The sequence below is a fragment of the Pseudomonas bharatica CSV86 genome, from assembly GCF_000319305.2.
Taxonomy (GTDB): domain Bacteria; phylum Pseudomonadota; class Gammaproteobacteria; order Pseudomonadales; family Pseudomonadaceae; genus Aquipseudomonas; species Aquipseudomonas bharatica.
Genome location: NZ_AMWJ02000001.1, coordinates 2,958,445 through 3,015,455, shown reverse-complemented (window position 1 = coordinate 3,015,455; position 57,011 = coordinate 2,958,445). Strand labels below are relative to the sequence as shown.

The following is a 57,011-nucleotide window of genomic DNA, read 5'->3' as shown; positions in this document are numbered from 1 at the left end:
GACAAGCAAGGGCCGCATTCTTCGGAACACGCCAGCGGCAGCGATGAGCTTGGCTTCGATCCGGATTCGCCGGACCTCGATGATCCACAGGTGGATCCGACCGGCCCGGCCAAGGCGCCCAAGGGCGGGCCGGGGAAAAGCGGCGGGGACCACGACTGATCCGCCGCCCGTTCCTTATATACGGAACTGCTTCACCAGGGCCCGCAGATGCCCTTCCAGCGCCGACAGGCTTTGCGCCGTCTGCGCGCCCTGGCGGGTCTGCTCGGCGACACTGTCCACGGCCTGGGCGATCTGGTGCACGCTGCGGTTGATTTCCTCGGCCACGGCGGTCTGTTCCTCGGCGGCGCTGGCGATCTGCGCGTTCATCGAACTGATGGTGCCGATCAGCCCGGCCATGGCATCCAGCGACACGCCGGCCTCGCTGGCCTGGTCGCGGGTGCTGTCGCCGGTCTCGCAGGAGTGGCGCATCGACTCCACCGCCGAATGAGTGCCGGCGGTGAGGCGGTCGATCATCACCTGGATTTCCTGGGTGCTCTGCTGGGTTCGGCTGGCCAGGCCGCGCACCTCGTCGGCGACCACGGCGAAGCCACGCCCGGCCTCACCGGCGCGCGCCGCTTCGATGGCGGCGTTGAGGGCGAGCAGGTTGGTCTGCTCGGCGATCGAGCGGATCACCCCGAGCACGCCGACGATGGACTGTACGTCCTGCTGCAGGCTGTCCAGTGACGTGCCGCTGCCACGAATGTTCTCCACCAGGGCGTGAATGCGCTTGATACTGCCGTCCACGACCTGCCGGGCCTGCTGACCCTGGCTGTCGGTTTCCTGGGCGGCCTGGGCGGCGTTCTGCGCGCTGTGGGCGACTTCCTGGGCGGCGGCGGACATCTGGTTGATCGCCGTGGCCACCTGGGTGGTTTCGTGGCGTTGCGCTTCCATGGCCTGCTCCGAGCGCCGGCTCTGGCTTTCCACGGCCTCGACCAGGCTCGACAGTTCGCCGCTGACGTCCACTACCTGGCGCACCAGCCCCTGGATCTTCTCGACGAAACGGTTGAACGAGCCGGCAAGCTGGCCCAGCTCGTCATTGCCGGCGCGCAGGCGGTGGGTCAGGTCGCCGTCGCCGGCGGCGATATCGTCGAGGTTGTCCTTCATCGCCTTGAGCGGCTTGAGCAGGGTGTTGCTGAGCATCAGCCCGGCAATGCCGAGGATCACCAGCAGCACCGCAGCGATGGCGAGGATGCTGGTGAGGATCGAGTCGATGCGGCGGTCGATCTCGGTGCGCAGTTCGGCAATGCGCAGTTCGATGTTGTCCAGGTTCACCGCCGTGCCCAGGGCCATGTCCCATTTCGGCAAGTAGAAGCTGTAGGCCAGCTTGGGTACCTGCACGCTTTCGTTGCCGGGCAGCGGTGAGCTGTAGCTGACGTAGTGGCTGCCGTCCTTGGCCACGCGCACCAGCTCGCGGTTGATGAACACGCCGTTGACGTCCTTGCGCTCGCTGAGGTTCTTGCCCACGTCAACCGGGCTGTCGCCGCGGAACAGGCGGACCACGGCGGAATCATGGGCGAAGAAATAGCCGTCCTTGCCGTACTTGATCTTCGACAGCAGGGCGATGGCCTGTGCGCGGCTGGCCTGGTCGCCGTTGGGGGCAGCGTCGTACAGGGCTTGCACGGAGCCGACGGCGATCTGCATGTAGTGTTCCAGGCTCTGCCGGCTTTCGTTCAACAGGCGTTCGCGGGTCTGGCTGATTTCGCTTTCGGCAAGGTTGCGCAGGATCCGGTCGGCGGCGCCGCTGATGACCAGGGCGAATACCAGGACGGGGAGCACGGCGAGCAACAGCAGTTTTGTTTTTAGAGTGAGCTGCATCTTCGGGTCCTCAGTGACGACACAAGGCGAGGGGAGGTAAAGCATTCATCGGCCCGGCCCGGAAAACCTGAAGCGCAATCATCCGCCACGCAGGCGATGCAGTGCTTAATTGCGGGTTAATCACGCCTTCGCACAATGCCCGGGCAACGGTTTTCCATTACCCAGGCAAAGGTTCCATTCCATGTCGATGTTCAAAGCAGCAACCCTTTCCATCCTTTTCCTCCTGCCGGGCCTGGTTCACGCCGAAGGCGGCAGCGACCGGGTCGCCGAATGGCATGCGCAGTTCCAGCAGTCGCGCCAGGAGGCGCCGCAGCAGGCGGTAGCCGACAAGAAAGCCGAGCGGTCGGCTACCGACAAGCGTGATTCCTGACTACAGGTCGTAACGCACGCTCAAGGTGATGGTCCGCGGATCGTTCACCGCGTAATACGCCGTGCTGCTCGCCGCCGAATAGGCAATGCTCTGCGGATAGGCGCGATTGAGCAGGTTCTTCACCGCCAGGGTGGTGGTCCAATGACCATCACCACTGCCATAGCTGGTGGTAGCGTTCCAGAAGCTCTGCTGCGGCACTTCGTAGATATCGCCATTCACCGCATTGGCGTACGACTTGCTCTGGAACTGCCAGTCGGTGCCGGCCACCAACGCTCCCGGCAGGTCCACCGGTACCGTCCAGTTCAGCCCCAGCGCCAGGTTCCAGCGTGGCGCGAAGACCATCCTGTTGCCATCGGCATCCACGCCGGGCCCCGCCGCGTTCTTGAAGTCGTCGTACTGCGCCTCGAGGTAGCCGAGGTTGGCCTTGAGGGTCAGGTCGCGGCTGAGCAGGGCGGTGTTTTCCAGTTCCACCCCGTAGCTGTGGGCACTGCCGACGTTGGTGCGCAGGTTGGCGCTGATCGCCGGGTCCCAGGCGTTGGTCTGCAGGTCCTTGTAGTCGTTGTAGAACACCGCGACGTTGCTGCGCAGGCGGCCACCCAGGTAATCGCCCTTGAGCCCGGTTTCATAGGTGATCACATTCTCCGGATCGAAGCCCTGCAACGCCGCCAGGCGGGTCGGGGCGCGGTTGTCGAAGCCGCCGGCCTTGAAGCCCTTGGCGACGTAGCCGTACTGGGTCAGTGCGTCGCTCCAGGCATATTCCAGGCCCAGCTTGGGGCTGAAGGACGCCCAGCTTTCGCTGGTTTCGGCGCTGAAGTTGAGGCCTGTGATCTGGCGCTGCCTGGTTATCGCGTAGTTCTGGTAATCGAAGTTCTTGTGCTCGGCGGTGTAGCGCAGGCCGGCGGTCAGGGACAGGCGGTCGGTGAGCTTGTAGGTGCCCTGGCCATAGAGGGCGTAGCTTTCGGTATCGGTGGTGCTGTACTGGCCGCTGGCGTTGACCCGGTCGGCGGCCACCGAGTAGGTCAGGCTGTCGCGTTCGGCGCGGAAACGCTCCTTGTACAGGTAGGCGCCCAGGGTGAAGTTGAAGCGCTCGTACTCGCCGTTGAGCTGGAATTCCTGGGTGGCATAGCGCTGCTTGTAGTGGATCAGGTTGTTCTGCGTCGGCGAGGCGTTGCCGACGTTGGCCTCGCCGGAGTTGTCGTAGTCCACCGGCTGGTCGAAGGCCGACCAGGCGGTGACCGACTTGAAGCTCAACTGATCGTCGAACCGGTAGATCGAACGCAGTACGGCGCTGCCCTGGTCGAGGCGGTTCTTCGGGTCGAGGCTGCTGTAGGTCTTGAACTTGTCGAAGTGGCCGTTGCTCGGGTCGAAGGGCGTGTAGCTGGTGGTGTCGCCGCGGTCGAAGGTGCCGGCCAGGGTCAGTTGGGTATCCCAGGCCGAGTCCACCGGGGCCAGGCGCAGCTTGCCGCGGTAGGACTGGATATCGACGTTGTTCACGTCCTTGTGCCGGGTACGGTTGTACACCGTACCGTCACGGCTCAGGCGCAGGGCCGAGAAGCTGGCGAACAGGGTGTCGTCGACCAGCGGGCCGCTGACCAGCAGGCGGCCGTTGCGCGCCTCGTAGTTGCCGGCGCCGAGTTCGACGAAGGCGCGGGTCTTCTGGTCCGGATCGCGGGTGATCACGCGGATCGCCCCGGCGGCGCTGTTGCGTCCGTACAGGGTGCCCTGCGGCCCGCGCAGGACCTCGACGCGCTCGACATCGTTGAAGTCGAGCATCGAGGAAATCGCCCTGGGGATGTACAGGTCGTCGGCGTAGACGGCCACGGCGGCTTCCTGGATCGGGTCGGTCTCGCCGATGCCGCGGATACCGTAGGTCTGGGCGCTGTAGGAGATCGACTGGCGGGTCAGGGTCAGGTTGGGCACCCGGCCGGACAGGTCGCGGATGTTGTTGATCTGCTGGTCGCGCAGGGTGGTTTCATCGAAGGCGCTGATGGCCAGCGGGGTTTTCTGCAGGTTTTCCTGGCGGTGCTCGGCGGTCACGGTGACGCTGGGGAGGCGTTCCTCGGTTGCGGCGAAGGTGGTCAGGGGGAGGGACAGCAACAACGGGGGGAGAGCGTGGCGCAAGGCGGGTTTGGGCATGTTGGCATCCTGCTTTTTGGGGTTTTCCTCCCTGAGTGGGGTCGGTCAGTGGGTTGTTTGGTGAGGCTGAGGGCCAATCGCTGGCAAGCCAGCTCCCACAGGTACTGCACATGTCTTCCGGACTGTGCTGACCCTGTGGGAGCTGGCTTGCCAGCGATGAGGCCCTTAGTGTTTGTAATCATCTCCTTCGCGATCCAACTGCCGGATCAACGCATCCCAATGCCGCTGGATTCCGGGGCCGTTGCCATCGATGAACGCCGCCGTCTGCTGCTTGACCTTCTCGATCGCCGCCTCCGGGGCGAACAGCAGGTCGGCGTTGCCGCCGGCCTGGGCCGCGATCTGGATATTGCAGGCGCGCTCCAGCCCGTGCAGTTCGCGGAACGCATGTTCGACGCTGATGCCACCGGTCAGCAGCCCATGGTTGCGCAGGATCAGGATATTGCTCTCGCCCAGGTGGGCCACCAGCCGCTCCTGCTCGTCCAGGTCCAGGGCCACGCCTTCATAGGTGTGGTACGCCACCCGGCTGTAGTACGCCAGGGCGTGCTGGGACAGAGGCAGCAGCCCGTCGCGCTGCGCCGACACCGCCGCTCCGTCGCGGGTATGGGTGTGCAGCACCGCCTTGAGGTCCGGGCGGGCGCGGTGGATGGCGCTGTGGATCACATAGCCGGCCTGGTTGATGCCCAGGCCCAGCGGGTCGTCGATGAGGGTGCCGTTGACATCCACCTTGACCAGGTTGGAGGCGGTGATTTCATCGAACAGCAAGCCGAAGGCATTGATCAGGAAATGCTCCTCCGGCCCCGGCACCCGGGCCGAGAAGTGCGTGTAGATGTGGTCGGTCCAGCGAAACAGCGCGGCCAGGCGATAGGCGGCAGCGAGCTTGACCCGGACCTCCCATTCCTCGGCGCTGACCCGCTGGCGCACGCTGTCGAGATCGGATTTGACGGTTAGAGCGGAAACGGCAGTCATTGCAGTACTCCCAAGAAGACGATCAGTAGCCGCGCTGGTGATCCACCAGGTTGCGCAGCGGTTGGCCCTGGTGATAGCGGCGGAAGTTCTCGACGAAGTCCACGGCGAAGCCGCGCACCCCGTCGGTGGAAAGGGCGCAGGTGTGCGGCGAGATGAACACCCGCGGGTCGCTGTACAACGGGTGACCCGCCGGCAGCGGCTCGGGTTCGGTGACGTCCAGGGTGGCCCGACCGATGCGTCCGGCGTCCAGCGCTTCGAGCAGCGCCTGCTGGTCGAGCAGGCCGCCACGGGCGATATTGATCAGGTGCAGGCCCGGCTTGGCACTGGCCAGCACCTCGCGGCCGATGATGCCGCGGGTCTGGGCGGTCAGCGGCGCGGCGAGCACCAGGTGATCGGACTCGGCGAATAGTTGATGGATGTCCGCTACCGCTTCCACCGGTACAACGGCTTCGAGTGGCTGGCCCGGACGACCCAGGGCGATTACCCGCAGGCCCAGCGCCGTGGCCTTGGCCGCAAGGCTCTTGCCAATGCTGCCCAGGCCGAGAATGCCCAGGGTCTTGCCGCGAACCGGCTGCAACGAGGTGAAGTGCCAGTCGTCGTCCTTGACCCAGATGTCAGGCAGCTGCTTGGCAGCGGAGAAGATCGCCGCCAGGGCGAACTCGGCCACCTGTTCGGCGTTGCTGCCCTTGCCGCTGGTCACCGGCGGGCCCTGGAACAGCCAGTCGGGGTAGAAGTCGATCCCCGACGACACCAATTGCACCCAGCGCAGCGACCAGGGCCAACCGCGCGGCGCTTCATCGACCCGGCGGCCACGGACGTTGACCGGGCGCAGGATCACCACGTCGGCACGCTCGGCATGGAACTGCTCCGGACTCAGGTCCAGAACCCGGTGGCCGGGCAATTGCTGACGGATGAATTCATTGGCCTGCTCATCCAGCTGGCTGGCGATCACGCTCACGGTGCTCATTGGGCGACTCCTGCATCGAGGGCTGCACGACCGGTGCCATGGAACACCACGTCGTCCTGCGGGGTGTGGACGCGACTGCACAGCACGTCGCGGTAATGCCGTTCCAGCGGGTTATGGCGCGACAGGCCGGGGTTGCCGGTGGCCTCGATGGCCAGTTCCACCGCCTGGATGGCGTTCTGCGTCACCAGTTGCTTGAGCTGGCCGGCGTTCTGCGCCGGGACCAGGCCGGCAGCGGCGGAATCGAGCAGGTTGCGGTTGGCGAAGAGCAGGGTATCGATGCGCCCGACCCGCTCCTGGAAGCGCGGCAGGCTGGCCAGCGGCTGGCCGAGGTTGGACGGGGTGCGCTCGCGCAGGAAGGTCACCAGCCAGTCGCGGGCCGCCTGGGCCACCGCGTCATAGATGCTCGACAGCAGCACCGACATCCATACCAGGCTCTCGCCGTCCAGCTCCGGGCGTGGCGCGCTGGCCGGGCTGACCGCGACGGCGTGGTCCAGCGGCAGCAGCACGTCGTCGAACTCCACCCGGTGGCTGCAGGTGGCGCGCATGCCGAGGTGATCCCATTCATCGACGATGCGGATGCCCGGGCTGTCCTTGTGCACCAGGAAGCCGCCCACCAGCGGGTCGGCATCGTCGCTGCGGCCCCACACCAGGTACCACTCCAGGCCATGGCTGCCGGTGGAGTAGAGCTTGGTGCCGGACAGTCGCCAACCTTCGGCGGTACGTCGTGCCACGGTTGCCGGCAGGCCGCCGCGGGCCGGGGTGCCCAGTTCGGGTTCGACGCGGAAGGCATTGATCAGCGCACCTTTCTCCACGGCCTCGCGGGCCAGGCGCTCGCGCAGGTGCGCCGGCCAGCGCTGGTCGTCCTGCAGGCGGAAGTGCTGGAGGTACTGCATCACCAGGATCAGCGCGGTGGACGGCTCGCCCTTGGCCACCGCCGCAACCACTTTGCGCGCCGTCGGCAGGTCGGCACCTCCACCGCCCAGGCTTTTCGGCACGGTCAGGCCGAGCAGGCCATGGCGCTGCAGCAGCGCGAAGTTGGCGGCGGGAAATTCGCCGCTGCGGTCGAAACCGGCGGCGCTGGCAGCCAGTTCGCGGGTAATGATGGCAAGGACCGGGTCCAGGGCATCGTCAGGCGGCGTCGGCCGGTGCAGCGGAACGGTATTGGCGGAAGACTGGCTCATCAGGCACTCATTTGCATAAGACGGCAGGGCTTATGACCGTATGCGTGGAGAGTGCCTCTGTAAAATTCTTTCTGGTTCTAAGCTAATCACGGGATTGAAAAATTGTTCGCATATTAGGTTATGACCAAAATGCATTTCACTGATTATTCGCGACTCGCTACAGTCGGCCTACATTCCGCGTCGCACAGCGGATGGAACCCGGAACCTGACAACAGGCTGAGATCCAGCCTCAAGGAGCGTCGCGATGATCCCCTTCACCCGAATCCTGGCCCTCGGAGCGGCCTTGCTGCTGTCCGGCCCGGCCCTTGCCGCCGACCGTCTCGAACTGCGCATCGGCGACCAGAAAGGCAATATGCGCGCCCAGCTGGAAGCCGCCGACGGTCTCAAGGACCTGCCCTACGATATCCGCTGGGCCGAATTCCCTGCCGCCGCGCCCCTGGCCGAAGCGTTGAATGCCGGGGCCATCGATGCCGGCATCATCGGTGATGCGCCGCTGCTGTTCGCCCTGGCTTCCGGAGCGCAGGTCAAGGCCATCGCGGTGAACAAGTCGGACGCCTATGGCACCGCAGTGCTGGTGCGGCCCGATTCGCCACTGAAAAGCGCGGCGGACCTCAAGGGCAAGCGCATCGCCACGGGGCGCGGCTCCATCGGCCATCACATTGCCCTGAAAGCCCTGGTCAGCGCCGGCCTCAGCGAGAAGGACGTGGAATTCCGCTTCCTCGGCCCGGTGGATGCCAAGGTCGCCCTGGCCAATGGCTCGGTGGATGCCTGGGCCACCTGGGAGCCCTACACCGCGTTGTCCGAACTGAGCGGGCAGGGCCGGGTGCTGGTCAATGGCCGCGGCCTGTCCAGCGGCAACGGTTTCCTCGCCGCCACCGACAAGGCCCTGGCCGATCCGGCCCGGCGCGAGGCCCTGCAGGATTACCTCACGCGCCTGGCCAAGGCCCAGGACTGGGCTTACCACAACCTCGACAGCTACTCGAAGACCCTGGCGCAGATCATCGGCTTCCCGGTGGACGCCGCACGCCTGCAATTCGAGCGGCGCAAACTGCACTGGCAGGCAGTGGATGCGCAAACCGTCGCCGAGCAACAGGAGACTGCCGATTTCTACCAGGCCCACGGCCTGATCGCCGGCCGCCTCGACGTAGCCCCGACCTTCGCCAGCGGCTTCGTATTGCCGGCCACCGTACAACTGACCCAGCAACTGAACCAGAAGCCCTGAATTCCGGAGCCTGCACCCATGATCCCGTTCAAACGCATCTACCAACTGGCCGCTGCCGTGGTACTGGGCGCCAGCCTCGCTGGCACGGCCAGCGCCGAAACCCTGCGCATCGGTTACCAGAAATCCTCGACCCTGCTGACCCTGCTCAAGGCACAGGGCACCCTGGAGAAAGACCTCAAGGCCCAGGGTATCGACGTTACCTGGCACGAGTTCGCCAGCGGCCTGCCGCTGCTGGAGGCGCTGAACCTGGGCAACGTCGATGTTTCGGCGGACGTGGCCGACACCGTGCCGGTGTTCGCCCAGGCGGCGGGCGCCAAGCTGGTTTACTTCGCCCGCGAAACCCCGTCGCCCCTGGCCCAGGCCATCCTGGTACCGGCGGATTCACCGCTGAAAAGCCTCGCCGACCTCAAGGGCAAGAAGATCGCCGTGACCAAGGCGGCCGGCAGCCACTACCTACTGATCCAGGCCCTGGCCAAGGCCGGATTGAACTTCAACGACATCCAGCCGGCCTACCTGATTCCGGCCGATGGCCGCGCGGCCTTCGAGAACCGCAAGGTGGATGCCTGGGTGACCTGGGACCCGTTCGTCGCCAGCGCCCAGCGCCAGCAGCATGCGCGGGTGTTGAGCGATGGCCAGGGGCTGTCGAACTACCAGCGCTATTACCTGGCGTCCAGCGATTACGCCAAGACCCACCCGCAGGTGCTGAACACCCTGTTCACCGCCTTGAGCGGCGCCGGCAAGTGGATCAAGGCTCATCCGACCGACGCGGCCAAGGTTCTCGGACCGCTTTGGGGCAACCTCGATGTGGCGACGGTCGAGCAAGCCAACGGTCGACGCAGTTATGATGTGCAACCGGTGCAGGCCGACAACCTCGCCGAACAGCAGCAGATCGCCGATGTGTTCTTCGCCCAGGGCCTGCTGCCGCGCAAGATCGACGCCAGCGCCGTGGAGCTGTTCAAGCCCGTCGCGCGTTGAAGTCGTAACCGGATACAGGCCGCTGGAGCCGTTCGGGGCGCCAGCGGCTTCGCCGTTTCTAAAAAGGAGTGCTTCATGGAAAAGCGTCAACTCGGCAACAGTGGCATCCAGGTCAGCGCCATCGCCCTCGGCACCATGACCTGGGGTGAGCAGAACAGTGAGGCCGAGGCCTTCGAGCAGATCCAGGTGGCCCGCGAGGCCGGGGTCAACTTCATCGATACCGCCGAAATGTACCCGGTGCCGCCTATCGCGAAGACCTATGGCGAAACCGAGCGCATCATCGGCAACTACTTCGCCCGCTTCGGCGGCCGGGAGAACTGGGTCCTGGCGAGCAAGGTGGCCGGCCCGCATCGTATCGAGCATATCCGCAACGGCGATGCCCGCCTGAACCGGGCCAATATCACCGCGGCCCTGGAAGACAGCCTCAAGCGCCTGAACACCGACTACCTCGACCTCTACCAGTTGCACTGGCCGGATCGGCAGGCCAACTTCTTCGGCCAACTGGGTTATGTGCACGATGCCACCGACGAGCCCACCGCCATCGAGGAGACCCTCGAAGTGCTGGACGACCTGGTCAAGGCCGGCAAGATCCGCCATATCGGCCTGTCCAATGAAACCCCGTGGGGCGTACATCGCTTCCTGCACCTGGCAGAGACCCGTGGCTGGCCGCGCGCGGTATCGATCCAGAACCCCTACAGCCTGCTGAACCGCAGCTACGAGGTTGGCTTGGCGGAAATATCGATTCGCGAGAAGGTGGGGCTGCTGGCGTACTCGCCGCTGGCCTTCGGCGTGCTCTCGGGCAAGTACCTGAACGGCGCGCAACCATCGAAGGGGCGCCTGACCCTGTTCGATCGTTTCCAGCGCTACAACAACCCGCAGGTGGAAAAGGCCACCCAGGGTTACGTGGCGCTGGCCCGGGCCCATGGCGTGGATCCGGCGCAATTGGCGCTGGCCTATGTCACCAGCCGGCCGTTCGTGACCAGCAACATCATCGGCGCCACCACCCTGGAGCAGTTGCACAGCAACCTGGCCAGCGTCGAGGTGAAGCTGACCGAGGAGCTGTTGAAGGGGATCGAGGCGATCCATGTGCAGCAGCCGAATCCGGCGCCTTGATGCGACCGATCTCAAATACCCTGCAAGGCCAGCGTCGGCACATCGACGATGGTTGAGCCACCGTCCGCGGCAATCACCGCCCCGGTGATGATCGACGCCTCGCTGCTGATCAGGAACTGGCACAGCGCGGCGATCTCGTTCGCCGTGGCCGGGCGGCGCAGCGGCACGTCGGCGGTGACCCGGGCATAGGCGGCGTCAAGGTCCTCGCCATGCCGCTCCATGAGCGGCTGCATCTCGGCATCGGCCATCGGCGTGCGTACCCAGCCCGGGCAGACGCAGTTGACCCGCACCCCCTGCGGCCCGTAGTCCCGCGCCAGGGAGCGATTAAGCCCCACCAGCGCATGCTTGGCGGTGGTGTAGCCGCATACACCGGGGCCTGCCGCGAGGGAGGCGATGGAGCCAAGGAGGACAATACTGCCGCGCCGTTCGATGAGTAGCGGCAAGCACGCACGGGCGCTGTGGAAGGCGCTGTGCAGGTTGCTGCGCATGGCCGCTTCCCAGGCCGCGTCGTCGCTGTCCAGCGCGGTGCCGAGGCCATGCCCGCCGGCGCAGCAGAGCAGCGCATCGAGGCCGCCGAAGCGCTTGCGGATCTGCTCGACGAAGCCTTGCCAGGTGGCGCTGTCGGCAGCATCGCCGGCCAGCACCAGGGCGTCGCTGCCGTCCGCCACCCGTTCAAGCGCCTCGCGGCGCCGGCCAACCAGCACCAACTGGTCGCCGGCCGCTGCCAGGCGCCGCGCGCAGGCTTCGCCGATGCCGCTGCCGGCACCGGTCACCAGCACGCAACGGCTCATCCTTCGTGGACCGTGGTGTTGATCAGGCTGCAATACGACGCCACCGGGAAGTTGCTGAACGCCTCGAAGCCGCCCTCGGCATGGCCGAAGATCTTGCCGTCGCTGCGGTGGGCGCGCAGGTCGATCATCACCAGGCCCAGGGTCGGGATGATCTTTTCACGCCAGACGAACAGGTACAGCTCATCGGCGATCTTGTAGTAGTGGCAGCGGTCGGTGTCGCACAGGCCCTGCTCGACGCCCTTGAGGCACTGCCAGGTATAGAAGTTCTCGTTGAGGTAGATGTGTTCGTATTCCTCGGTCGGGCTGTAGCGATACAGGTTGCGGATACCCACCAGCTCGGCGGTCGGTACATGCGGGCAGGCGCCTTCCTGCCAGGGGCGGTCAAGGGTGCCGTGGAGGAATTGCGCGTCGACGCAGGTCAGCGGCTTGCCGGCCAGGGCGCGGTGGAACATGCCTTCCCGGGTTTCCTCGGCCTCGGGCATGCTGCCGATTACCGCGGTGAATGACTGGCTCAGGGTGTCGAGTACCAGGGAAATCGACCAGGTCTGGCCGTTCTCGGTCTTGAGGAAGTCCACCAGCACTATCCCTGTGCGCACCGAGGTAGCGCGGTAGGGTGCGCTGCCGCTGGAGTGACCGTCGGCGGCGTGCCAGTGCAGTTGTTCGGCGTCGAAGCGGTGCTCGATGGACCAGCCATTGGCGAAATTGAGGGTCATGCGCTGCCCGGCCAGTTCGGCCAGTTGCGGCAGGATGAACGCTTCAGGGGCGAAACCGTCGGCCAGGGCGCCTACGGAGATCCAGTCGGTATGGGTGGTCATGGGAGATGGCTCGTTGTTGTTGATTGGAGCCGTGATGGTGCCGGGCATGGCGGTCGGGTGGTATCAACCGGATGGTTGAGATGGCAGCATGGCGTTGGTAGCGGATCTACCCTGACCCCCTATGTGTTGCGTAGTGGTCAGGTACGCCACCAGGCGGGCTGGCAGTCTTCGAAGGCGTGGTATTCAGGCTCGAGCTCCGGGGCGGTCGGTTCGTCGAAGCCGCCGACCAGCAGGGCGATCACCGGCTCGTCGTCCACTGCACCGAGGGAGCTGCCACAGCGCGGGCAGAAGGCGCGGCTGGAATAGTCCGAGGAGCGGTAGAGGGCGGGGGCGCCGCCTGCGCCGGTCCATTCGATACGGTCCGGGGGAATTCGACCCAGAGCGCGGTGAGGGCACCGCTGTGCTGCTGGCAGTTGCGGCAGGAGCAGGTGTGGGGTTTTTCGGCGGGCCCTGGGCGGTATAGCGGATGAAGCCGCAGAGGCAGCCGCCTTGGTAGGTGGTGGGCATGGGCAGTCCTTTGAACATTGGCCAGTGTGAATGTAGCAGGGACCCTGTGGGGGTTTACCCGCAATTGCGGTGGTGAGGCCACTATTGCTATCGCTGGCAAGCCAGCTCCCACAGGTTTCTCGGCCAGCCGAGGGTTTGGTGCCCGACACGGTCACTGTGGGAGCTGGCTTGCCAGCGATTGCGGTGGTGTGGCCACTATCGTAATCCCGGGTGAACCCGCTCCCACGAGTTTCTCGGCCAACCGCAGGTTTTGTGTTGGGCACGGTCACTGTGTGAGCGGGTTCATCGGAGCGCCGAACCGCCGCGATTGCTTCAGTGGATTCACTACCGTCATCGCGGGTAAACCCGCCCCCACAGGGGCCGCGTTGCCCTTGCGATCCTACAGGAACAATACCCCACCAACTCCGTCCTGTTCCTCACGCCCACCTTGCGAAACAGGTTGATCAGGTGGGTCTTAACCGTCGGCAAACCCAGCTCCAGTTGCCGCGCCAGGGTCTTGTTGCAGGCTCCGTCGCGCAGCAGCAGGGCAATCTCCCGCTCCCTTGGCGTCAACCCGGCCAGCCGGTCCAGCACAGGCGTCGGCAACTGCCGCGCCGCCATCTGCATCAAGCCGTGCAACGGCAACAGGCGCTCCAGTTCCTCGACCTTGAACGCCCCCAGCGAGCCATCGCGCAACAGGGAGATCCCGGCGGTCAGTCGCCCTTCGACCCAGGCCGTGACTTCCACCACATCCACGACCTTGTGCTGGCGCAGGAAACCCAGGTATTCGCGGCCCAGCGCCGCATCCTGATGGGCCAGGCCCTGGCGCAGCGACACCACCGGCAGGCCGATCGCCTTGCAGTTGCCCGGCTTGAGCGGATCGAGGTGACGGTAATGCTCGAGGTAGTGGCGGTGCATCGGTGGTTGCATGCCGAGCAGCTGGAAATCGCAGGCCAGCAGGTGTTCGTCCACCCGATAGAACGCGGCAAGGCTGGCCGGTACCTGCTGGCTGAAGGCGTGCAGGCAGTAGCGGCCGAGCTCCTCGGCGCTGGCGCTGTTCATGCGTCCTCCAGGGTGACGGTCGGTTGCTGACGCAGCAGGTCGGTCATGGCGTCGGTTCCTCGGAGGTGGGTTCAGGTGCGCCACGGGTACGCAACGCTAGCTGCCAGAGGTAGTACAAGCTCAGCAGCGCTGCGGCGATCGCCATGGCCCGGGGCCCGCCGATATGGCCCGCAAGCATCCCGGCGAGCAGGCCGCCGATGGCGTCGAAGCCGAAGCGGGTCGAGGTGTAGATCGACACCACCCGGCCGCGCAGCGCTTCCGGGGCCTGGCCTTGCAGAAGGATATTGGTGCCGACGTTGTTGATGGTCACGCCGAAACCGAGGATCAGCATCGCCAGCAACGACAGCGGCAGGCTGCGACTGCTGGCGAACAGCAGCAGGCCGAGGGCACTGGCACAGGCGGAATACAGGATCAGGCTGCGCAGGCGATCGGTGCCCTGGTGGCCGGCCAGCAGCACGGTGGACAGCAGCGAGCCGAGCCCGGCGGCGCCCCACAGCCAGCCCAGGGTCCGCGCGTCGCCGGTGAAGATATCGTGGACGAACACCGGCAGCAGCACGGCGTAGGTGGACGCGGTCAGGTTGACCATCAGCACCCCGAGCATCAGGCTGCGCAACGACGGCGAGTGCAGCACGTAGTCGAGCCCCTCGCGGAACATGTGGCGCATGCTGCCGCTGGCCTTTTCCCCGGGTGCCAGGCGGATCAGTTGCAGGCCGAGGATCAGTCCGCCATAGGACAGTGCATTCAGGGCAAAGCACAGCGCCTCGCCGGTCAATGCCAGGAGCAGGCCGGCCAGCGGTGGGCCGATGAAGCGCGAGCAGGTGAAGAGCATGGCGTTGAGGGCCAGGGCGTTGGGCAGGTCGGCGCGGTCGTCCACCAGGCGGCTGAGCAGGGACTGGCGCAACGGTGTGTCCACCGCATTGAGGATCCCCAGGGTGGCGGCCAGGGTCACGATCAGGCCCGGGGTGATCAGCTCAAGGCCGGTCAGCACTGCCAGCAACAGGGCCTGGGCAGCGAGCAGGGCTTCGACCTTCATCAGCAGGCTGCGCTTGTCGTGCCGGTCGATCCAGGCCCCGGCGATCGGCCCCACCAGCAATTGCGGAAGCAGGGTGGCGCAGGTGGTGATGCCCAGCAGCGCGGCCGAGCCGGTCAGGCGATAGACCAGCCAGGACAGCGCCACGGTCTGCATCCAGGTGCCGAGTGTGGATACCGCATGACCGGCGAAGTACAGGCGGAAATTGCGATGATGCAGGGCCCGCAACACGGCGGGCCAGCGGTTCGGGCGGGTTTGTTGCTCAACTTTCACGATTCGCGCACGCCATGGCCGATGGAAGAACGGGCCTGCCTGACTTTACCCGCTTGCGCGCGCGGCGTCTTGACCCAGCCTGTCGAAGGCATGCGTATGCCTGCCAGGATCGCGACATTCCTGGCAGCGACGATCAAATGCCCGGCACCCGGGTGCAAGACGGCGCCGGCACAATCCGGTCAACTCGGTGTTTTTCACTGGCAGACGGTGTGCACTGATGTTTTTCAGGAACGATCATTGGGTGCGGGAGCTGGAGTCCTTGCTGGCGCGGGTCGGCCACGGGGAGCCTTGGGACGGGATGGACGCGCCGCACCTGCAGCGACACCCGGCCGTGCTCGCGGCCCTGCGCGAACTGGCAGTGGCGCGTCAGCAGCAGCGGCGCCAGCTCGACGAAGCACACGCCCTCGCCAGCGAGTCGCGCCAGCAGGCCGAGCAGGCCACGGAACAGGGTCAGCGTACCGAGGCCGAGGTGGTCCGCCTGGAACAGCGCTGCAGCGACCTGGCGGCCTGCGTCGCCGACCTCGAACGGCAGCTTGAGGCGCACCGCCAGCAGGCGGCGATCTGGGCGCAACTGGAATCCACCATCACCGAGGGCACCTGGGACATCAAGGTGGTCCTGGGCGATCTGCAACACCCGGACAGCCATATGCGCATCTCCAACCAGTTCCGCGCGGTGATGGGCTACGGCCCTGCGGAGCTGCCGGACGGTTGGGACACCCAGGTCGGCATCACCCATCCCGACGACCTGCCGCAGATCATGGCGATCTTCGACCGCGAAATCCTCAAGCCCGGGGCCAGTGGCGAATACGTGTTCGAGTACCGCATGCGCCACAAGACCCGCGGCTACATCTGGTGCCGCGAGCGCGGCTGTGCGGTACGGGACGAAAGGGGCGTGCTGGTGCGTGTGATCGGCGCGGTGCGGGATATCAGCGACGAACGCAGTGCCCAGGCCAGCCACGAACAGATGCTCGCGCAGAACCAGACCACCTATGCGCAGATTGCCACGGTGGTGGGCGTGATCAAGAGCATCGCCGAGCAGACCAACCTGCTGGCACTGAATGCCGCGATCGAAGCAGCCCGGGCCGGGGAGGTCGGGCGCGGCTTTTCGGTGGTGGCGGAGGAGGTGAAGAAACTGGCGGAGAGTACGCGGCAGGCGACGCAGCAGATACAGGCGATGCTAAGCGATCGGTAGATTGACGCAGACCCTGTGGGAGCGGGTTCACCCGCGATTAGGGTAGTGAATCCAATATCGCAATCGCGGCGGTTCGGCGTTCCGATGAACCCGCTCCCACAGGGTCTGCAGTATTTCTATAAATATATCTATCTGTTAATTGGTTATTTTGAACCCCGGATATTCCTTCCTATAGTGCCTCGCCTATAACTCGAAAAAGGATATTCCATGTTTCGCCGTCTGGTTCTTGCCTCGGTTCTGGTTGCACTTTCCGGCTGTGCCAATACCCAACTTCCCGTTCACACGACCCACCCCGCAAGTTCAACGTTGCAAGGCGATCCGAGCCGGCCTGCCCAGGCTGCCTGGCAGCGTACCGAACTGTATTTCGCCCTCGGCCGCCTTGAAGGTGGCAAGGATGTGATCAGCGAATCCCGCTGGCGCGCGTTTCTCGATAAGGAAGTGACCCCGCGCTTCCCCGATGGCTTCAGCGTACTGAACGCCTACGGGCAATGGCGGGATCACGGGGCGAAGGAGCCGGAGCGCCTGGACACCCGGGTGATCGTGATCCTGCATGCCGACACCGCCCAGGCGGGCAAGGATATCGAGGCGATTCGCCTGGCCTGGAAGCGGATCACGGGGGACCTGTCGGTATTGCGCCTGTCGCAGCCGGCCCACGTCTCCTTCTGAAAAAGCATCAGGGGACCGAAGTCCCCTGGCTGTCAGAACCCGTAGGTCACCCGGGCATAGTAATAAGCCCCGTTGGTGCCGATCGGCGACAGCACGTCATAGGGCAAGTTACCCCCATAGTTGATCTCCGAGCCGGAGCGCTCCGGATAGTTGTCGGTAAGGTTGTTGCCGCCCACGGCAATATCGAAGGTCGGGGTGAACTTGTACTGCACCTCCGCATCCAGCTGCCACACCGCACCATAGGTCTGCTCCGGCTGGCTGTCGCCGAAATCGAAGACGCGGGTGGTCTCGCCCTGGCGGGTCAGGCGGCCGAGCAGGCCCCAGTGCTGGCTGCTCCAGTTGGCCGAGACGACGAAGCGGTCCTTGGGCGCGGCGTCGGTAAGGGTGTTGCGCTCCTCGACACCGACCAGCGCATCGTTGCCGATACCCAGGGCGGTGAGCTGTGCAGGCGTGCCCTTGGTTTTGGTGACCTTGGTGTGGTTCCAGGTGTAGGCACCGGTCAGGGCCAGTTCGCCGTCGTAGAACGGCTGGCGATAGTTGAGCACCAGTTCGGCACCATCGGTGCGGGTATCGGCAGCGTTGGTGAAGAAGTTGACGTCATGCACCCCGGCCACGCCGAAGGTGTCGTTGATGTACTGCTCCAGGGCGTCGCCGCCGATGCGCTGGGACAGGGTGACACGGTCCTTCACGTCGATGCGGAACACGTCCAGCGAGGCATCGAAGCGCTCGCTGAGCTGGGCGGTAACGCCGAGGCTGAAGTTCTTCGAGGTTTCCGGATCGAGCTTTTCCGCACCCAGGGCGCGGGCGATCGGGTCGTTGACCGAGAGCACGCGAACATCGGTGAGGGTGCCGCCGTCGCCGAAGTTGCTGGTGGTGTGCTGGAAGCCGATCTGCGCCAGGGACGGCGCGCGGAAATTGTTCGATACCGCGCCACGCAGGGCCCATTGCTCGTTCAGGCGATAGCGCCCGCTGAGCTTGCCGGTAAGCTTGCTGCCGGCATCGTCGTAACGTTCCCAGCGCGTGGCGGCATCGACGAACAGGCGGTCGCTGAGGTCGCCGGACAGCTCGGCATAGGTGCCGAACACCTTGCGGTCCAGGTCCGCTTCTTCGCTGGGGCGCAGGCCGTTGGCGCCATCGGCGCCGCTGCCGAAGTACGACGCCGGGTCGCCGGCAGTGGTCAGGTAGTTCTCGTAGCGGTACTCGCCACCCACGGCCAGCACGAAGGAACGCTCGGCCAGGCGCAGTTCGCGGCTGAAGTCGAGGTTGGCGGTGGTCTGGCGCAGCTCGTAGTCGCCGGTATCGAAACGGGTCGGCGAGTCGGCGCCGAGGCTGACGTTCAGGGTCCGTCGGCTGGCCGATTCGAAGCGGTTGCGGCCATGGGTCAGGCTGCTGTCGAAGTCCCAGCCATCCCCCAGCAGGCCCTTGAAACCGGCGGTGGCGGAGAGATCCTGGTTGACGCCGAGGGACTGCGGCAGGTAGCCGTTGGGGTAGAACTGCGGTTGCTCGTAGGGGTAGCGGTAGAACTGCGCGCCCGTGGAGTGGCGCTCGTTCCAGGTGCCGAAGGAGTACAGCTCGTGCTCGCCCAGGGGCAGCGAGCCGTTGAACCACAGGTTGACGTCCCGCGCCGAACCGTCGCCCATCACGTAGTTGCGCTGGCCCGGGGTGTCGGCGAAGCCGTCGAAGCCGGCGCGGTTGGTCGGGTTGCGTTCCTTGTACTCGGCACCACCGCGCACGAAGCCGCCATCCTCGCCCAGGCGTACGCCGCCCTTGGCCGTGGTCAGGCTGTTCTGGCCATCGGTGGTGGTGCGGCCAATGGCATCCTGGTGGGTGTGGTAGGCGCCGTAGGTCGTGGAGACCTCGCCACCTTCCGGGGCGTCGTCAAGGATGATGTTGATCACCCCGGCGATGGCGTCCGAACCGTACTGCGCCCCGGCTCCGTCGCGCAGCACTTCGATGCGCTTGATCGCGCTGATGGGGATCGAGTTGAAGTCCACCGGGGCGGTGCCGCGGCCGATCTTCGACGAGTCGTTGACCAGCGCCGAGGTGTGCCGGCGCTTGCCGTTGACCAGCACCAGCACCTGGTCCGGGCTCATCCCGCGCAGTTGCGCGGCGCGGATATGGTCGGCACCGCCGGAGTTGGACTGGCGCGGCATGCTGAACGACGGCAGCAGGGTCTGCAGGGCCTGGCCCAGTTCGCCGTTGCTGGCGCCGGTGGCCTTGAGGTCGGCAGCCGTGAGCACGTCCACCGGTACCGGCGAGTCCAGCACGGTACGCGCCGTGCCGCGGGTGCCGGTGACCAGCACCGTGTCCAGGCGCCTGGCGTCTTCGCCGGCCGGCAAGCTGTCTTCAGCCCGGACGTTCAACTGGAAGAAGGCGGAGGTTATCGCAAGTGCAAGTAATGAAAGTTGGCGGTGTTGCATGGCAGCGCTCCTTGAACGGCAGGCAATAGCACCCACGACCGGCAACCTTGGAAGTTGCCGGGCAGGGCAGTACCGCAGCCGTTTTTTAGTTTTGATTGAAAGTGCGATCGAAGCGGGGAGGCGCCGCTGTATGGCAGAGGCGTTGCACGCAAGTGTTCAGGGTTCGGGTCTCAGTCCACCTTTGGAATCCATGCCGGGCTGGCAATCGCCGCGCTGTCGCCGAAGGCAGGCACCTTGCGCGCCAGGTCGCGGACGTTCTTCACATCCAGGTCAAGCAACTGCTGGCGGCTGATCAGGGTCGGCGGCACCAGCAGGCGCTGGCCCGGGTCTTCCCCGGCGATCAGCATCGCCAGGCTGCGCACGCTGATGGCTCCGGCCACCTGTGGATTGATCGCGGCGGTAGCGGTCCAGGCGCTGTCGGGCTCCTTCATGATCTGGATATCGGCGGTGGAGATATCGGCGCTGTAGATCCTGATCTTCGCGGCGCGGCCCGCTTCGTCCACGGCGATCTTGGCGCCTTTGGCGAACTCGTCGAAGGGCGCGAAGATCACGTTGATATCCGGGTTGGCGCGCAGCACGGCACTGGCCTGGTCGGCTACCGAGTTGGCGATTGGCGGGTTGAGCGTGCCGAAACGGGCCTTTTCGACGATGCCCGGGTTGGCCGCCTTGACCTGGCGCCAGATCTCGTCGCGGCGCTCCATCGGGGTGAAGCCGCCGATATAGACGTAGCCGGCGTTGAACGCCGGGCCGTTGTCCTGCAGCGCCTTGTCCAGGGCCAGTTGGGCGATGGCGTGGTGGTCCTGTTCGATCTGGGTGACCTTGGGGTTGTTCAGGTCGACATCGAAGGCCACCACCTTGATGCCCTTGGCCACGGCCTTTTCTACCGAGTCGCGCAGGGTTTCCGCCAGCCCCAGCTGGACGATGATGCCGTCGACGCCAAGGTCGATGGCCCGCTCGATCATCTCGCGCTGGCTGGCCGCCTGCTGCCGGGCGTCGAAGATGCGCAGCTTGACGTCGAGGGCGGCGGCCTGTTTTTCCACGCCTTGCAGGTAGGCCTCGGGGAAGTCGCCGGAGAACAGGTAGCCGACCAGGGCGATCTGCACCTCGCCCTTGTCGAAGGGCGCGGGGGCACCGGGCAGGCCCTTGGCCTGGGCTTGCCAGCCCAGGCTGGCGAGCAGTACTGCGGCGAGAAGGTGGCGAACGAAACGCTTGGGTGATGCGGTCATGGGTGGTCCTTGCAAGTCGATGAATTCAGCGGGTGTGCCGGGCGAGGCCGAAGGTGAAGACCAGGGCCAGCACCAGGACCAGGCCCTTGACGAAGTCCTGGGCGTAGTAAGGCGCGTTGAGCATGGTCAGGCCGTTGAGCAAGGTGGCGATCAGCACGGCGCCGGCCAGGGTGCCGAAGGCATTGGCCTTCTTCGCACCGAGCACGGCGAAGCCGATCAGCGCCGCGCCGAGGGCATCCAGCACCAGGCCATTGCCGGAACTGACATCGCCACGCCCGAGCCGCGCCGCCAGGAGCAGGCCGCCGACCGAGGCGAGCAGGGCCGAAAGCACATAGGCCAGCAGCTTGTAGCGCTGCACCGGGGCACCGGCCAGGCGCGCCGCCTGTTCGTTGCCGCCGATGGCGTAGAACAGCCGGCCGATCCGCGTGCGTTCGAGAAACAGCCAGACCGCCAGGGCCAGCACGGCGGTGACCAGCACCGGGACCGGCACCGTGTCCCACAAGCGGCCGCGACCCAGGGCGAGGAACGCCGGGCTGAACACGCCCTCGGTTTCCTCGCCGCCGGGCAGGGTCATGCCCACGGCGATGGAGCGCCCGCCGGTGGGTATCAGTTGCACGCCGATCACCAGGAACATGCTGCCCAGGGTGGCGAGGATGTCCGGGATGCCCATGCGTACGATCAGCCAGCCATTGAGCAGGCCGACCAGCGCGCCGCCGGCCAGGCTGATGACGATTGCGGGCAACGGGCCCCAGTCCAGCACCACCATCACGTAGCTGGCGATCATCAGGCTCATGGCCGCCACCGCGCCGATGGACAGGTCGAGGCCACCGACGGCCATGGTCAGGGTCACGCCGAGGGCGAGCAGGGCGACGATCGACACCGACTGGAGAATGATGAACAGGTTGCTGACCTGGACGAATGCCGGTTCGACCAAGCTGAACAGCAGCACGATCAGGCCCAGCAACAGCAGCAGGCCATAGTGGATCAGGGCTTCCAGCCAGCGCCGGGGCGCGGCTTGCAGAGAGCGGGATAGCGAATCAGGCACGCACGGTACTCCTTGGCGTTTGCGGTGTCGGTGGGGCGCTACCAGCCAGTTCGGCCACCAGGGCATTGCGGCTCAGGTCGGTGCGGGGATATTCGGCGACCACGGCGAAATCCCGCACCACCAGGATGCGGTCGGCAATCTCCAGGGCTTCGTCGATATCGGTGCAGATCACCAGGGTCGCGCGCTGGCCGGCGCCGTCACGCAGCAACTGGCCGATCTCGCGGCGGGCGCGGATATCCACGCCCTGGAAGGGTTCGTCGAGGATCAGCAGGCGCGCCTCCTGCAGCAGCCAGCGGCCGATCACCACCTTCTGCTGGTTGCCGCCGGAGAGGCTGGCCATCGGTGCGTCGATGCCAGCGGTCTTGATCCCCAGCTCGCGGATCTGCGTGGTGACGGCTGCGGCCTCGGCGCGGCGGTCGATAAAGCCGCCGCGGCTGAATCGCTGGAGAAAAGGCAGGGTCAGGGTCCGGCGCAGGGAAAAGCCCGGCACTAGGGAGCCAGCGGCACGGTCCTCCACGGCGAGGAATACCCCGGCGTTGATCGCGTCCCGGGGCGAACGCGGCTGCCACGGCTGGCCGTCCAGGTGCAGGCTGCCTGCGGCAGGGCGGCGCAGGCCGAAGAGGGTTTCGGCGATCTCGCTCTTTCCGGCGCCGAGCAGGCCGGTCAGGGCCACTACCTGGTTCTCGTGCAGGGTCAGGTCGAAGGTCCGGGTCTGCGGCAGCAGGCGCACGTCGCGCAGGCTCAGCACTTCGCGGCCCGGCAGGCGCGGCACGAAGCGCAGCGGGTCGAGTGCCACGCCGAGCATCGCCTCGATGGCCTGTGGTAGCTGTTGCGCGTTGAACTCACCGACTAGCCGGCCATCGCGCAGGACCAGTGCGCGTTCGGCGATGCATTGCAGGTCCGCGAGGCGATGGGAGATATACAGGATCGCCACGCCGCGCTGGCGCAGTTGCCCGATCAGCTCGAACAACCGCTGCGCCTCGGCCGCTGACAGTGCCGCCGTGGGTTCGTCGAGGATCAGCAGGCGCGGTTGCAGGGCCAGGGCACGGGCCAGCACCACCAGTTGCCGTTCGGCCTGGCCAAGCTGTTCGATAGGCGCGTGCAAAGGCAAATCGAGGTTCAACCCGGCCGCGATGGCTGCTGCCCGCTGGTGCAGGTCACTGGGCCGCACCCAGGGGCCTGCCTGCGCCTGGCATAGCTCGTCGAGCATCAGATTTTCCGCCACGCTCAGGCCCGGCACGATGCCGTCGTCGACATGCTGGTGCACCGCAACTATCCCCGCCCGGCGTGCTGCCAGCGGCGAGTCGAAGCGTTGCTGCGTACCTTGTACGCGCAGTTCGCCGCGGTCGTGAGGCTGGCTGCCGGCGAGGATCTTCACCAGGGTGGACTTGCCCGCGCCATTGGCACCGAGCAATGCCACCACTTCGCCTGGGAAGAGCTGCAAGTCCACCCGGTCGAGTGCGCGCTGGGCGCCGAAGTCCTTGCTCAAGGCGCGCAACTCGACCAGCGCCTGTGGAAGTTTCATAAGAACATCCTGAACTAATGAATGGTGGCGATTAAATTCACTGGTCGACTAAAAATCAAATAGCCAGATGGTATGGAAAAAGTTTTCCGGTTATATGCAGTCGGCCAACTGTTCGGCGGTGAACAGTTGACCAACAAAGTGTTTTTAATAGGGCAGGCCGAGCGTGCGGTATTAGCATAAGTACCGGCGATCCGGTTATTAAAATCCCTGTGCGGGCCATGAAAATCATTGGGTTAGGGCGGCTCGAATGCCATGGCATGTCGCTTGCTATCGTTCTTTTTCAATGACCTTTAATTTATTTTTCAATTAAGCGGTCGGCACTTTTTATTTGTCTCGGCTCACTGCCCAATGAAAGGAAGCATCATGAGTTCCACTGCCGTTAGTTACGAAACCCTGCAGCAGCGCTTTGCCGAAAGTTTCCAGCGGATTGCCGAAACCGCCGTGCACCGCGAGCAGCAACGCGAACTGGCCTTCGAGGCGGTGCGCTGGCTGCGCGAGGCCGGTTTCGGGGCCTTGCGCGTACCCCAGGCGCTGGGCGGGCTGGGTGCGAGCATTCCGCAGTTGTTTCGCCTGCTGATCGAACTGGGCGCGGCGGACTCCAACCTGCCGCAGATCTTCCGCGCCCATTTCGGCTTCGTCGAAGGTCGCCTTTCCAGTCGCGACCCGCTATCCCAGGCGCATTGGCTGGGCAAGGTGGTGGACCGGCAACTGTGGGGCGCGGCCATGGCCGAGCGCAGCGGTACTACCGGCATCACGGTGGCGCTGAGCCCGCTGGAGCCCGGCAATGAACAGGCTGGCTGGCGCCTGGATGGCGAAAAGTACTACTCCACCGGCACCGTGTATGCCGACTGGATCGCCGCCGTGGCCCTGGCCGGCGACGATTTCGTCAGTGTGGCGCTACCGGTGACGGCCGAGGGCGTTACTGTGGTGGACGACTGGGATGGCTTCGGCCAGCGCCTGACGGGGAGCGGCACTACCCGTTTCGATGCCGTGCGCGTGCCCAACGAGCATGTGATCCGCCGCTACAAACCTGATGAAGTGCGCGCCGAATCCTACCTGACCGCCTATTACCAACTGTTCCATCTCGCCACTCTGGCCGGGATCGCCAAGGCGGTGCTGCGCGATGCCACGGCGTTCGTAAAAGGCCGCACCCGGGCTTTCGGTTTCCCTGGGGAGGCCAGTCCCAAGGATGATCCGCTGGTGCAGCGGGTGATCGGCCGGCTGTCCAGCCTGGCCTGGTCGGCGCAGACCCAGGTGCTGGCGGCGGCCGAGCAGGTGCAGCAGGTGTTCGATGCGGAGCAGGGCGGCTATGCCGAGGAGCATCACTACACCGAGGCGGAAGTGGCCGCGTTCCAGGCCCAGCAGATCATTATCGGCCAGGTGCTGGAAGCCACCACGCTGTTGTTCGAGGTTGGCGGCGCGTCTGCCACCAGCGAAACCCGGCGCTTCGACCGTCACTGGCGCAATGCCCGCACCCTGGCTTCGCACAACCCGGCGATCTACCGCGAGCGGGTGCTGGGCAACTACCATCTCAACGGCGTGACTCCGGACCAGGCCTGGCTGGCCCAGCAAAGCGCCGGCAACGGCGTGCGCGACGAGGCCAGTGCGGTATGAGCATCCGTCGTGAGGGACACATCGGCCTCGGCCTGAACGTCCTTGGCTTCGGCGCTCATCCGGGAGCGTGGCGCAAGGCGGAGGCGGGGGCGACGGCGACGGCCCATCTGGATATCGCCCATTACCAGAACATTGCCCGTATCGCCGAGCGTGGCTGCCTGGATGCGCTGTTTCTTGCCGACTGGTCAGCCTTGAGTGGTGATCCGGCGAGCCAGCCGGTCGGCCATCTCGACCCGGTGGTACTGCTCAGCGCCGTGGCAGCGGTGACCCGGCGGATCGGGTTGATCGCCACGGCAGCCAGCACCTACAACGATCCTTTCGGCACCGCCCGGCGCTTCGCCTCCCTCGACCATGTCAGCCACGGCCGCGCCGCCTGGAACCTGGTGACCAGCGCCAGCGACGAGGCCGCGCGCAACTTCAGCCTGCCCGGGGTGCCGGGCCATGCCGAACGCTATGCCCGGGCCGAGGAGTTTCTCGAGGTGGTGCTCAAGCTGTGGGACAGCTGGGAGGATGGCGCGATTATCGGTGATGCGGCTGGCGGGCGTTTCGCCGATCCGGCAAAGGTCCGCGCCATCGATTTCGTCGGCGAGCATTTCGCGGTGCAGGGGCCGCTGAACGTACCGCGCTCGCCGCAGGGGCGGCCGGTGCTGGTGCAGGCCGGGTCCTCGGAGCCGGGCAAGGTCCTGGGCTCACGCTATGCCGAGGTGATCTTCACCACCCAGACTACCCTCGATGCCGGCCAGCGTTTCTATCGCGATATCAAGGCGCGCGCCGTGCGTTGGAGACGCAACCCCGCCGATCTGAAGATCATGCCCGGCCTGGCCACGGTAATCGGCAGTACCGAGGCCGAGGCCCGGGCGCGCTTCGACGAGTTGAACGCCTGGCATGGCGAGCAAGGCTTGCTGGAGCGGGTGGCGGCGCGCTTCGGGCTGGCGGTCAGCGAACTGGACCCGGACGGACCGCTGCCCTGGGCACGGATTGGCGAAGTGGCGGATTTCGAGCGCGGTTCCCAGGGTTTCCTCGAAGCGCAACTGAACCTGGCGCGCCAGGAAAACCTCAGCATCCGCCAGTTGTCGCGGCGCATCCTGGTCGGCCACCGCCTGCTGGTCGGCACCCCGGAGCAGGTGGCCGACAGCCTGGACACCTGGTTCCAGGCCCATGCCGCCGACGGCTTCAACATCATGCCGGACGTGTTTCCGTCCGGTATCGAACACTTCGTCGACGAGGTGGTGCCGCTGCTGCAACGGCGCGGCCTGTTCCGTCATGAATACAGCGGCAGCACCCTGCGCGAGCACCTCAGGTTGCCGTTTCCGCAGAATCGATACTCACGCTAAGGATCCAGCATGCGTTACCGCCAATTGGGCAACAGTGAACTCCAGGTCAGCGTGCTTGGCCTGGGCAGCATGACCTGGGGGCATCAGAACAGCGAGGCCGAGGCGCACCAGCAGATCGAGCTGGCGCTGGCCGCCGGGGTCAACCTGATCGACACCGCCGAGATGTACCCCACGCCGACCAACGCCGAAACCTGGCGTACCACCGAGCGCTACATCGGCAACTGGCTGGCGGCCAGCGGGCGGCGCGACGAGGTGATCCTGGCGAGCAAGATCGCCGGGCCGTCCAGCGAGAAGGCGCCGCAGCCGCATATTCGGGGCGGCCTCAGCCGGCATGACCGGCGCAATATCGTCGAGGCGCTGGAGGGCAGCCTGCAACGCCTGCGCACGGACTATCTGGATCTCTATCAATTGCACTGGCCGGATCGTCGCACCACCACTTTCGGCCAGCGCGAATACGCGTGGCAGGACGATCCCGAAAGCATTGCCATCGAGGAAACCCTGGCGGTGCTGGCCGAGCAGGTGCAGGCGGGCAAGGTGCGGCATATCGGCGTTTCCAATGAAACGCCGTGGGGTGTTGCCGAGTTCATCAAGCAGAGCGAACGCCTGGGTTTGCCGCGGATTGTCAGTGTGCAGAATCCCTACAGCCTGCTGAACCGTCTGTACGAGGGCGGATTATCGGAGTTCGGTCACCGGGAAGGCATCGGCTTGCTGGCGTATTCGCCGCTGGCCTTCGGGGCGTTGACCGGCAAGTACCTGGCCGGCGCGCGACCGGCGGGTTCGCGGTTGTCATCGCTGTACCGCACCTTCAATCGCTACGACAGTCCATCGGCCCAGGCGGCCATTGCAGATTATGTGGAGATTGCCCGGGCGCATGGGCTGACCCCGGCCCAACTGGCGCTGGCGGCGGTGATCGACAAGCCGTTCGTTGCCAGTGCGCTGACCGGACAGACCAGCCTGGCGCAATTGCGCGAGAACCTGGGGGCGCTGGATGTGGTGCTAGGGGACGAGCTGCGTGGGCAGCTTCAGGCTGTTCACCAACGGATTCCCAATCCGGCGCCCTGAGCGCAAGCCGGTCACGGGCGCTGTGGGGGGCGAACAACAGTTCCAGAGCACGACGCATACCCTGTGGGCGGGCTCACCCGCGATTGCGATGGTGAATTCATTACCGCAATCGCTGGCAAGCCAGCTCCCACAAGGTCCGCGCCGGGCACGAATGCTGCAGCTGACCCAGAACCCTGTGGGAGCTGGCTTGCCAGCGATGAGGCCATCAGCCTCACCCTGGATCCGGCGATGTACCCGCTCCAACAGGGGACGCGGTGTTCAGAAGTATTATTGTTGTCAGTTTTATTAAATCGGCATTAGCACAGTCCATCCAATATTCATTGATCCAGATCAATTATTTTAAAAACGAAGTTTTGATTAATCGTTTGTCCTTTCGCCAGTTTCCCGGCGCCGGAAAATAATCCGAATAATATCTTGTCGAGTAATGGCTAAGCGCCATATCGCGGCGTAAGCTATGCCCCCGCGCCTGTCGCGCACCTCCCGGCCCCAGAGGCTCTACGCCAGGTCATGCAGTGCTTTGCTGCATGGCTTCGTAGCGCTTTGGCCGCTTTCAACAAGTTGCGTTCGGATCGACTTGATGTCCACTACCCGGAATCTTTCTGAGAGCTTCGTTCATACCCTGGAACAAGCCATCGACAGTGTTGTTGTGATCGATAGCGATAATCGCGTCATCCTCTTCAACGGTGCCGCGGAAAAGTTGTGGGGTTTTCATCGCGAAGAAGTGCTCGGCAATAATGTGAGCATGTTGGTACCGGAGAATATCCGCAGCAAACATGACGGTTATGTCGATAGCAATCGCCGTACCGGGGTCAACAAGATCGTCGGCACTACCCGCGACGTGCCGATCCACAAAAAGGACGGCAGCCAGCGCTGGGGTTCGATGTCGATCTCGCGGGTCGAGACCGAGGGGCAGATTCTCTACACCGCCTTCGTCAAGGACGTGACCGAGCAGCGCAAGGAGCGCAAGCGCACCAAGCTGTTGTCGCTGGTGGCCGACCAGACCGACAACGCGATCTTCATCACCGACGGTAGCGGCAGGCTGGTGTACCTGAACAAGGGCTTCGAAAAGCTGTTCGGCTACCACCTGGAGGAGATCGCCGACTGCCAGCCGGCGCAACTGCTGGTGCCGGATCTGCCACCGCAGCGGCTGGTGGGGTTGCAGCGCGATTTGCGCGGCGGGCGCTCGTGCCAGGTCGAGGAGTTGTTGCAGGTCAAGGGCGGCGAGCGCATCTGGTGCAACGTGGCGATCAACCCGGTGGCCGGGGCCAATGGCGAACTGGCCCATACCGTGACCGTGCTCACCGAGATCACTGCTTCGAAGATCCATCAGGTGCTGCAGCACTGCATTCTCGACGCCATGGTTCGGGAGATGCCCCTGGCGTCGGTGATGGACTTGCTGTGCAGCGAAATCCGGCGCATGGCGCCCGAGGTCCGCGCCGCGGTGATCCAGGTCGATGAGAATGGCGCCATGCACCCGCTGGCGGCACCGGGTTTTTCCGAGCGCTACGGGCAACTGCTGGAGGGCATGCCGATCCGCGATGGCATCGGCTCGTCCAGTGTGGCCGCCTGCCGTGGCGAAATGGTCTTTGCCCGGGACATCGCCAGCGATCCGCACTGGACGCCGATCCGCGGCGAGTGCAGGGCGCTGGGCATCAGCAGTGCCTGGTCGATTCCGATCAAGAGCGCCAAGGGCGCGGCGATCGGCGTCCTGGCCTTTTATTACGGCGAGCACCGCACGCCTTCGGTCCTGCACCAGCAGATCGTCGAGGTGGTCCTGCCGTTGTGTGCCGTGGCCATGGAGCGCGAGGCCAACCGCGAGAGCATTCGCCAACTGGCGTTCTACGACAGCCTGACCCGCCTGCCCAACCGCAGCCTGCTGCATGCCAATGCCGACCATGCCTTGATCGAGGCGCGGCGTACCCGGACGGCGCTGGCGGTGCTGTTCATCGATCTCGATCGCTTCAAGCAGATCAACGATTCCCTGGGGCATCCGGCGGGGGACGAACTGCTCAAGCTGGTGGCCCAGCGCCTGGGCGCCAACCGCAATAGCAACGATATCGTCGGCCGGCTGTCCGGCGACGAGTTCGTGGTGGTGCTGCCCGATTGCGACAGCGAGCGGGTCAACGACACCATCGAGGAGATCCGCCAGGCGATTTCCCAGCCGTGCCGGATCGCCGGCTCCTGTTTCTCGCCCTCGGCCAGTATCGGCGTGAGCCTGTATCCGCGCGATGGCCACGATATGAGCAGCCTGATCCACCGCGCCGACATGGCCATGTACCAGGCCAAGAGTGCCGGGCGCGGGCGGTTCAGCTTTTTCAGCCACGAGCTCGACGAACTGGCCCAGGAGCGCCAGGCCTTGGAAAGCGCGTTACGCGAGGCGATCGCGCAGGGTACGCTGCAACTGCATTACCAGCCTCAGGTGACCATCGAAGACGGCCGGGTCTATGGCGTCGAGGCCCTGGCCCGCTGGACCCACCCGACCTTCGGTGTGGTCTCGCCGGCGCGCTTCATCCCGCTGGCCGAGGAGTGCGGGCTGATTACCGAACTGGGCCACTGGGTTTTGCGCGAGGCCTGCCGGCAACTGGCGGCATGGCGGCGCAGGGGCCTGAACATTCCTGCGGTGTCGGTGAACCTGTCACCGAGCAACTTCCATAACCTGGACCTGGCCGCAATGATCGGTAGCGTCCTCGACCAGCACGGCCTGGTCGCCGCGGACCTGACCATCGAGCTCACCGAGAACCTGCTGCTCGATACCAATCCCGGGACCATGAAGGTCCTGCATGAGCTCAATGCCCGGGGCATCCGCCTGGCCATGGACGACTTCGGTACCGGTTATTCGAGCTTGAGTTATCTGCGCAAGCTGCCGATACAGGAACTGAAGCTGGATCGCAGTTTCGTGCTGGATCTGGAAGCGGACGAAACCAGCCGGGCGCTGAGTGACGCAGTAATGCGCATCGGCGATAGCCTGCACCTGAAAGTCGTGGCCGAAGGGGTCGAGCAACACGGCCAGTACCGGATTCTGAAGGACCAGGGGTATCACGTCGTCCAGGGCTACCTGTTGTCGAAGCCGCTCCCGGCGCACGACCTGGAAGCCTGGATGATGAAGTATTGACGCATTGATCGGGCAAGCTGCTCACACTTTCGCACTCTTGGAGGTAATCCCTCATGTTTCCAGCGTATCGGCGGCTCAAGCAGGAACTGGCAGAGGCACAGGACCGGCTTTCATCCCTCGAGCAGGTCAAGGAAAGCCTCGACCGCGAGATGCTCTTTCTCAAGTTGAACTCCCAGGGCCAGGTTCTTTCGGCCAATGCCAATTTCCTCGGCGAAATGCAGTACTCCGCCGCTGCGGTGGAGGGCAAGGTCCTGTTCGGCCTGGTGCCGGAGTATGCCCAGGGCACCAACCACTTCAACCTGATGAAGCGCGCGATCCAGAGCGGCGAACACTGGGCCGGGGCCTTGCAGCTCAAGCGCGGCAATGGCAACGAGGCCTGGTTGCGCGCCATCGTCCAGCCGATCAAGGACCGCAACGGCCAGGTCAACTACATCTCGTTGTATGCAAATGACCTGACCCGCACCATCGAGTCGTCCCGCGAGCGCGAGAACCTGATCGAGGCCCTGCAGCGTTCCACCGCCGTGGTCGAATTCGACCTGCAGGGCAATGTGCTGACCGCCAACGAGCGGTTCCTGCAGGGCATGGGCTATACGCTGGCGGCCCTCAAGGGCCAGCATCACCGGGTGTTCTGCGATCCTGCCGAAGTCGCCTCGCCGCAGTACGAGCGCTTCTGGGACAAGCTGCGCCGCGGTGAATTCATCGCCGACCGCTTCAAGCGCATCGACAGCCATGGCCAGGTGGTCTGGCTGGAGGCGACCTACAACCCGATCTCCGATGCCCATGGGCGGCTGTACAAGATCGTCAAGTTCGCCACGGTGATCACCGACCAGGTCAACCGTGAAATCGCCGTGTCCAAGGCTGCGGAAATCGCCTTCACCACCTCGCAGCACACCGACGACAGTGCCCGCCGCGGCAGCGTGGTGATCCAGGAAACCGTGGAGGTGATCCAGGGCCTGGCGGTACAGATGGCGGCGGCCGTGGAGGGCATCGCGGCGCTGGACAAGCAGTCGCAGATCGTCGGCAGCATCGTCAAGAGCATCGGCGGCATTGCCGACCAGACCAACCTGCTGGCGCTCAACGCGGCCATCGAGGCGGCCCGGGCAGGGGAGCAGGGCCGCGGATTCGCGGTGGTCGCCGACGAAGTGCGGCAGCTGGCGTCGCGCACCACCAAGGCCACCGAGGAAATCGTCGACGTGGTCACGCAGAACCAGAAACTGGCCGAGGAAGCGGTGCGCATCATCGAGCAAGGCAAGGCCCGGGCCGAGCAGGGCCTGGAGCTATCGGCCCAGGCGGGCAATGTGATCGTCGAAATCCAGGACGGCGCGCAGAAGGTGGTGAATGCGGTGGGGCAGTTTACCAATCAGTTGTCGGTGTGAACCTGGAGGGCCTCATCGCTGGCAAGCCAGCTCCCACAGGTTCGGCGATGAGGCCCTCAGCAACAACCAAGAGCTTCAACGCCTGCCGTTGAAGAACCCCGACAACTGGTGCAGCGTCTTCGCCGCCGTTAGGATCGCCGGGCGGAAATGGTCCTTGCCGATGATCCGCGCATGCTTCACCGAACTGAACAGGTCGTAGCGGCTGGAGCCCTCGGCCATGCCTTCGGCGAGGATCTTGCAGACGATATGGCTCGGGGTCACCCCGAAACCGGAGTAGCCCTGCACATAGAAGGCATTGCGCCGACCGCTCAGCGTGCCGATCTGCGGGAACAGGTTGGCGCTGGTGGCCATCGGGCCGCCCCAGGCGAGGTCGATCTTCACGTCCTTGAGGTAGGGGAAGATCTTCAGCATCAAGGCACGGTTCCAGGCCTTGAGGTCGTTGGGGATGTGCTCGATGAAGGGTGTCGCGGCGCCGAACAGCAGGCGGTTTTCGTTAGTCACCCGGTAGTAGTCGATGACCGGGCGGATATCGCTGTAGGCCCCGCGGATCGGGCTGATGCGCTGGATCAGTTCCTCGGAAAGCGGCTCGGTCATCAACTGGAAGGCGTAGGTGTTGATGGTACGGCTGTGCAGTTCCGGCTCCAGCTTGTTGAGGAAGCTGTCGCAGGCCCACAGCAGCTTGGCGGCCTTCACCGACCCGCGGCCAGTACGCACGGTGATGGTGTCGCCATAGCGTACCTCGAGGGCGGCGCTGTGTTCGAAGATGCGCACGCCGTGGCTCACCAGGGCCTGGGCTTCGCCGAGCAGCAGGTTGAGCGAATGCACGTGGCCGCCACCCATGTGCAGCAGGGCGCTGCTGTAGGCGTCGGAGCCAATGATCTGCTTGACCTCGGAACCGCCGAGGAAGCGGATTTCATCCTTGGAATTGACCTTCTTGAACTCCTGCTCCCAGTTGCGCAGGGTGCGGGCCTGCCGGGCGTTGAAACCCATGTAGCCGTAGCCATGGCGAAAGTCGGCATCGATGTTGTACCTGGCGATTCGCTCCTTGATGATGCCGGCCCCCAGTTCGCTGATCTCGAAGATCTGCTGCAGGCCTTGCTCACCGACGCTGCTGCGGATTTTCTCGAGGTCGTGGCCGATCCCGGCCATGATCTGCCCGCCATTGCGCCCGGTGCCGCCGAAGCCCAGGTAGCGCGCTTCCAGTACCACGATATTGGTGATGCCTTTCTCGGCCAGCTCCAGGGCGGTGTTGATGCCGGAGAAACCACCGCCGATCACCACCACGCCGGCTTCGATATCGGCTTCGAGGGTGGGGAAGGCGAGGTTGTACTTCTTGGTGGCGGAGTAGTAGGTGGGCGTTTCGACGTTGATCATGGGGCGGCCTGAATAATTGGAGTTGGGCAAGGGCGACCGTGGCGCTTGTTACACTTTGCATTAAATGCCTAACGGTCGGTAGGTGCTTGACTCAGGTTGCCGGGGGATTTGATCGGGGCTGCCAGGATGGGTAAAGGAAAGAGGGGGCTCATTGCCTGTGGGAGCTGGCTTGCCAGCGATGAGGCCAGACCCGACAACATCATTGGTGTTGAGGGCCCTATCGCTGGCAAGCCAGCTCCCACAGGGTTTTGCCTATGCCGGGCCTCTGCGGTCTGGCAGGAGCGAATGCTTACAACCGGCCAACCGCCGCCAACTGCCCCGAAGACGCCTGCGCCGCCGGAATCGCCGAGCCATCCTGCGGGGTTACCGGGAAGATCGCATTGATCTGCCCGGTCGCCGACGAACCGAAGTACGGCGTGACCACCTCGACCTTGCCATCGTACTTCGACCAGCCCAGGGCGCCGAGGAGCATGGCGGTGTCATGCATGAAACCTTCGCCATGGCCCTTGACCGCATATTCCGGAAGCATGGTGCAGAAGTCGTCCCACTCGGCGTTTTCCCACATTTGCACCACGCGGTGGTCGAGGGTTTCCAGGAACGGGCTCCAGACCTTGTCGGCGAATTCCGGGGCCTGGCCGTTCTGGGCGAAACGGTGCGACAGCGAACCGCTGGCGAGGAAGGCGACGGTACCCTCGTAGTGATCTTCCACCGCCTTGCGCAGGGCCCAGCCCAGGCGCGCACTGTCGTTGAGGTAATGCGAGGTGCACAGGGCGGAAACCGAGACGACCTTGAAGTGCTGGTCTTCGTTCATGTAGCGCATCGGCACCAGGGTGCCGTATTCCGGGCCGAGGCTGGTGGCGTCATGGGCCATGGTCTCGACGCCGAGGCGGTTGGCCTCGGCGGCCATCAGCTTGCCCAGCAAGGCATTGCCCGGCACTTCGTAGTCCATGTTGGCGATGAAGTGCGGCAGCTCGTTGCTGGTGTAGGTGCCCTTGAAGTGCGGGCTGCAGTTGATGTGGTAGTTGGCGTTGACCAGCCAGTGGGTGTCGAACACCACCAGGGTGTCGACACCCAGTTCGCGGCAGCGCCGGGAAATCTCCTTGTGGCCATCGATCGCGGCCTGGCGATACCCCTGGCGCGGGCCGGGCAGCTCGGACAGGTACATGGACGGAACGTGGGTGATCTTGGCAGCCAGAGCAAGTTTGCCCATGACGGTACTCCTGGTGGCAGACGCCCTCCTGGCGGGGCGCGGCAATTATCGGGACGTTGGCACGCAGGCACCATCGGCCAGTGGCTGGCTCTTGTGGCCCGTCCCGGACTCGGGAAATGCGGGCTGCCCATTGGACACGGTCACCCGCGTCACCGCTTGCCTTCCTCTGCCAAGCACTTGATCCAGCTTGCCACGGGGGCTGTGGGCCACCAGTGGCAGGCCGCTTACGCCCACCAATACCGGACGAAATGGAAGAAGATCGGCGCCGCAAAGCATACCGAGTCCATCCGGTCGAGCATGCCGCCGTGGCCCTCGATCATGTGGCCCCAGTCCTTGACCCCGCGGTCGCGCTTGATCGCCGACATCACCAGGCCGCCGAAGAAGCCCATGACATTCACCACCAGGGCCATCAGCGCCGCCTGCCAGGGGCTGAACGGCGTGATCCAGTACAGCGCGGCGCCGACCAGGGTGGCCAGGGCCACGCCGCCGACCAGGCCTTCCAGGGTCTTGGACGGGGAGAGCGACGGTGCGACCTTGCGCTTGCCGAACAACTTGCCGCAGACGTACTGCAACACGTCGCTGATCTGCACAACGAGGATTAGCCAGGCGATCAGCAGCAGGTTGCGCCCCTCGAAGCCGGGATGTCCAGCGTCATCAGTGCCGGCACCGAGGACAGGCAGTAGACCGCGATCATCAGCCCCCACTGCACCTTGGACGCGCGTTCGAGAAAACGCGTGGTATCGCCGCCGAAGCTGGCCAGGATCGGCAACAACAAGAACAGGTACACCGGAATGAAGATGCTGAACAGCCCGTACCAGTCGAAGCCGATCAGCAGGTACTGCACCGGCAGCGCCACGTAGAACGCCAGCACCAGCGCCGGGTAGTCGCTGCGCCGGGTCGGGGTGAGGGTGATGAATTCGCGCAATGCGTAGAACGACACCAGGTAGAACAGCACGATCACCCCGGTCTTGCCGAAGATGAACGCCAGCCCGATGACCAGGACCATCACCCACCAGGCGTCGATACGTGCATTCAAGTTATCGATCACCGCGTGTGGGCCGGGGCCGGCGCGCCATTTCAAGGCGCGGCCGATCAGGCTGGCAAGCAGGAGCAGGGCGCCGATGCCGGCGAACAGTGGCCAGGCGGAAGCGGGCATGTCAGACCTCCTTCGGGGCCAGGGCCAGCAGGGCGTGGCTGGCGCGTTCGATAAAGGCCTGCTTGCTCTCGTCGGCCTGCAGTTGCAGCGGCTCGCCGAAGCTCAGGGTGCACAGCAGTGGCAGGGGCAGGGCGCGCCCCTTGGGCATGACCCGGTTGAGGTTGGCGATCCACACCGGTACCAGCTCGATGTCCGGTTGCGCCCGGGCCAGGTGGAACAGCCCGCTCTTGAACGGCAGCAAGGGGTCGTCGCCGAGGTTGCGTGTACCTTCCGGGAAGAAGATCAGCGAATCACCCTGGGCCAGGGCCTCCTTCACGGGCAGCAGCGGATCGGCATCGGGCTCGCTGCGCTGGCGGTCCAGCAGCACGCCGTTGAACACCTTGCGGATCAGGAAACTGCGCATCCCGGGCTTGAGCCAGTAATCGGCTCCGGCCACCGGGCGGGTGCGGCGGCGCAGGGTTTCCGGCAAGGACGCCCAGATCAGCACGAAGTCGCCGTGGCTGCTGTGGTTGGCGAAATACAGGCGCTGGATCGGCAGCGGGCTGCAGCCCAGCCACAGGGCACGGGCCCCGGTGACCAGGCGGGCGAAGGAAGTGATGAGGAAGGCGGTGAATGTAGCGAGCATGGGTGCGTCCTTTATGCAGCCGGTGGAAGCCAGGGCAGAATCAGCAGCCCCGACAACGCCAATGACACTTGTACAGCGAAACAGATGCCTTGCCGGCGCAGCAGGCGCAAGGCGCCGCGACAACGGGCCAGCCAGTCGCGCTCGGCCACGCCGCGTTTCAGGCCCAGTTCGTACAGGGCCTGGTCGAGGGCCCGGGTGCGGCTGCCCAAGCGTCCGGCATCGTTGGCCAGGGCGCCGATCAATTCGGCATCCAGGGCCACGCGCAGGGCATGGTACTTCTGCGCCAGCCCAAGGATCAGCAGCAAGGCACATAGCGTGCTGGTCAGGCCGGGATGACGGGGCGCCAGCAGCAGCGGCGCCAGGCCGAAACCCAGGGCCAGCAGGCTGATGCCGTCGGACAGCCGTTCGATCTGCCGACCGCGCTCCAGCAAGCGCGCGGTCAGGGCCAGTTGTGGTTCTTCGCTCATGGACAGGCTCCCGGGTGCAAGCGTTCCAGCACGCGGCGGTGGGCCGGGTACAGCACCACGCCGGGCCGGGCCTGGCGGATCAGCGCCTCGGCTGCGTCGATATCCGCGCAGCGCCCGCTGAGGACCAGCCAGGCCGCCACCGCGCTGGCGCTGCGCGAGTAGCCCAGGGCACAGCAGACCAGCAGCGGGCCATGGGCGCGCAAGGCTTCGATGATCGCTGCGGCCTCACGGCACAGCGCGGCGTCCGCTACCACCAGGTCCAGGCTCGGCAGGCTGCGATAGTGCTGGCCAGGGGCGGGCGTCATCGGCAATTCGGCACACAGATCGACTATCCCGGAGAAGGCCGTGGCCTCGCCCCGGGCGGGCAGGCGACCGAGCCAGACGCCGTCGCAGACCTCATCGGCCTGCGGGTGACGGCGGGTCCACAGGCGTGAATTGATCCAGGCTGCCGCCAGATAGGGTGCCAGCAGCCAGCGTACCGCGCAGGACAGGTTGCCATCGGCTCCTTTCTGGAAGCCGGCAGCGCCGAACACGGCGTAGTTCAGCGCCACCATCAGCAGCGCAATACCGGGCCACAACAGCCAGAGCCAGAAGCCTTTCAAGGTGAAGGCCAGCGCTGCGAGCAATCCGGCCCCCAGGCCGTAGCGCAGCGCCAGGCCGAGGTGCCGTCGCGACGATTGCAGGCGCGCCAGGCGCAATGGCAGCTCGCCTTCCCGGGGCCAAAGCCACAGGCACAGGAAACCGACCAGGGCGCCAGTAGGCAGGTCGATGAAATGGTGTTGCCAGGTGGTCAGTATCGACAGCCCGATCAGCGCCATCCAGGCATGCATCAGGCCACGTAGCCAGGCCCCGCGGGTATGCCGGGCGAACATCGCCCAGACGATCACCAGCAGGGCGATATGCAGGGATGGCGCCTGGTTGTAGGGCTTGTCGAAGCCCATCAGCACATCGAACAGCCAGCCGAATACGCCAGTGAGTTCCGGGCGCTCGAAGGTGAAGCGCAGCGGCCAGAGCAGGAAGCAGGCGATGCAGATCAGCTGGGCGCTGAGCAGGCGCAGCGCATGCAGGTCCATTTCCCGGCGATTGCGCGGGAGCAGGAAGGACAGGCCGTAGAGCAGGTCGATGGACCAGTAGGGCACGATGCTCCACGACCACAGGGGAATGTTGCGTTCCCAGTCGAAGACCAGCGTGCCGACGTCGTTGCGCCCGGCGGTGAAGCTGTTGCTCAGGCCATAGCTGAGGAAGAACAGCGGGCCGAGCAACAGCAGCCAGAGCACGCCGCGCTTGATCAGCCCCGGTTCGCGCGAGACCTGCATCAACGTACCCGCCGGGCCAGGCTGACGCTGAAGATGCCCCATTCATCGATGCGCTGCTCCAGCTTGCGGAAGCCGGCGGCCTCGACCAGTTGGTCCATCTCCGCCTGGCTGCGCCGACGCATCACCCAGGGCTGACCGTCGCGATGGCTGGTCAGGGCACGGGCGATCATCTCCAGTTGCGGGTGCCACGGCTGGCCGGTGTAGACCAGGTAGCCGCCGTCTTCGACGGCATCGGCCAGGCCGCCGAGGGAGGCGCGGATCAGGTCGTTGTCGGGGAACAGCTCGTACAGCCCGGACACCACTGCCACGCTCGGCCGTGGATCAAGGGCGGCGAGGGACGCCCGGTCGAAGGCGTCGCCACGCACGAAGCGGGCGATATCGCCCAGGCCTTTCTCCTCGATCAGCGCGCTGCCCTGGCTGACGTTCAGCTCGCTGTAGTCGCGCAGCAGGATCGAATCGGGACGCTGTTCCAGCCCTTCCAGTGCTTCTAGAATGTAGCGCCCGTGGCCGGCGGCGATATCGACGATATGCACCGCCCGCCCTTGTTCACGCAGGCGGGCGATGGCCAGGCGCAGCAGTTCCTCGGCATGCAGCTTGCGCTGGCGGATGCCGCGCCAGCCGATGGCGTCGAGGTAGTTGCGGTCCACCAACTGGCCGAAGTTGCCCTTGCCGGCGGGCTGGTTACGGTAGACGTAGTCGAGGGTGCTGCCGGAATCGAAACCGGTGTCGAAGCCCAGCTTGATGCCCTCGGACAGCCCCTTGCCCAGGCGCAGCGAGGCGCGGGTGGCCTGCCAGTAGAGGTTGCGCGGCGAGTATTTCGGCAACGGCGCAGCCAGGCTCTCGGCCTCGGCGCAGCTGGCGCCCTGCCTGTCGGCGTCGAGCAGGCTCGGGCGCTGCGCGGGCTGCTGGAAACACTGGCGGACGAAACGCCGGATCCGTGCCAGGGCATGGCCGCGATCGCGCTCGCCGAGGGTGTCGTGGAAGAAGCCGGGGAGGATGTGCTTTTCCTTGTGCAGGGTGCCAAGGCGCTCGAAGAAATCTTCCTGCGGCTTGCGCCGGACCACCACGTCGGCCCCGGAAATCAGCAGTTGCGTGGGGATCTGGATCGCTTGGGCGTCGGCCACCACCCGGTCTGCAGCATCGTACAGGCCAAGCAGCATGTTCACCGAGATCGGCCGGGTGATCAGCGGATCGCTGCGGTAGCTCAGCACCCGCTCCGGATCATGGGTAAGCAACTGCGGCTTGACGTAGCTGTTGACGAAGAAATTGCCGCGCCAGGCGCGCAGGGCCTTGAGACCGGGGCGGGCGAAGGGCACGTACAGCTTGATATCGAAGGCCGGCGAGGCCAGCACCAGGCAGCGCACCTTGGGTGCGTAGTCATGGGCCCAGGTCGCCACCAGCACGGCGCCGACGCTTTGGGCGAGAACGGCGATATCCGTTTCGGGAATCCCGTGCTGGTCGCCGATATGGCAAATGAAGGTCTGCACGTCGCGCACGCTGTGGGCGAAGCCCGGGCTGTCGCCGCGGGTGCCCGGGGACTGGCCGTGGCCGCGGGCGTCCCAGGCGAAGAAGTCGTGGTCGGGCAGGTCCAGTTCGTCTACCAGGTGAGCCATGCGGCCGCCGTGTTCATGGCCGCGATGGAACATGACCACGGCCTTCCTGGCCTGGCCCGGCTCGCGTTGTGCCGGCCAGTGGCGATAGAACAGCTCGACGCCGTCATGGGTGGTGAAATGCGATGAATGCACCTGACGCATGGGACAGATCCTTATCCGGCTGGAGTTCAGCGGGTTTCGGCCAGACCTTGGCGAACCCGGTTATAGAGAGTGAACAGGCATAGCAGCAGGACCACCAGCAATACGCCGTTGACCCAGGCTGGCGGCATGGCGAGGGCCACTGCCAGGCCCAGGGCGCCGAAGACGAAGGCACGGTCGCTCTTGCCCATGGGGCCGTCGTAGCGTCGCGAAGCCCCGGCCAGCGGACCCGTGACTCCGGCGTATTCGCTGACCAGCGCGGCCACCGCCACCAGTACCACCAGCAGCGGCCATACCCCGGGCAGCAGGGCGAAGGGCAGGTACAGCGCGGTATCGGCAATGACGTCGCAGAGTTCGTTGAGGTAGGCGCCCAGGCGCGATTGCTGGCCGAACTCCCGGGCGAGCATGCCGTCCACGGCATTGAGCGCCATGCGCAGCAGCATCCATAGCGGCAGCAGGGCGAACAGCCACGCATGGGAAGCGCCCCAGGCGAGCAACACGCCGAGCAGTACGGAGATCAGGGCGGCGGCGAGGGTTACCTGGTTGGCGGTGACGCCGCGCTCATGCAGGCGGCTGACACCCGGGCGCAACAGCGCCTGGAAGCGGGGTTTGAGCTGGTAGATCGATGGCACTTGAACTTCCTTGAGCAGATGCGTGACCGGGCTATCGATAAAGCGTAAGCGCGAAACTGTGCTTTTCCAGCGAAGCGCCGTACAGGGCTTCAAGCGGGAAATGTTACCCAGCGCAAATTTTCGGGTAGTATACGATTCGTCTGCGTTTCATATAGGAAATGTCCATGGGTATCGTAAAGATCTCTGAAAGCATGCATGAGAGCCTTCGCGTCGCCAGTAGTGCCCTGAGTCGCTCGATCAATGCCCAGGCCGAACACTGGATGCGCATCGGCATGCTCGCCGAGCTGCATCCCGACCTGAACCACAACGAAATCTGCCGTCTGCTGATCCAGGCCGAACAGCAGGGTGGCCTCGATATCAGGCAGGTCTGCGCCCTTGACGGCGCCTCGAGCCCACGCGTCCTGGAGGCCCAGCATTGAGAAACATCACCCTGCATACCCCGAGCAGATCGCCCGCTCGCGCATCGCCGCCGAACTGGCCGCCGATGTGCTGGCGATGATCAAGCCGCATGTCCAGCCCGGGGTCAGCACCGATGAGCTGGACCGCATCTGCCACGACTACATCGTCAACGTGCAGAAGGCCATCCCGGCCAACGTCGGCTACCACGGTTTCCCCAAGACCCTCTGCATCTCGGTCAACGAGGTGGTGTGCCACGGCATTCCGTCGGCGCGGGTGCTCAACGAAGGTGACATCGTCAATATCGACACGGCAGTGATCAAGGACGGTTGGTACGGCGATACCAGCCGCATGTACACGGTGGGCAAGGTCAGCGCCGAAGCCCAGCGCTTGATCGACGTGACCTTCGAGGCGATGTGGGCGGGGATTCGCGTGGTGCGGCCGGGGGCGACCCTGGGTGATATCGGCCACGCCATCCAGTCGGTGGGCGAGGGCGCCGGATTCAGTGTGGTCCGCGAGTACTGCGGACACGGCATCGGGCAGGTCTACCATGGCGAACCGCAGATCCTGCATTTCGGCCAGCGTGGCTATGGCATGCGCCTGAAGGAAGGGATGATCTTCACCATCGAGCCGATGCTCAACTACGGCAAGCGCCAGACCCAGACCCTGGCGGACCAGTGGACGGTGGTCACCAGGGACAATTCATTGTCGGCGCAGTGGGAGCATATGGTGGTGGTGACCAGCGATGGATTCGAGGTCCTCACCACCTGGCCTGAGAACCGCCGCTAACCTTGTGGGCACTGGCTTGCCAGCAATTGGGCCTGACCTGACAGCATCATTGCTCAAGCCGGCCTCATCGCTGGCAAGCCAGCTCCCACAGGTTTTTGTGCTGGCCACACAATCTGGGTTCGGCGCGTACCTTGTGGGAGCTGGCTTGCCAGCGATTTGGCCGTATCTGACAACATCATTGCTCAAGCCGGCCTCATCGCTGGCAAGCCAGCTCCCACAGGGTTCTGTGTTCAGGCAACGCTACCAATGAAATTCGCCAGCTCCGGCGTTTGCGGTGCGTCGAACAGCACCTTCGGATCGCCCATCTCATGCACCTTGCCCTGGTGCATGAACACCAGCTTGTCGCCTACCTCACGGGCAAAGCGCATTTCGTGGGTGACCATCACCAGGGTCATGCCTTCCCGCGCCAGTTCGCGGACCACCGCCAGCACTTCGTTGACCAGCTCCGGGTCCAGCGCCGAGGTGATTTCATCGCATAACAGCACTTTCGGCGACATCGCCAGGGCCCGGGCGATGGCCACCCGCTGCTGCTGGCCACCGGAAAGCTGGTCGGGGAAGGCGTCGAAACGATTGCCCAGGCCGACCCGGTCGAGCATGCGCTGCGCCAGCTCGCGGGCTTCGGCCTTGGGCGTTTTCTTCACCAGTTGCGGGGCGAGCATGACGTTCTCGCCGATGCTCAGGTGCGGGAACAGGTTGAACTGCTGGAAAATCATCCCGACCTTCTGTCGCAACGACCGCAGGTCGGCACGGGCGGCGTCGAGGTACTCGCCGTCCACCTCGATCACCCCATCATTGATCGACTCCAGGCCGTTCAGGGTGCGCAGCAAGGTGCTCTTGCCCGAGCCGCTGCGTCCGATGATCGCCACCACCTCGCCTTGCTCGATGCTCAGGTCGACACCCTTGAGGACATGGTTGTCCCCGTAGTACTTGTGCAACGCGGACACTCTAACCAGCGGCATGCAGCCTCCTCTCCAGGTAACGCGCACCCAGGGACAATGGAAAACACAGGATGAAATAGCCCAGGGCAACCAGGCCGTAGATCAGGAAGGGTTCGAACGTGGCATTGGCCAGCATGCCGCCGGTCTTGGTCAGTTCGGTGAAACCGATGATCGAGGTCACCGCGGTGCCCTTGACCACTTGCACCGAAAAGCCGACGGTCGGCGCCACGGCGATACGCAGGGCTTGCGGCAGGATCACATGGCGCAGTTGCTCGTAGCGGTTCAGCGCCAGGCTCGAGCCTGCCTCCCATTGCCCGCGCGGGATCGACTCGACGCAGCCGCGCCAGATCTCGGCGAGGAAGGCGCTGGTGAACAGGGTCAACGCCACTGTCGCCGCCATCCAGGCCGAGACGTCGATGCCGAACAGGGCAATGCCGAAGAACACCATGAACAGCTGCATCAGCAGTGGCGTGCCCTGGAATAGCTCGATATAGCAGCGGGCAAGCACGCGCAGGCTGGCGTTTTCCGAGATTCGTGCCAGCAGCATCAGCAAACCGCCCAGGCCGCCGCAGACGAAGGCCACCAGCGACAGCAGCAGGGTCCACTGCAGGCCGACCAGCAGGTTGCGGACGATGTCCCACAAGGTGAATTCCATCAGCCTTTCCTCAGGATCAGGCGCCGGCCCAGCAGGTTGAGCACCTGGCGCACGGCGATGGCCATCAGCAGGTACACCAGGGTGGTCAGCAGGTAGGTTTCGAAGGCGCGGAAGTTGCGCGACTGGATGAAGTTGGCGGCGAACGACAACTCTTCGGTCGCAATCTGCGAGCACACCGCCGAACCCAGCATGACGATCACGATCTGGCTCGACAGCGCCGGCCATACCCGCGCCAGGGCCGGGCGCAGGATTACGTGGCGGAAAGTCTCGACCCGGCTCAGGGCCAGGGCCGCCGCGGCTTCCAGCTGACCCCGCGGTATCGCCTGGATGCCGGCGCGGATGATCTCGGTGGAATAGGCGCCCAGGTTGATGATCATGGCCAGCACCGCGGCCTGCCATTCCGTCATGCGCAGGCCCAGGGCCGGCAGGCCGAAGAAGATGAAGAACAGCTGGACGATGAAGGGTGTGTTGCGGATCAGTTCCACGTACGCCGCGAACACCCAGTTGAACGGACGCAGTTGCCAGGCGCGGACCACCGCGCCAAGGATGCCCACGGCCACGCCGGCCACGGTACCGATCAGGGTCAGCTCCAGGGTGAACAGCGCACCCTTGAGCAGCAGGTCACCCTGGGCCAGTACTGCAGCGAAATCGAATTGATAGGCCATGCGCAAGGGCTCACTGGAAGTCGGCGGGCAGCGGTTGCTTCAGCCATTTCTCGGCATTGGCGTTGAGGCTGCCATCGTTGCGGGCTTCGGTGAGGATCGCGTTGACCTTGTCGCGCAGCGCCGGCTGCTCCTTGCTCATGCCGACGTACACCGGCGAGTCCTTGAGCTTGACCTTGAGCACCGGCACCTTCTTCGGATTCTTCTCGGCGATCGCCGCCATCACCACGCTGCCGCTGGCAATCAGATCGACCTGGCCGGACAGGTAGGCGGCGATGGTCGAGTTGTTGTCCTCGAAGCGCTTGATGGTGGTGCCCTGCGGGGCCACGGCACTGAGCTCCATGTCCTCGATGGCGCCGCGGGTCACGCTGATGGTCTTGCCGGCCAGGGCCTCGACCTTGTCGATACTGCTGTCTTCGGGGCCGAACACGCCGAGGTAGAAGGGCGCGTAGGGCAGGGAGAAGTCCACCACCTTCTCGCGCTCGGGGTTCTTGCCCAGGCTCGAGATCACCAGGTCGACCTTGCCGGTGGTGAGGAACGGGATGCGGTTGGTGCTGTTGACCGGGGTCAGGGCCAGCTTCACCCCCAGCTTGTCCGCCAGCAGTTGCGCGGTGTCGATATCCAGGCCGCGGGGCTTGAGGTCCGGGCCGACCGAGCCGAACGGCGGGAAGTCCTGGGGCACGGCGACCTTGAGCACGCCGCGCTGGGTGATGTCGCCGAGCACATCGGCCTGGGCGCCGAGGGCGCTGCCGCAGAGCAGGGTGGCAAGCAGGAGTTTGCGGAAGGAAATCATGGTCGGTGCCTCGCAGCGGAAAGGTGTGTTTCCGGCTATTGCAGTCGCCGTGCCAGCCTGCGGAGGAAACCATGGAAACGAGCTGGAAAGCAGGTGTTGTGCGGTATTACTGGTCTGAACAGTTGTGGGTCTTGCCGGCGCCGTATGCCCCGAGAAAAGGCAGGCGCCACGGGCCTGCGCCAGGATGGAGCGAAACTTGCGCGGCAGGTGAGAAAGGACGTAAAACAGCGCATCTTCCGTTCCGACTGGTCTGAACACATGTTCGAAACCCCCACCCGCAGCGCCGTCCCGGAGCAGGCCGTGCAGGCTATCCAGCAACTGATCCGCGAAGGCGGATTCCAGGCTGGCGATGCCCTGCCATCGCAGCGCGACCTGGCGGAGCGATTGGGTGTCAGCCGGGCGTCACTGCGCGAAGCGCTATCGTCCCTGAGTGCGCTGGGCGTGGTCAGCGTGCAGCCGGGCAAGGGCGTGTTCGTGCAGGCGGCGAAGCCGCTACCGGCTAGTGAATCACCCTGGTTCGCCTGGCCTTTCGCCGCCCAGATCGGTGCGGCGGATACCTTCCAGTTGCGCTACGTGCTGGAAGGCTTCGCCGCCGGCCAGGCCGCCAATGCCCTGACCGCCGACGACCTCGATGCCCTTGAGGTGAATGTCGAGGCCATGCGCGTGGAACTGCGGGCGGGCAATTTCGAGGCGGCGGCGCAGCTGGATTTCGCCTTCCACCGCCGTCTGCTGGAGGCCGGTGGCAACCTGGCGATGCTGCATATCGTCACCAGCAGTGAAGCGATCTTCGTCGAAAGCCAGAAGCTGCCGTTCATCCGTCCCGAGCGCGCCATGGAAACCTGGCAGGAACACCGCAAGATACTGCGCGCCCTGGCCCGGCATTCTCCGGCCGCAGCGCAGAAGGCCATGCAGGAACATATCCGCAACGCGGCGGCGCGTTGCGGGATCGTGTTTGCTGCCTAGGTTTCCAGCGCAAACCCCTCGCAATGATCCAACATTGCGCAGTTTGTGGAAGTCGCTGGAGGAGGTGAGGCTGCCATGGACCCTGTGGGAGCTGGCTTGCCAGCGATTTGGCCCTATCCGACAACATCATTGCCCAGACCGGCCTCATCGCTGGCAAGCCAGCTCCCACAGGGCCTCAAGATGGTTGCAGTATCAGCTCCCCCTCATGCTCCACCGGAAAGTTCACCGACCTGGCAATGAAGCACTTCTGATGCGCCAGTCGATGCAGCGAGCGTGCCTGCTCCAGGTCCGTGCCGGGTGCCAGGGTCACCTTCGGTTTCAGGGTCACGGAGGTAAATTGCCCGGCACCGTTGGCTTCTTCGACCATCTCGCCTTCGGCGCGATCTTCATAGGCCTGGACCACAATCCCGGCCTCGGCGCACAGCCCCAAGTACCAAAGCTTGTGGCAGGCCGAAAGCGAGGCCAGCAGCAACTCCTCCGGATTCCAGCGCGCTGGATCGCCGCGGAAGGCCGGGTCCGACGAGCCTTCGATCGCCGGCTTGCCGTCGCCCTGGATCAGATGGTCGCGGCTGTAGCCCCGATAGGACGCGGTTCCCGTGCCCTGGTTGCCGGTCCAGGTAACAGTGACGGCGTAGTGGTGGTGTTTTTCGGCCATGAGCTTCGTCCTGAAAATGAGCGGTAATCCAGCCTACGCCCTGAGTGCGCCATCATGAAACCGGCAACCGGGTCAATGTTGATTGCACGGATGCAATAGGCCCGGCAAATTGAGCAGCCTGCACGATTCCCCTAGAATCAGCGCCCTTTCTGGCCGATGGAGCAATCGCCCATGCGCTACGACCTGACCAGCCTCGACCTGTTCATCACCGTCGCCCAGGAACGTAACCTGACCCGCGCCGCGCGGATCAGGCACCTGGCCGTCTCGGCCATCAGCAAGCGCATCAGCGAACTGGAGGCGCAGATCGGCTCGCCCTTGCTGATCCGCAATGCCCGCGGCGTCGAGCTCACCCCGGCGGGGCAGTCGTTGCTGTTCTATGCGCGCCAGCTCAAGCAGACCCTGGCCCAACTGGACACCGAGCTGGGCGACTACGCCAGCGGGGTGAAGGGGCATATCCGCATCCATGCCATTACCTCGGCGCTCTCGCAGTTCCTGCCCCAGGACGTGGCCGGCTTTGCCGAGCTGTACCCGCAGATCAAGTTCGATATCGAGGAGCGGGTCGGTTCGGCAGTGGTGCGGGCGGTGGCCGACGGTCGCGCCGACCTTGGCATCATCGCTGCGCAGACCGCTGCCCAGGGTCTCGAAACCCTGCCGTACCGTAACGACCAGCTGACCCTGGTGGTTCCCAGCGGCCACGTCCTGGCCCAGCGCAGGTCGGTGCCGTTTCGCGATGCCCTGGAGCACGAGTTCGTCGGGCCGCATCTGGAAAGCTCGGTGCACATGCTGTTGACCAGCGAGGCGGAAAAGCTCGGCCTGGCCTTGCGCCTGCGCATCCGTATCAGCAGCTTCGACTGCATGTGCCGCCTGGTTTCGGCGGGCCTGGGCGTTGCCGTCCTGCCGCGCAGCGTGGTCATGCAGTACCAGCGCAGCCATTCGCTCAAGGCCGTGCCCCTGGCCGAAGACTGGGCGCAACGCTCGCTGGTGCTGGTCTTGCGTAAATACGATGCGGCCTCCGCCACCCTCAAGACCTTTATCGACCATCTGAAACTCGGCGAGGAGTGATCCACTCGAGCGTTCTCCATCGGAGAACGCTTCTGTGGCAATCGACCAATTTTCATCCCGCCTGCCTGCTCCTAGTATCGGCCCCATCAACGGCGCACGGCCTGGTCCGGCCCGTGACCCTTATAAAAAGCCGAGCGATGAGCAGCATGACCGAGACAGCCCGCGACCTTCTTTCCCCCTTGATGATCGAGCAGCAGGAGTTTGCCTACGTCGACCTGCACAAGCTGCTGGATGCCGCGCAGGTCGAGCGCCTGCCGTACTCGATCCGCATCCTCCTGGAGAACGTCGCCCGCTGCTCGCCCGAGGCATTGCCCTCGGTGCTGGCCCGTGCCACCGGCCAGGGCCCGACCTGCGAAGTGCCGTTCCAGCCCAACCGCTTGATGTTCCACGACACCACCTGCCTGCCGGCGCTGGCCGACTTCGCCGGGATGCGCGACGTGGTCGCCGAGCTGGGGGGCGACCCGCAGGCGATGAACCCGCTGATCCCGGCGGTGCTGACCATCGATCACTCGGTGATCGTCGAGCGCTATGCCGAGGCCGATGCGGTGGAGCAGAACCTCGATATCGACTTTCGCCGCAACGGCGAGCGTTACCGCTTTATCAAGTGGGCACAGAAAAGCCTCGACAATTTCGCGGTGATCCCTCCCGGCACCGGCATCATCCACCAGATGAACATGGAAGCGCTGGCCAGGGTGGTCTGGGAAGGCCGCAGCGCCGATGGCCGGCGCCTGCTGCACCCGGACGACATGGTCGCCACCGACAGCCACACCCCGATGATCAATGCCATCGGTGTGCTCGGCTGGGGTGTTGGCGGCCTGGAAGGACAGGCGGCGATGGTCGGCGAGCCGGTGCCGATCAGCTTCCCCGATGTGGTCGGTATCCGTGTGGTCAACGCCTTGCGCCCGGGCGTCACCGCCACCGACCTGGCCCTGCATGTGGCCGAGATCCTGCGCAGGCGCCCGATGGTCGGCAAGTTCGTCGAGTTCACCGGGCCCGGCCTGTCCACCCTGGGCTGGGCCGCGCGCGGCACGGTGTCGAACATGGCGCCGGAATATGGCGCCACCGTGGTGTTCTTCCCATTCGACGACGAGACCCTGAGTTACCTGGAATTGAGCGGCCGTTCGCCGCAACTGCGCCAGCAAGTGGCCGCCTACATGAAAGCCCAGCCGCTATGGCGCCGGGACGATCTGCCGGAGCCGCAGTTCGACGACCTGATCGAACTGGATCTCGCCAGCCTGGAACCGAGCGTTGCCGGGCCGCACCAGCCGCACCAGCGCCAGCCGCTTTCCGCTGCCGGCGCCTCGTTCCGCGAGGAAGTGCTGGGTGGCGAAGGGCTGATTGCAGGTCCCGCTGCCCAGGCGTTCTTCGAGCCGTCCTTCGGCGAGTCCATCAGCCATGGCGCCGTGGTGATGTCGGCAATTACCAGTTGCACCAACACGGCCAACCCGTCGCTGATGATCCAGGCCGGCCTGCTGGCCCGCCGTGCCCGTGAACGGGGGCTGCAACGCAAGCCGTGGGTGAAGACGTCGCTGTCGCCAGGCTCACGGGTGGTCGCCGACTACCTGGCCGAGGCCGGCTTGCTGGACGACTTCTCGGCCCTTGGTTTCGACCTTGCCGGTTTTGGCTGCATGACCTGCATCGGCAACTCCGGCAAGCTCGAAGCGCATGTGGAGGACTTCGCCGAGCAAGGTTTGAAGGGCGTGGTGGTGCTATCCGGCAACCGCAACTTCGAAGGCCGGGTCAACCCGAAGGTGCCTGCCGGTTACCTGGCCTCGCCAGCGCTGTGCGTGGCCTACGCCATCGCCGGGCGTATCGATATCGACCTCACCCGCGATGCCCTGGGCGACGATGCTCAAGGCCGGCCGGTCTATCTGCATGATCTGATGCCGGCGGACGCCGAGGTCGCCGAACAAGTGGCCCGGGTGGTGCGGCCGGAGTATTTCCGGCAGCGCCTGGCCACGGTCTGGGACGGTACTCATCATTGGCAGGCGCTGTCCGCCGAGGGCAGCGTGCAGTTCCCCTGGAGTCCGCAATCCACCTACCTGCGCCGCCCGCAATACCTCGCCGATATCCAGCCCCAGGCACGGGACAGCCTGGCGATTTCCGGCGCGCGGACCCTGATGGTACTGGGCGACAACGTCACCACCGACCACATTTCCCCGGCCGGGGCGATTCCGGCCGATAGCCTGGCCGGACAATGGCTGCTGGCGCGTGGCGAGGATCCTCGGGACCTCAACCAGTACTCGACCCGGCGCAGCAACCACGAGGTCATGTTGCGTGGCGCATTCACCAATAAATCCGTGCACAACCGCCTGCTGGCCGAACAGCCGGGGCAGGGCGCCTGGGCGCGCACGGCGGACGGCATCGATGTGCTGCCGTTGTACGAAGCGGCCAGCAGCTATGCCGGCACGCCACTGGTCGTGTTCGCCGGGATCAACTACGGCGCCGGCTCCAGCCGCGACTGGGCGGCCAAGGCCCAGGCGCTGCTCGGGGTCAAGGCGGTGGTGGCGCGCAGTATCGAGCGGATCCACCGCAGCAACCTGATCGGCATGGGCGTGATCCCGTTGCAGTTCAAGGACGGGCAGTCGGTGGACGACCTGAAGCTGGACGGCAGCGAAGCGCTGGACTTTGTCGGGCTGGATGATCTGCAGGTCGGCGACAACCCGGTGCTGCTGGTGATTCGCCGGGCCGATGGCGAGCGGAACGAGGTGCAGGTCGGGGTGCGGATCGATTCGCTGCAGGAGGTGCGCTACCTGCGCAATGGCGGGGTGCTGCCCTATGTGATCCGCAAGGTCGTGGCCAGGACCAACGTTTCGCGGTGACCCGGATCGCTGGCAAGCCAGCTCCCACAGGGTACTGCGGTGCCTGTGGGAGCTGGCTTGCCAGCGATGAGGCCCTCAAGAACAACAAAGATTCCGGAGTAACCCCATGTTTGCCTACATCGGCTCGCGCACCACCCGCGAACGCAACGCCCGCGGCGACGGCATCAGCGTCTTCGCCGTCGACCCTGACCAGGGCCGCCTTGAGCGCGTTCAGGTCGTCGAGGACCTGGTCAACCCCTCCTTCCTCGCCCTCAACCGCGCCGGCGATCGTCTCTACTGTGTCCACGGCGACCGCAGCGAAGTCAGTGCCTTCATCATCGACAAGGCCAACGGCACGTTGAGCTTCCTCAATCGCCAGTGCTGCGAGGGCAACAACCCGGTGCACCTGGCCCTGGACCCCAGCGAGCGTTTCCTGGTGGTGTCCAACCACCTCAGCGGCACCCTGGCCGTATTGGCGATCGAACCCGATGGCGCCCTCGGCGCGCTGGTGCAACTGCTGGCCCTGCACGGTCCCAGCGGCCCGCACCGGATCGAGCAGCCGTTCGCCAAACCGCATTTCAATCTGTTCGAACCCAGCGGCCGGTTCGTCCTGGTACCGGACAAGGGCCTGGACCGGATCTTCGTGTTCCATTTCGACAACGGCAGGCTGACTCCCACCGAGCAAGGGTTTGTCGTGACCCGTGAAGGCGCCGGGCCCCGGCATGTCGCCGCACACCCGCAGGCGCCGCTGGTGTTCGCCATCAACGAGCTGGACTCCAGCGTCACCAGCTACCGCTTCGATCCTGTGAGCGGAGCGCTGGACCCCGTACAGGTACTTCCGTCGCTGCCATCGACCTACACCGGCAACAGCCGCGCATCGGAAATCGAGGTAAGCGCCGACGGGCGATTCCTCTACGCCTCCAACCGCGGCTACGACAGCATCGCGGTGTTCGCCATCGACACCGCCAGCGGCTGCCTGAGCCCGGTGGAATTCGCCCCGAGCCTGGGCCGCACCCCGCGTTTCTTTGCCCTGACGCCCAACCAGCGCTTCCTCTTCGTTCTCAACGAAGACAGCGACTCCATCGTTTCGCTGGCCGTCGATGCGGCCAGTGGACGGCTACACGACAGCGACTTCTCGATCGCCATCGGCAGCCCGGTGTGCATGGTTTTTTCTGCCTGATCCACCCGGGTTCGCCCCGGTCACTATAAAAACGCACGAGGCAGGCGCAAGCTTGCCCTCCAAGAGGTCATCATGAACAACAACAAGACGCTCGACGAGCACGCCATAGTCCGCAAGATCACCTGGCGGATCATCCCCTTCGTGTTCCTGCTCTACATCGTCTCCTACCTGGACCGGGCCAACATCGGCTACGCCGCGCTGGAGATGAACAAGGAGCTGGCCCTGACCAGCGAGGCCTTCGGCTTCATTTCCGGGATCTTCTTCATCGGCTACTTCCTTTTCGAAGTGCCGAGCAACGTGATGCTCAACAAATACGGGGCGCGGGTATGGATCGCGCGGATCCTGGTGACCTGGGGCCTGATCGCCGCCGGCACTGCCTTCGCCCAGACCGCCAACCAGCTCTATGTGCTGCGCTTCCTCCTGGGCGTGGCCGAGGCCGGGTTCTTCCCGGGGATCATCGTCTACCTGACCTACTGGTTCCGCTCCCGTGAACTGGCGACCACCGTGGCCTTGTTCACCGCGGCGATCCCGGTCAGCTACATCATCGGCGCGCCGCTTTCCACCTGGATCATGGACAACGTCAAGTGGTTCGACTGGAGCGGCTGGCGCTGGATGCTGTTCCTCGAGGGCATCCCGGCGGTGCTGCTGGGCATCGCCTGCTACTTCTTCCTCACCGACAAGCCGGAGCAGGCCCGGTGGCTCAAGCCGGAAGAGAAGCAATGGCTGCTCGCCGAGCTGGAGCGCGACCGCAACAGCCGCAAGAACGTCAAGAGCCTGGGCGTCATGAAGACCATGACCAACCCCAAGGTGCTTTACCTGGCCTTCATCTATTTCGTCTACCAGTGCGGCAGCCTTGGCGTTGGCTACTGGATGCCGCAGATCATCAAGGGTTTTTCCACCAGCCTGAGCCATACCGAGATTGGTCTGATCGCCATGCTGCCGTATATCGTCGCCACCCTCGCCATGGTGGTCTGGTCGCGCAGCTCCGACCGGCGCAACGAGCGCAAGCTGCATTCGGCGATCCCGCTGCTGGTAGCGGCGCTGGGGCTGGTGGGGGCGGGCATGCTGGGGAGTCCGGTACTGTCGATGGCAATGATCTGCGTCGCGCTGTCCGGCCTGTACAGCTTCAAATCACCGTTCTGGGCGCTGCCCACGCTGTTCCTCGACCGTACCACGGCGGCGGTGTCGATCGCGGTGATCAACTCGATCGGCAACCTGGGTGGCTTCGTCGGGCCTTCGATGATCGGCGTGGTCAAGGGCAGCAGCCAGAGTGCGGCGACCGGCTTGCTGTTCCTCAGCGGGCTGCTGGCGATTGCCTTCCTGATGACTGCCTTGATGCGGGTCAGCAACAAGGAGCCGGGTCAGCCTGTGGCGGCATCGGCGCACTGACGACCGCTATCGCTGCGGTGCGGCGGCCGACAAGCCAGCTCCCACACAGACCCTGTGGGAGCTGGCTTGCCAGCGATGAGGCCCTCGAATCCACACTTTCCTTCCTGCCTGGCCCCGATCCCGAGGGCCCCGGCACCCCCATACCTATAAAAAAGACGGATCCCCATCAATGCACAACAAGAACATCCTCAAGACCCTGCTCACCCTGTCCCCCTGCCTGGCCACCGGCACCGCCAGCGCCGCCGGTTTCATCGAGGACAGCAAGGCCAGCCTGCAAACCTCGAACTACTACTTCAACCGCGACTTCCGCGACGGCGCCGGGCAGAGCAAGCGCGAGGAATGGGCCCAGGGCTTCATGCTCGACCTGCGCTCCGGCTACACCCAGGGCACCGTCGGCTTCGGCCTCGACGCCATGGCCATGCTCGGCCTCAAGCTTGACTCAAGCCCGGATCGCACCGGCACCGGCCTGCTGCCAACCCACGATGACGGCCGCGCCGCCGATGAGTTCGGCCGGGTCGCCCTGACTGCCAAGGTGCGGGTGTCGGACACCGAACTGAAGTACGGCACCCTGATCCCCAAACTGCCGACCCTGCAAGCCAACACCGGGCGCCTCCTGCCGCAGACCTTCGATGGCGGCCTGCTGACCAGCAAGGAAATCGAGGGCCTGACCTTCACCGGCGCGCGTTTCGAGCGCATGACCGACCGCGACTCGACCAACGCCGTGGGCCTGACCCTGAACAACAAGAACCGCCGCTTCCGCTCTGCGGCCGATGGCGGTGCCTTGCTGATCGGTGGCGCCGACTATGCGCTGGGCAAGCAGCTCACCCTCGGTTACCAGTACGCCGAGCTTGAAGAGGTCTACCGCCAGCATTTCCTGGGCATGGTGCATACCCTGGCGCTGGGCCCGGGCAAGCTGAAAAGCGACCTGCGCTACCTGCTCAGCGAGGAGGCCGGCGCGGCCCGTGGCGGGCGCATCGACAGCGGTGCGCTGAGTGGCCTGTTCACATACAGCCTCGGCGGCCACGCCTTTGGCCTCGGTTTGCAGAAGATGAACGGCTCGACCTCCATGCCGTTCATCAACGGCACCGACCCGTACCTGGCCAACTACATCCAGATCAATGACTTCGCCGAGCCGGGGAGCGTTCCTGGCAGGTACGTTACGATTATGACTTCGGCGCCATCGGCATTCCCGGGCTGACCTTCATGAGCCGTTATGTGCGCGGCGACCAGGCCGATGCCGCCACGACCAGTGGCGGCGGGCACGAGTGGGAGCGCAACACCGATCTGGGCTATGTGTTCCAGACCGGAGCCTTGAAGAATGTCGGCGTCAAATGGCGCAATGCGGCCTATCGGTCCAGCTTCGCCCGTGGCGCGGACGAGAACCGCCTGATCGTTTCCTATACCTTGCCGATCTGGTAAGCCTTTCGGGCCTCATCGCTGGCAAGCCAGCTCCCACATTGACCGCGTGCACCGCCGGACCTGTGGGAGCTGGCTTGCCAGCGATGAGGCCCGAAAGACCAACATATATTGCCGGAGACACACCAATGCCCCCAGTAACCCCCGCCATCCTCAACGACCTCGCCCCCGACGGCATCCTCCGCGCCGCGATCAACCTCGGCAACCCGGTCCTCGCCCAGCGCGGCCCGGACGGCGAGCCCCAGGGCGTTTCCGTGGCCCTGGCCAGGGCGCTGGCTGAAGAACTGGGCGTCACCCTGGAAATGCGCACCTTCGATGCCGCCGGCAAGGTTTTCGCCGCCCTGGAAGACAATGCCTGGACCGTCGCCTTCCTCGCCATCGAGCCTGTGCGCGAGGCGCAGATCCATTTCAGCGCGCCCTACGTGCTGATCGAAGGCACCTACCTGGTGAAAAAAGACGCGCCGTTCCAGCATGTGGAACAACTCGACCAGCCCGGTTTGCGCCTGGCGGTAGGCGAGGGTGCTGCCTACGATCTGTACCTGAGCCGCACCTTGCAGCACGCGCAACTGGAGCGGGCCGGCACTTCGGCAGGTGCCGTGGACCTGTTTATCGAGCAAAACCTCGACGCTGCGGCCGGTGTGCGCCAGCCGCTGGAGAAGGTCGCCGCCGCCGACTCCCGCTTTCGGGTGCTGAACGGTGCATTTACTGCCATTCGTCAAGCTATGGCAGTGCCGAAAAGGTGCGACAATGGCGCCGTCTTTGTAAGTGACTTTATCCAGCGTTGCTTACGTCAAGACTTCGTCCGTGCCGCTTTGTTGGCGACCGGGCAGCCTGATGTCAGCGCTCCGCGCTGACCGCTCAACCCTTTTTCCCTGATCCTGCAATCCCATTTGAGGTAGCAAGCAAGATGGCCAAGGCCGCCGATGTCGTTGTGCAATGCCTGGAAAACGAAGGTGTCGAGTATGTGTTCGGCATTCCCGGTGAGGAAAACCTCGACCTGCTGGAATCCCTGCGCAAGTCGAAGATCAAGCTGGTGCTGACCCGCCACGAACAGTCCGCAGGCTTCATGGCCGCCACCTATGGCCGCCTGACCGGCAAGACCGGCGTCAGCCTGTCGACCCTCGGTCCTGGCGCGACCAACCTGGTGACCGCTGGCGCCTATGCCTACCTTGGCGGCATGCCGATGCTGATGATCACCGGCCAGAAGCCGATCAAGAAGTCCAAGCAGGGTCGCTTCCAGATCATCGACGTGTGCGGGATGATGGACCCCATCACCAAGTACACCCACCAGTTCGCCTCGGCCGACAACATCCCTTCGCGCATGCGTGAAGCCTTCCGCCTGGCGGAAGAAGAGAAGCCAGGCGCTGTGCACCTGGAACTGCCGGAAGACATCGCTGCCGAGCAGACCGACGTGCTGCCGATCCCGCCAAGCCTGCATCGCCGTCCGCTGGCCGAGCACGTGGCCATCGAGGCTGCCATCGACAAGCTGCGCACCGCGCGCAGCCCGATCCTGGTGATCGGTGCCGGTGCCAACCGCAAGATGACCGCCAAGGTCCTGACCCAACTGATCGAGAAGACCGGCATTCCGTTCGTCACCACCCAGCTGGGCAAGGGCGTGGTCGACGAGCGCAACCCGCGCTTCCTGGGCAACGCAGCGCTGTCCTCCGGTGACTTCGTGCACCGTGCGGTCGAAGCGGCCGACCTGATCATCAACATCGGCCACGACGTGATCGAAAAGCCGCCGTTCTTCATGGTCCGTGGCGGCACCGAGGTCATCCACATCAACTTCCGTTCTGCCGAAGTCGATGCCGTGTACTTCCCGCAGATCGAAGTGATCGGCGATATCGCCAACGCCGTATGGCAGATCGGCGAAGGCCTGGGCGACGTGTCGCACTGGGACTTCACCCGCCTGATGGCGATTCGCGAAGCCAACGAAGCGCAGATCGCCGAAGGCAAGGACGACGACCGCTTCCCGGTGTACCCGCAGCGCCTGGTCGCCGACATCCGTCGCGCCCTGCCGTCCGAAGGCATAGTTGCCCTGGACAACGGCATCTACAAGATCTGGTTCGCCCGCAACTACAAGGCGCACAAGCCCAACACCGTACTGCTCGACAACGCCCTGGCAACCATGGGCGCGGGCCTGCCGTCGGCCATGGCTTCGCACCTGGTGTACCCGGATCGTCCGGTCATCGCCGTGTGCGGCGACGGTGGCTTCATGATGAACAGCCAGGAGCTGGAAACCGCCGTGCGCCTGGGCATGCACGTCACCGTGGTGATCCTGCGCGACGACGGCTACGGCATGATCCGCTGGAAGCAGGCCAACATGGGCTTCACCGACTTCGGCCTGGACTACGGCAACCCGGACTTCGTCAAGTACGCCGAAGCCTACGGTGCCAACGGCCACCGGGTAGAAAGCGCGGCGGGCCTGCTGCCGCTGCTGGAGCACTGCATCAAGACCCCGGGCGTGCACGTGATCGACTGCCCGGTCGACTACAGCGAGAACGATCGCATCCTCAACAGCGAACTGCGTGAGCGCGCCCTGGCCGTTTAAGCTGCTTCGACGTTGAACGCAAACGCCGCTTTCCGGAGTCCGGAAAGCGGCGTTTTTCATTTCATTTAGCGGTGAAGCCAGCGAAGCGCTTGTTGAAGCCCGCCACACGGCCTTCGGTCTTGGCCTTGCGTTCCTGGCCGGTGTAGATCGGGTGGGAGGCACTGGAAACGTCGAGGGTGACGTAGGGATAGGTATTGCCATCGCTGTGGACGTAGGTCTTGTCGGTATCGACAGTGGAGCCGATCAGCCAGAAAGCATTGGCGCTGGTGTCGTGGAACAGGACAGGGCGGTAGGCGGGATGGATGCCGGGTTTCATGAGGGTCTCCAGTTGGTACGATATAAAGTAACAAAATGCTAGTTGATATCGAATCTCATTTCAACCCTGGCTTTACGAGGGTTCTCTCGGGCCTCATCGCT

The 57,011-nt window shown here is 64.9% G+C and carries 46 protein-coding genes and 5 pseudogenes (1 of these 51 running past the window's edge); 24 read left to right on the top strand and 27 right to left on the bottom strand.

Features of this window, described 5'->3' with window-relative positions:
• Positions 1–159: the 3' portion of a DUF6021 family protein gene (locus CSV86_RS13340; RefSeq protein WP_009401650.1), read on the top strand. It extends 21 nt beyond the left edge of the window; 159 of the gene's 180 nt are visible here — the last part of the coding sequence; the start codon falls outside the window, past its left edge; the stop codon is at positions 157–159.
• Between the two features lie 15 nt (positions 160–174).
• Here CSV86_RS13340 and ctpM read toward each other — a convergent pair whose 3' ends face one another.
• Complete coding sequence (gene ctpM / locus CSV86_RS33900) at positions 175–1,854, bottom strand: methyl-accepting chemotaxis protein CtpM (RefSeq protein WP_009401649.1); 1,680 nt, start codon at positions 1,852–1,854, stop codon at positions 175–177.
• A 181-nt stretch (positions 1,855–2,035) separates the two neighbouring features.
• On the opposite strand from ctpM, the gene CSV86_RS13330 reads away from it, so the two are divergent.
• Entirely contained in the window at positions 2,036–2,224 is a 189-nt protein-coding gene (locus CSV86_RS13330) for a DUF2790 domain-containing protein (protein ID WP_009401648.1), read from the top strand.
• On the opposite strand, the gene CSV86_RS13325 is transcribed toward CSV86_RS13330, so the two are convergent.
• The 4 genes from CSV86_RS13325 to CSV86_RS13310 all read right to left on the bottom strand — a co-directional run bounded on the left by CSV86_RS13325 (position 2,225) and on the right by CSV86_RS13310 (position 7,474).
• Complete coding sequence (locus CSV86_RS13325; RefSeq protein WP_009401647.1) at positions 2,225–4,360, bottom strand: TonB-dependent receptor; 2,136 nt, start codon at positions 4,358–4,360, stop codon at positions 2,225–2,227.
• A 165-nt stretch (positions 4,361–4,525) separates the two neighbouring features.
• Positions 4,526–5,326, bottom strand: a complete 801-nt coding sequence (locus tag CSV86_RS13320) for a class II aldolase/adducin family protein (protein ID WP_009401646.1) — start codon at positions 5,324–5,326, stop codon at positions 4,526–4,528.
• 22 nt (positions 5,327–5,348) lie between these two features.
• Positions 5,349–6,293, bottom strand: a complete 945-nt coding sequence (locus tag CSV86_RS13315) for a D-isomer specific 2-hydroxyacid dehydrogenase family protein (protein WP_009401645.1) — start codon at positions 6,291–6,293, stop codon at positions 5,349–5,351.
• Positions 6,290–7,474 carry an acyl-CoA dehydrogenase family protein gene (locus tag CSV86_RS13310; protein ID WP_009401644.1) on the bottom strand — a complete coding sequence of 395 codons (1,185 nt, stop codon included), beginning with the start codon at positions 7,472–7,474 and terminating at the stop codon, positions 6,290–6,292. The genes CSV86_RS13315 and CSV86_RS13310 overlap by 4 nt, the downstream gene beginning before the upstream one ends.
• A gap of 244 nt (positions 7,475–7,718) precedes the next feature.
• On the opposite strand from CSV86_RS13310, the gene CSV86_RS13305 reads away from it, so the two are divergent.
• The 3 genes from CSV86_RS13305 (at position 7,719) to CSV86_RS13295 (ending at position 10,784) form a co-directional block, all read left to right on the top strand.
• Positions 7,719–8,696 (top strand): ABC transporter substrate-binding protein, encoded by a 978-nt coding sequence (locus tag CSV86_RS13305; RefSeq protein ID WP_009401643.1) that lies wholly within the window; start codon positions 7,719–7,721, stop codon positions 8,694–8,696.
• Positions 8,697–8,714: 18 nt separating this feature from the next.
• Positions 8,715–9,671 (top strand): aliphatic sulfonate ABC transporter substrate-binding protein, encoded by a 957-nt coding sequence (locus tag CSV86_RS13300; RefSeq protein ID WP_009401642.1) that lies wholly within the window; start codon positions 8,715–8,717, stop codon positions 9,669–9,671.
• A 75-nt stretch (positions 9,672–9,746) separates the two neighbouring features.
• Positions 9,747–10,784, top strand: a complete 1,038-nt coding sequence (locus CSV86_RS13295; RefSeq protein ID WP_009401641.1) for an NADP(H)-dependent aldo-keto reductase — start codon at positions 9,747–9,749, stop codon at positions 10,782–10,784.
• An 11-nt stretch (positions 10,785–10,795) separates the two neighbouring features.
• Here CSV86_RS13295 and CSV86_RS13290 read toward each other — a convergent pair whose 3' ends face one another.
• The 4 genes from CSV86_RS13290 to CSV86_RS13270 form a co-directional block, all read right to left on the bottom strand.
• Positions 10,796–11,575, bottom strand: a complete 780-nt coding sequence (locus CSV86_RS13290; protein ID WP_037060850.1) for an SDR family NAD(P)-dependent oxidoreductase — start codon at positions 11,573–11,575, stop codon at positions 10,796–10,798.
• Entirely contained in the window at positions 11,572–12,390 is an 819-nt protein-coding gene (locus CSV86_RS13285) for a molybdenum cofactor biosynthesis F family protein (protein ID WP_009401638.1), read from the bottom strand. Before CSV86_RS13285 ends, CSV86_RS13290 begins: the two co-directional genes overlap by 4 nt.
• A gap of 837 nt (positions 12,391–13,227) precedes the next feature.
• Positions 13,228–13,938, bottom strand: a complete 711-nt coding sequence (locus tag CSV86_RS13275) for a helix-turn-helix transcriptional regulator (protein WP_170394655.1) — start codon at positions 13,936–13,938, stop codon at positions 13,228–13,230.
• A gap of 43 nt (positions 13,939–13,981) precedes the next feature.
• Positions 13,982–15,241 carry an MFS transporter gene (locus CSV86_RS13270; protein ID WP_009401635.1) on the bottom strand — a complete coding sequence of 420 codons (1,260 nt, stop codon included), beginning with the start codon at positions 15,239–15,241 and terminating at the stop codon, positions 13,982–13,984.
• A 217-nt stretch (positions 15,242–15,458) separates the two neighbouring features.
• Here CSV86_RS13270 and CSV86_RS32730 point away from each other — a divergent pair.
• The 3 genes and pseudogenes from CSV86_RS32730 to CSV86_RS13260 form a co-directional block, all read left to right on the top strand.
• Positions 15,459–16,097: pseudogene (locus CSV86_RS32730) on the top strand (PAS domain-containing protein); the annotation flags it as partial.
• A 138-nt stretch (positions 16,098–16,235) separates the two neighbouring features.
• Positions 16,236–16,421 (top strand): annotated as a pseudogene (locus CSV86_RS33345) (methyl-accepting chemotaxis protein); the annotation flags it as partial.
• A 219-nt stretch (positions 16,422–16,640) separates the two neighbouring features.
• Positions 16,641–17,099, top strand: a complete 459-nt coding sequence (locus CSV86_RS13260; RefSeq protein ID WP_037060846.1) for a DUF3574 domain-containing protein — start codon at positions 16,641–16,643, stop codon at positions 17,097–17,099.
• Between the two features lie 32 nt (positions 17,100–17,131).
• Here the strand turns inward: CSV86_RS13260 and CSV86_RS13255 are convergent, their stop codons facing one another.
• The 4 genes from CSV86_RS13255 to CSV86_RS13240 form a co-directional block, all read right to left on the bottom strand.
• Positions 17,132–19,519 (bottom strand): TonB-dependent receptor plug domain-containing protein, encoded by a 2,388-nt coding sequence (locus tag CSV86_RS13255; RefSeq protein WP_009401630.1) that lies wholly within the window; start codon positions 19,517–19,519, stop codon positions 17,132–17,134.
• A 170-nt stretch (positions 19,520–19,689) separates the two neighbouring features.
• A complete protein-coding gene (locus CSV86_RS13250) occupies positions 19,690–20,745 on the bottom strand; it encodes a substrate-binding domain-containing protein (RefSeq protein WP_009401629.1) in 1,056 nt (351 codons plus the stop codon).
• 25 nt (positions 20,746–20,770) lie between these two features.
• Positions 20,771–21,790 carry an ABC transporter permease gene (locus CSV86_RS13245; RefSeq protein WP_009401628.1) on the bottom strand — a complete coding sequence of 340 codons (1,020 nt, stop codon included), beginning with the start codon at positions 21,788–21,790 and terminating at the stop codon, positions 20,771–20,773.
• The gene (locus CSV86_RS13240; RefSeq protein WP_009401627.1) at positions 21,783–23,315 is read right to left on the bottom strand and encodes a sugar ABC transporter ATP-binding protein; all 1,533 of its coding nucleotides are present in this window, start codon (positions 23,313–23,315) and stop codon (positions 21,783–21,785) included. The genes CSV86_RS13245 and CSV86_RS13240 overlap by 8 nt, the downstream gene beginning before the upstream one ends.
• A gap of 363 nt (positions 23,316–23,678) precedes the next feature.
• Here CSV86_RS13240 and CSV86_RS13235 point away from each other — a divergent pair, with 363 nt between their 5' ends.
• From CSV86_RS13235 to CSV86_RS33335, 6 genes and pseudogenes are all read left to right on the top strand, one after another.
• Complete coding sequence (locus CSV86_RS13235; protein ID WP_009401625.1) at positions 23,679–24,929, top strand: acyl-CoA dehydrogenase family protein; 1,251 nt, start codon at positions 23,679–23,681, stop codon at positions 24,927–24,929.
• Positions 24,926–26,263: an LLM class flavin-dependent oxidoreductase gene (locus CSV86_RS13230; RefSeq protein WP_009401623.1), complete on the top strand. Its 1,338-nt coding sequence runs from the start codon at positions 24,926–24,928 to the stop codon at positions 26,261–26,263. Before CSV86_RS13235 ends, CSV86_RS13230 begins: the two co-directional genes overlap by 4 nt.
• 9 nt (positions 26,264–26,272) lie before the next feature.
• Positions 26,273–27,325 carry an NADP(H)-dependent aldo-keto reductase gene (locus tag CSV86_RS13225; protein ID WP_009401622.1) on the top strand — a complete coding sequence of 351 codons (1,053 nt, stop codon included), beginning with the start codon at positions 26,273–26,275 and terminating at the stop codon, positions 27,323–27,325.
• 577 nt (positions 27,326–27,902) lie between these two features.
• Positions 27,903–30,437 carry an EAL domain-containing protein gene (locus CSV86_RS13220; RefSeq protein ID WP_037060832.1) on the top strand — a complete coding sequence of 845 codons (2,535 nt, stop codon included), beginning with the start codon at positions 27,903–27,905 and terminating at the stop codon, positions 30,435–30,437.
• Between the two features lie 53 nt (positions 30,438–30,490).
• Positions 30,491–31,267, top strand: a pseudogene (locus CSV86_RS33340) (PAS domain-containing protein); the annotation flags it as partial.
• Positions 31,253–31,813 (top strand): methyl-accepting chemotaxis protein, encoded by a 561-nt coding sequence (locus CSV86_RS33335; protein ID WP_446532473.1) that lies wholly within the window; start codon positions 31,253–31,255, stop codon positions 31,811–31,813. The pseudogene CSV86_RS33340 and the gene CSV86_RS33335, both read left to right, overlap by 15 nt.
• 75 nt (positions 31,814–31,888) lie before the next feature.
• Here CSV86_RS33335 and CSV86_RS13210 read toward each other — a convergent pair whose 3' ends face one another.
• The 8 genes and pseudogenes from CSV86_RS13210 to CSV86_RS13175 form a co-directional block, all read right to left on the bottom strand.
• Entirely contained in the window at positions 31,889–33,187 is a 1,299-nt protein-coding gene (locus CSV86_RS13210; protein ID WP_009401619.1) for an NAD(P)/FAD-dependent oxidoreductase, read from the bottom strand.
• A 289-nt stretch (positions 33,188–33,476) separates the two neighbouring features.
• A complete protein-coding gene (gene hpaD, locus CSV86_RS13205) occupies positions 33,477–34,397 on the bottom strand; it encodes a 3,4-dihydroxyphenylacetate 2,3-dioxygenase (protein WP_009401618.1) in 921 nt (306 codons plus the stop codon).
• 224 nt (positions 34,398–34,621) lie between these two features.
• Positions 34,622–35,553: pseudogene (locus CSV86_RS13200) on the bottom strand (phosphatidate cytidylyltransferase).
• A gap of 1 nt (position 35,554) precedes the next feature.
• On the bottom strand, positions 35,555–36,178 hold the full coding sequence (locus CSV86_RS13195; RefSeq protein ID WP_009401616.1) for a lysophospholipid acyltransferase family protein: 624 nt from the start codon (positions 36,176–36,178) through the stop codon (positions 35,555–35,557).
• An 11-nt stretch (positions 36,179–36,189) separates the two neighbouring features.
• Positions 36,190–36,645 (bottom strand): hypothetical protein, encoded by a 456-nt coding sequence (locus tag CSV86_RS13190; protein WP_009401614.1) that lies wholly within the window; start codon positions 36,643–36,645, stop codon positions 36,190–36,192.
• Entirely contained in the window at positions 36,642–37,961 is a 1,320-nt protein-coding gene (locus CSV86_RS13185) for a phosphatase PAP2/dual specificity phosphatase family protein (RefSeq protein ID WP_009401613.1), read from the bottom strand. Before CSV86_RS13185 ends, CSV86_RS13190 begins: the two co-directional genes overlap by 4 nt.
• Positions 37,961–39,715 (bottom strand): bifunctional alpha/beta hydrolase/class I SAM-dependent methyltransferase, encoded by a 1,755-nt coding sequence (locus CSV86_RS13180; protein WP_009401612.1) that lies wholly within the window; start codon positions 39,713–39,715, stop codon positions 37,961–37,963. Before CSV86_RS13180 ends, CSV86_RS13185 begins: the two co-directional genes overlap by 1 nt.
• Before the next feature lie 26 nt (positions 39,716–39,741).
• A complete protein-coding gene (locus CSV86_RS13175) occupies positions 39,742–40,344 on the bottom strand; it encodes a CDP-alcohol phosphatidyltransferase family protein (protein WP_009401611.1) in 603 nt (200 codons plus the stop codon).
• 164 nt (positions 40,345–40,508) lie between these two features.
• Between CSV86_RS13175 and CSV86_RS13170 the strand changes: the two genes are divergently transcribed.
• Positions 40,509–40,763, top strand: coding sequence for a ParD-like family protein (locus tag CSV86_RS13170; protein ID WP_009401610.1), 255 nt, complete (start codon positions 40,509–40,511; stop codon positions 40,761–40,763).
• Positions 40,759–41,529, top strand: coding sequence for a type I methionyl aminopeptidase (map, locus tag CSV86_RS13165; RefSeq protein ID WP_311985830.1), 771 nt, complete (start codon positions 40,759–40,761; stop codon positions 41,527–41,529). The genes CSV86_RS13170 and map overlap by 5 nt, the downstream gene beginning before the upstream one ends.
• Positions 41,530–41,759: 230 nt before the next feature.
• On the opposite strand, the gene CSV86_RS13160 is transcribed toward map, so the two are convergent.
• From CSV86_RS13160 to CSV86_RS13145, 4 genes are read right to left on the bottom strand one after another with little or no spacing between them, the layout of a single operon-like run.
• On the bottom strand, positions 41,760–42,488 hold the full coding sequence (locus CSV86_RS13160; RefSeq protein ID WP_009401607.1) for an amino acid ABC transporter ATP-binding protein: 729 nt from the start codon (positions 42,486–42,488) through the stop codon (positions 41,760–41,762).
• The gene (locus CSV86_RS13155) at positions 42,475–43,125 is read right to left on the bottom strand and encodes an amino acid ABC transporter permease (protein ID WP_170394749.1); all 651 of its coding nucleotides are present in this window, start codon (positions 43,123–43,125) and stop codon (positions 42,475–42,477) included. Before CSV86_RS13155 ends, CSV86_RS13160 begins: the two co-directional genes overlap by 14 nt.
• Positions 43,122–43,787, bottom strand: coding sequence for an amino acid ABC transporter permease (locus CSV86_RS13150; RefSeq protein ID WP_009401605.1), 666 nt, complete (start codon positions 43,785–43,787; stop codon positions 43,122–43,124). Before CSV86_RS13150 ends, CSV86_RS13155 begins: the two co-directional genes overlap by 4 nt.
• Positions 43,788–43,797: 10 nt before the next feature.
• On the bottom strand, positions 43,798–44,577 hold the full coding sequence (locus CSV86_RS13145) for a transporter substrate-binding domain-containing protein (RefSeq protein WP_009401604.1): 780 nt from the start codon (positions 44,575–44,577) through the stop codon (positions 43,798–43,800).
• A gap of 258 nt (positions 44,578–44,835) precedes the next feature.
• Between CSV86_RS13145 and CSV86_RS13140 the strand changes: the two genes are divergently transcribed.
• Entirely contained in the window at positions 44,836–45,540 is a 705-nt protein-coding gene (locus CSV86_RS13140) for a FadR/GntR family transcriptional regulator (RefSeq protein WP_009401603.1), read from the top strand.
• A 175-nt stretch (positions 45,541–45,715) separates the two neighbouring features.
• Here CSV86_RS13140 and CSV86_RS13135 read toward each other — a convergent pair whose 3' ends face one another.
• On the bottom strand, positions 45,716–46,195 hold the full coding sequence (locus CSV86_RS13135; protein ID WP_009401602.1) for an OsmC family protein: 480 nt from the start codon (positions 46,193–46,195) through the stop codon (positions 45,716–45,718).
• Between the two features lie 171 nt (positions 46,196–46,366).
• Here CSV86_RS13135 and CSV86_RS13130 point away from each other — a divergent pair, with 171 nt between their 5' ends.
• From CSV86_RS13130 to CSV86_RS13100, 7 genes and pseudogenes are all read left to right on the top strand, one after another.
• A complete protein-coding gene (locus CSV86_RS13130) occupies positions 46,367–47,257 on the top strand; it encodes a LysR family transcriptional regulator (protein WP_009401600.1) in 891 nt (296 codons plus the stop codon).
• Positions 47,258–47,403: 146 nt separating this feature from the next.
• A complete protein-coding gene (acnA, locus tag CSV86_RS13125) occupies positions 47,404–50,079 on the top strand; it encodes an aconitate hydratase AcnA (protein WP_037060878.1) in 2,676 nt (891 codons plus the stop codon).
• A gap of 106 nt (positions 50,080–50,185) precedes the next feature.
• Positions 50,186–51,238 carry a lactonase family protein gene (locus CSV86_RS13120; protein ID WP_009401598.1) on the top strand — a complete coding sequence of 351 codons (1,053 nt, stop codon included), beginning with the start codon at positions 50,186–50,188 and terminating at the stop codon, positions 51,236–51,238.
• Between the two features lie 72 nt (positions 51,239–51,310).
• Complete coding sequence (locus CSV86_RS13115; RefSeq protein ID WP_009401597.1) at positions 51,311–52,627, top strand: MFS transporter; 1,317 nt, start codon at positions 51,311–51,313, stop codon at positions 52,625–52,627.
• 169 nt (positions 52,628–52,796) lie between these two features.
• Positions 52,797–54,046 (top strand): annotated as a pseudogene (locus CSV86_RS13110) (OprD family porin).
• Between the two features lie 125 nt (positions 54,047–54,171).
• Positions 54,172–54,897, top strand: a complete 726-nt coding sequence (locus tag CSV86_RS13105; RefSeq protein ID WP_009401595.1) for a transporter substrate-binding domain-containing protein — start codon at positions 54,172–54,174, stop codon at positions 54,895–54,897.
• A 53-nt stretch (positions 54,898–54,950) separates the two neighbouring features.
• Positions 54,951–56,594, top strand: a complete 1,644-nt coding sequence (locus tag CSV86_RS13100) for an acetolactate synthase large subunit (protein ID WP_009401593.1) — start codon at positions 54,951–54,953, stop codon at positions 56,592–56,594.
• A gap of 61 nt (positions 56,595–56,655) precedes the next feature.
• On the opposite strand, the gene CSV86_RS13095 is transcribed toward CSV86_RS13100, so the two are convergent.
• Positions 56,656–56,910, bottom strand: coding sequence for a type B 50S ribosomal protein L31 (locus CSV86_RS13095; RefSeq protein WP_009401592.1), 255 nt, complete (start codon positions 56,908–56,910; stop codon positions 56,656–56,658).
• Positions 56,911–57,011 lie beyond the last annotated feature (101 nt).

Excerpts from the sequence above, each read along its gene's own strand:
- CSV86_RS13250 (WP_009401629.1), bottom strand. The coding sequence starts at position 20,745 with ATGACCGCATCACCCAAGCGTTTCGTTCGCCACCTTCTCGCCGCAGTA.
- CSV86_RS13290 (WP_037060850.1), bottom strand. The coding sequence starts at position 11,575 with ATGAGCCGTTGCGTGCTGGTGACCGGTGCCGGCAGCGGCATCGGCGAA.
- CSV86_RS13160 (WP_009401607.1), bottom strand. The coding sequence starts at position 42,488 with ATGCCGCTGGTTAGAGTGTCCGCGTTGCACAAGTACTACGGGGACAAC.
- CSV86_RS13255 (WP_009401630.1), bottom strand. The coding sequence starts at position 19,519 with ATGCAACACCGCCAACTTTCATTACTTGCACTTGCGATAACCTCCGCC.
- CSV86_RS13195 (WP_009401616.1), bottom strand. The coding sequence starts at position 36,178 with ATGCTCGCTACATTCACCGCCTTCCTCATCACTTCCTTCGCCCGCCTG.
- CSV86_RS13120 (WP_009401598.1), top strand. The coding sequence starts at position 50,186 with ATGTTTGCCTACATCGGCTCGCGCACCACCCGCGAACGCAACGCCCGC.
- CSV86_RS13315 (WP_009401645.1), bottom strand. The coding sequence starts at position 6,293 with ATGAGCACCGTGAGCGTGATCGCCAGCCAGCTGGATGAGCAGGCCAAT.
- CSV86_RS13325 (WP_009401647.1), bottom strand. The coding sequence starts at position 4,360 with ATGCCCAAACCCGCCTTGCGCCACGCTCTCCCCCCGTTGTTGCTGTCC.
- CSV86_RS13150 (WP_009401605.1), bottom strand. The coding sequence starts at position 43,787 with ATGGCCTATCAATTCGATTTCGCTGCAGTACTGGCCCAGGGTGACCTG.
- CSV86_RS13275 (WP_170394655.1), bottom strand. The coding sequence starts at position 13,938 with ATGAACAGCGCCAGCGCCGAGGAGCTCGGCCGCTACTGCCTGCACGCC.
- CSV86_RS13305 (WP_009401643.1), top strand. The coding sequence starts at position 7,719 with ATGATCCCCTTCACCCGAATCCTGGCCCTCGGAGCGGCCTTGCTGCTG.
- CSV86_RS13230 (WP_009401623.1), top strand. The coding sequence starts at position 24,926 with ATGAGCATCCGTCGTGAGGGACACATCGGCCTCGGCCTGAACGTCCTT.
- CSV86_RS13115 (WP_009401597.1), top strand. The coding sequence starts at position 51,311 with ATGAACAACAACAAGACGCTCGACGAGCACGCCATAGTCCGCAAGATC.
- CSV86_RS13180 (WP_009401612.1), bottom strand. The coding sequence starts at position 39,715 with ATGCGTCAGGTGCATTCATCGCATTTCACCACCCATGACGGCGTCGAG.
- CSV86_RS13260 (WP_037060846.1), top strand. The coding sequence starts at position 16,641 with ATGTTTCGCCGTCTGGTTCTTGCCTCGGTTCTGGTTGCACTTTCCGGC.
- CSV86_RS13285 (WP_009401638.1), bottom strand. The coding sequence starts at position 12,390 with ATGACCACCCATACCGACTGGATCTCCGTAGGCGCCCTGGCCGACGGT.
- CSV86_RS13235 (WP_009401625.1), top strand. The coding sequence starts at position 23,679 with ATGAGTTCCACTGCCGTTAGTTACGAAACCCTGCAGCAGCGCTTTGCC.
- acnA (WP_037060878.1), top strand. The coding sequence starts at position 47,404 with ATGACCGAGACAGCCCGCGACCTTCTTTCCCCCTTGATGATCGAGCAG.
- CSV86_RS13225 (WP_009401622.1), top strand. The coding sequence starts at position 26,273 with ATGCGTTACCGCCAATTGGGCAACAGTGAACTCCAGGTCAGCGTGCTT.
- CSV86_RS13330 (WP_009401648.1), top strand. The coding sequence starts at position 2,036 with ATGTCGATGTTCAAAGCAGCAACCCTTTCCATCCTTTTCCTCCTGCCG.
- CSV86_RS13105 (WP_009401595.1), top strand. The coding sequence starts at position 54,172 with ATGCCCCCAGTAACCCCCGCCATCCTCAACGACCTCGCCCCCGACGGC.
- CSV86_RS13145 (WP_009401604.1), bottom strand. The coding sequence starts at position 44,577 with ATGATTTCCTTCCGCAAACTCCTGCTTGCCACCCTGCTCTGCGGCAGC.
- CSV86_RS13100 (WP_009401593.1), top strand. The coding sequence starts at position 54,951 with ATGGCCAAGGCCGCCGATGTCGTTGTGCAATGCCTGGAAAACGAAGGT.
- CSV86_RS13240 (WP_009401627.1), bottom strand. The coding sequence starts at position 23,315 with ATGAAACTTCCACAGGCGCTGGTCGAGTTGCGCGCCTTGAGCAAGGAC.
- CSV86_RS13310 (WP_009401644.1), bottom strand. The coding sequence starts at position 7,474 with ATGAGCCAGTCTTCCGCCAATACCGTTCCGCTGCACCGGCCGACGCCG.
- CSV86_RS13185 (WP_009401613.1), bottom strand. The coding sequence starts at position 37,961 with ATGCAGGTCTCGCGCGAACCGGGGCTGATCAAGCGCGGCGTGCTCTGG.
- CSV86_RS13095 (WP_009401592.1), bottom strand. The coding sequence starts at position 56,910 with ATGAAACCCGGCATCCATCCCGCCTACCGCCCTGTCCTGTTCCACGAC.
- CSV86_RS13300 (WP_009401642.1), top strand. The coding sequence starts at position 8,715 with ATGATCCCGTTCAAACGCATCTACCAACTGGCCGCTGCCGTGGTACTG.
- CSV86_RS13220 (WP_037060832.1), top strand. The coding sequence starts at position 27,903 with ATGTCCACTACCCGGAATCTTTCTGAGAGCTTCGTTCATACCCTGGAA.
- CSV86_RS13190 (WP_009401614.1), bottom strand. The coding sequence starts at position 36,645 with ATGAGCGAAGAACCACAACTGGCCCTGACCGCGCGCTTGCTGGAGCGC.
- CSV86_RS13130 (WP_009401600.1), top strand. The coding sequence starts at position 46,367 with ATGCGCTACGACCTGACCAGCCTCGACCTGTTCATCACCGTCGCCCAG.
- CSV86_RS13140 (WP_009401603.1), top strand. The coding sequence starts at position 44,836 with ATGTTCGAAACCCCCACCCGCAGCGCCGTCCCGGAGCAGGCCGTGCAG.
- ctpM (WP_009401649.1), bottom strand. The coding sequence starts at position 1,854 with ATGCAGCTCACTCTAAAAACAAAACTGCTGTTGCTCGCCGTGCTCCCC.
- hpaD (WP_009401618.1), bottom strand. The coding sequence starts at position 34,397 with ATGGGCAAACTTGCTCTGGCTGCCAAGATCACCCACGTTCCGTCCATG.
- CSV86_RS13135 (WP_009401602.1), bottom strand. The coding sequence starts at position 46,195 with ATGGCCGAAAAACACCACCACTACGCCGTCACTGTTACCTGGACCGGC.
- CSV86_RS13210 (WP_009401619.1), bottom strand. The coding sequence starts at position 33,187 with ATGATCAACGTCGAAACGCCCACCTACTACTCCGCCACCAAGAAGTAC.
- CSV86_RS13295 (WP_009401641.1), top strand. The coding sequence starts at position 9,747 with ATGGAAAAGCGTCAACTCGGCAACAGTGGCATCCAGGTCAGCGCCATC.
- CSV86_RS13170 (WP_009401610.1), top strand. The coding sequence starts at position 40,509 with ATGGGTATCGTAAAGATCTCTGAAAGCATGCATGAGAGCCTTCGCGTC.
- CSV86_RS13320 (WP_009401646.1), bottom strand. The coding sequence starts at position 5,326 with ATGACTGCCGTTTCCGCTCTAACCGTCAAATCCGATCTCGACAGCGTG.